Here is a 54,913-nt window from a genome sequence, read left to right on the forward strand (position 1 = left end):
TCATCGATAGAATCTTGCGCTTTGGTGCTAGGGGTTTGCACAATGAGTGTAGAGCCTCGGTGGCTGACACGAATTTTAGAATTACAAGAGCCAAAGGCGGGCGATAAATGATGCCCTTGCTGGCTAATGGTGAGCCAATGAAAGCTAATAGGGCAGTGCTCTACGCCGTTGTCGACAGAAATAAGTACCGATTGGCTATCGCCTACTTGAAAGGCGTAGGGCATATTAATTAAGCCTTTGATCGTGGGCTCAATAATACGTGTGCCAAGGGACAACTGAGCGTCGTAAATGTAATCGCTGGGAGTGACTTGCAAGTCCCCGAAAGGGGTTTGTAGGCTAAGCTGTGAAGGTATGCTAGGCCATGCTTGTGCTGCTGCCTTAGACGTAAAAGACAAGCAAAGCAATAACAAAGCAGAGGCTACAAGAGAGCAGCATTTTACAAAGGACATGATGAGTCAACTGATAAGCTAAAGCCTTGAAGCGACGGTAATAGTTCTTTTGGATTTACCACGTAACACAAATTCTATTACATTTGAAGCACTTTGTCAGTTTTCTCAGGCCGCTAGTTAGGTTACTCAGCCTGCTCTTATTGTTATATTATTGATTGTCCGGCGCCTTGTGCGTGTAACTTTTCGGACAGTTTATGCCTTGCTGCCGAGAGTATTATGCTACCCCATACTGATTTGCCCTTGCCTAGTTTTTCCTCTACAACAACAGCCTTAGAGCATATTAGCTCTAGCCAATTACCTACTCCGTGGGCAGTATTTAAAATACATGTATTTATTGAGCCTGCTACTCAAAAAGAGCATGTGATGTTGACCCTAGGGGATGTGGCCGGTGAGGAGCCCATCTTGGCTCGTATCCACTCAGAGTGTCTAACGGGTGATGCTTTGTTTAGCCTGCGCTGTGATTGTGGTCCTCAGCTACAGCTCGCCCTAGAACGTATTGCCCAAGAAGGCAAAGGTGCGTTGCTCTATTTGCGGCAAGAAGGCCGCGGTATAGGCTTAGCCAATAAAATACGTGCCTATAAGTTGCAAGATGAAGGAGCTGATACAGTAGAGGCTAATGAGCGTTTGGGTTTTCCTGCCGACATGCGTCGCTTTGATATGTGTAAGGACATGCTGGATTTTATGGGCATCAAGCGAGTTAGGCTCATGACGAATAATCCGCGTAAAGTCAAAACCTTAGAAGACATAGGTATTGAGGTCAGTGAGCGAATAGCGCATCAAATAGAAGATAATCCTTACAATAAAAACTATCTGAATACTAAACGTCTACGCTTAGGTCATATGTTAGTGTCCGATTAGACATGCAGATGTTGGCGCTGGCGCAGTCTGGCGTACCATTCAAAAGTGAGTGAACAAAAACGCCTGATGGCTGCATCAGGCGTCTTATTTTTGGTTACCGCGATCAAGCTGCTCTAGGGCATATAATTGATGCGCCTCAAGCGAGCTCTACCGTTTGGAGCAATTGTATTATTTGTTGTTCAGCCGTGCTCAATGCTTCAGCGCGTGCCTCAGCGCCCATGCCTATGCCTTCGGCATAAATAAAGTGTATGTTGGTGACGCCAATAAAACCAAAGACAACGCGCAAATAGCTTTCTTGATGTTCTAAAGCTTGGCCTTGCTCCGAGGTCGAGTAAATACCACCACGGCTTAGAATCACGTACACGGTTTTGTCGCCGGATAAGCCTTCAGGGCCGTTAGCGCCATATTGGAAGGTCTTACGAGGTTGAATTACTCGATCCAACCAGGATTTGAGTTGGCTAGGAATAGTGAAGTTGTAAAATGGAGCACCGATCACCACCGTGTCAGCTTTTAGGTATTGGTCAAGAAGCGTCTGTGTTAATTGATTTTCTGTGCGTTGTGCAGATGTCAGCGCCGCATCCTCTAATCCCAAGCGTAGTCCCAAGGAGTCGCTGGTGTAATAGGGGGGAGGATTACTGATTAAGTCCAGGTGCTCAGCATGAGCTCCAGGGTGTTGTTTAATAAGTTGCTCTACAGCAAAACGGCTAAGCTCACGTGAGACGGAGTTCGTACCATTAATGCTTGAGTCTATATGTAATATATTCATGAGTGTCTGCGGCTAAAAAGAGTGATGCCTTAATTATCGGGTACGGCACTGTTTTTAATAAGTAGGTCAGATGAAAAAGATTATTCTATATTTATGCCTAATACGGTTCTGAACTCTCTATGCATGATTTAAACGATATGTTGTTGTTTACAGAAGTATTAGCTCAGGGAAGCTTTAGCGCGGCAGCACGCCATTTAGGCATGCCACCCTCCCGTTTATCCCGGCGCATTAGCCGTCTAGAGGCAGAGCTAGGCGTGCGTTTATTACAGCGTACTACCCGAAATCTTTCTTTAACCTCTGCGGGTGAAGTGTTTTTACAGCATTGTCAGGCAATGCGCCTTGAGGCCGAGGCTGCTTATGCTGCGGTAGCACATGTACAGCAAGAGCCTCGAGGCCTATTACGAGTAAGTTGTCCCGTCACTTTATCGCACACCGTTTTAGATAAGGTTTTTGCGGAATACCTTATGTTATACCCCTTGGTTGATTTAGATTTGGAAGTGAATAATCGGGTGGTGGACCCTGTCGCAGAAGGCGTGGATGTTGCCTTACGTGTGCGCAGCTCGTTAAGTGACAGTGGCAGCAATGTTGTCAAACGCCTAGCGGAAACTAAGTCCATCTTAGTGGCGAGCCCCTTACTGTTGCAAAACTATGCAACCGTGCTCAAGCCTGATGATTTAGCTTCGCTGCCTACGGTAGCGATGGGGGCGACGCGAGGTGTGAGTGTTTTTGAGTTATACGGCCCTGGGCAAGAGCTGATGGAGGTTCGCCATAAGCCTCGTTATTTAGCGACAGACTTACTAACCTTACAGCAAGGTATAGAGGCTGGTGTTGGAGTGGGGCTATTGCCAGATTACATGTGCCGCCAAGCCTTGGAGGCTAAGCGTTTGGTAAAGGTGCTGCCAGATTGGGCACCTTTACCGGGCATTATCCATGCTGTATTTCCTTCGCGCCAAGGCATGGCTCCTGCTGTACGTTATTTCTTAGACTTGCTTGGCGAGCGATTGCCTGTTTTACACCCCTAGCGAGCGGCTTCGCATGAGGGCGAGGGCGGGATAATCCCCCAGTTCAGATCTAAGATGGGGCTATTAGCGGAAGACCAATGTAGCTGCTCTAGCCCTTTCCAATGTGTTTGCTCATAAAGCTGTAGAAGGCTGGCGGCGGGTTCTCCACGCGTTTGGCGGCTAAAGACAACGAGTATTCCACACTGAAGGTCGGCATCGCGTAGCCAGGGTGATTGAGCCAATTGAGCATCGATATAAACTTGTGCGTCAGGGCTAGTATTTATCGCAATGTTTCCCCCTAGCCATGTATCAGAGGCCACAATACGCAGTGGCGTAGCGGGAACATGCTGTCTCCATACTGCTTGCATTTGGCTTGCTATTTCTGGACCTGGAAAGGTGGAGCGTGATTTTCTACCTGTTTCCCACGCCAAGGGACCGCGGGCTAGAGCATAGCCTGTTGCCATTAGTATTTGTATTATTAGCACGATGACGAGCAGACGTTTGGTTTGTAAAGGCTCTGCGCCTTTAATAGCAAATAAAAAATAGAAGCTATACAGTACGAAGAAAGTGGTGGCCCAAGAGGCGTCTAGGTGCGAACCCAACAAAGCGGCTATTAAAACCGTGCTAAGAAATGGGCTTAAACCAACCCAAAGTAAAAATTGCTTCTCGCGAGAATGTATCTGAGCGCCGTAATTGACATTATTATCAGAAACGTGGTGGCCTTTCTGGCGTAGATCTCGACGATAGCAGTAATACAGCGCCCCCACGGCAATAATCATAGGGCTCAGTCGTGCTAATTGGTCCAAAGTAAAGCTTAGTAAAGCGCTATAGGCTTGCCAGCGAGTGGGCGCCGCTAGGGATTTGTCCATGTAGAGGAACGGAGCGTAGTCATTGCTGTGTAGCCAATATAAGTGGGGGCTAAAAGTGATGCCAAGAGTGATGGTGGCGACAAGCATTCCCTGCCACGTTCTGCCATGGCGCCATAAGCCACTTGCCAGCAAGTACAAGAAAAAAGCGGCAAACTGGATGACAGCACTATATTTAGTCATGAGTGCAAAGCCTGCTACGACGCCTAACCACGCCCAATCACTTAGGCGTTGATCACGGCAAGCACGATAGAAAAACCATATGCTTGCCATGATGGACCATAGTTGCGCCGTGTTGTGATTGAAAATGGTGCCACGCAGTGAGAAATAAATATTCACCGAGGCTAGCAGCACAACCAAAAAAGATAAGCGTGGGCTAAGGAACTCTCGCGCTAATAGCCAGAGAAACACTAAACCAGCCGCAGACGCAAGCATGCCAGCAAAGAAACTGAGCCATACGGGCCTCCCAAGTAGTTGCGTCAAGCCGTACATAATCCACGATGGAAAGGGCGGATGCTTTATATAACCGAGTTCAAAGCTACTAGCCCAAACGAGCTCCTCCATACCGTCCAGATCAGGTGCTTTATGGCTGATAGAGGTCAGTACCGTCCATAACAAGACAAAGAACAGCAAGTAGAGGATGAGTGCTTTGGCGTAATGTGGTGATGTCTGGCGAGTAAGCGAAGTGCTGGGGCGCATGGGGCTATTCAGGGTAGCGAGAAAGCGCTCATTTTAGCTGTTTTTTTGGTCTGTGCTGGACTAGACAGATTGTCGGCTAACGGTTATGATCTGCCTCGTCATTGGGGAGTAGCCGCTCGAGAAGCTTCGAGGTGCACGTCAACATACTTGATCCACACTGGGTCATGGCGTGTACAGCAATTGCCTGGCAAGACCTTTGACCATACGCCTCCCAGACTGGCCGGAGAGGTGCGATGGTCAAATGTGTCTAGTCTATCCGGCCAGGGAGTTACAATAAAATGGAAGCGCTACTAGTATCCACTGGGATCGTTGCACTTGCCGAGATTGGCGATAAAACACAATTATTAGCTTTTATGTTGGCGGCTCGTTATAGGCGGCCAGGCATCATCATTTTAGCTATATTGCTTGCTACGACACTCAATCACGGCTTGGCTGGTGCCATTGGCACATGGTTACCGGCTTTAATGGATCCCGCCATAATGCGCTGGGTTTTAGGTATCGGCTTTTTGGTTATGGCTATCTGGATCATGATACCCGACAAGCTCGACGATACCGAAGCAACTCATACACGCTTTGGTGTGTTCGGAACGACTTTTGTCACTTTTTTTATTGCAGAAATGGGTGATAAAACGCAGATCGCTACGGTCGCCTTGGCGGCCCAATATCATGCCTTTTTTAGCGTAGTAATTGGCACCACATTAGGGATGATGATTGCTAACGTTCCTGCTGTAATCTTTGGCGAAAAAATAGCCGATAGAGTTCCGACACGTTTGGTTCACACCGTTGCTGCTTGTGTGTTCGCGGTATTGGGTATTTATACTTTATTGGAAGGGACGGCCTTACTGGGCCTTTAAGTGTAATCAGGCGGCATTGCTCGGGGAGGTGATGTCGCCTGACAGCTAGCAGGCTTTATTGAGGCAGTAAAGCCGTTTTAGTCCGAGCTGTTACTTGATCAAGCGGAGCCATAATTGCTTTTTTATCACCGTAATTAAACACGGCAATAGCATCACGCAATTGAGCTTGGTTATGATTCATGCTTTCTACGGAGTGGTGTAGGTTGCGGGCTAAATCGGCATTGTCAGTAGTAATTTTGTCGACTTGCTGCAAAGCCAGATTTAACTGCTCTAGGCCAGTTGACTGCTCGCCTGTTGCCGCTGATATTTCGGCCATCAGCAAGGCAACCTCAGAAGAGGACTTTAAAATATCGTGCATGGCGAGCTCTACTTCTTTAGTGTGCTCGGCGCCATTGCGACTCTGAGAACAGGTATCTTCAATCAGCCCTTTGATTTGCTCAGCGGCTTCAGAGGCTTGTCTGGCTAAGGTGCGAACCTCGGATGCTACAACCGCAAAACCTCGACCTGCAGTGCCTGCTCGTGCCGACTCAATAGATGCATTGATCGATAATATATTGGTCTGGAAGGCAATATGCTCGATCATTCTGACAATGCCACGAATTTTTTCTGAGCTGGCTAAAATAGCGTTCATCGCCAGGCTTAGTTCAGCGACAGTGTGGTTGCCTTTTTGTACATACTCCGAACTACGCTGACTCAGCTCGTGACTCGCTTGAGCGTTAGCAGCAGTTTGGTGTACGGTGCTGCTAAAGTTGGCAAGGCTTGCTGTGGTTTGCTGTAGGGAGGCGGCTTGCTCTACCGTACGGACGTCTAGTTGTCGGCTGTTTTGGCTCAAGAGTTGAGCCATGTCCAAGTTTTCGAGCACGCTTTGATCCACATCAGTGCTAATGCTAAGCAGGCTTTTTCGCATTAACTCAAGGTTGGTGCCTAGTTTGCCTAGTTCAGTTAATTGCTGCTCTTGCATATCAAGGCCAAGATTACCGGCGGCAATTTGTTGCGCTATTTGAGCAGCGTTATTAAATGACTTGAGTGTTCGGTGGCGTAAACGTAATTGGGCTGCCAACAAGACAATCAGGCCTGCCGTAAGGGCAGCAGAAAGAAGATGCTTAGACGAATTTGGAGCCTCAATATAATGCAGGCTTAATGCTAAGCTCAATGCTACGATTAGAGTCAACAAAATAGATCGGGCGAAGGCTGCACCTAGGTCAGAGCTCCAAAGGCGCGCTAGCAAATAGAAAGGTTGAGTCCAGCCTCCTCGTACGATGCGACCTTTTTGCACTCGCCATGGACCTGTGGAGCCCTGATTAAGTTGTTGATAAAATTGCTCGGCTTGGTTTATTTCTTCTTTTTGAGCGCGTGTGCGTACAGAAGCATAACCGGTGACCACTCCCTGTTCTATGATAGGGCCCGCATTCGCTTTGACCCAATAGAACCCACCGTCTTTACGACGGTTTTTAACGATTCCTTCCCATGCCTCGCCATTCTTTAATGTAGTCCACAAGTCGGCGAAGACTTCCTGAGGCATGTCTGGGTGACGCACAATATTGTGAGCTTGCCCCGTTAGTTCTTCTTGGCTGAAGCCACTGATTTCAATAAAGGCGGGATTTGCGTAAACAATCCTACCTTTGGTGTCCGTCTTGGAGATCAAATATTGATCATCCTGAATAACGGTTTCCGTATTGTTGATAGGAAAGTTTTTACGCATAGGTCTCCGATTCAACATTAAGAAAGTGTTAGTAAGCTGGCAATGCTCCATGAGTTCATCGCACTAGCATGCTTTTTTTACATGAATCGTATCACTTGTATGTGTTTATTTTGTGTTTTTATACGAAAAAATGCGAAATTTATGCAAATGTTTCGTTTAAGTGACAGTTTGGATGGTGTTTTCTGTGATAGGAGGGCCTTGTCTTTCAACTACCCTCTTTACAATAGGCAGCTACAGTAATAGCGCAGCGGAAAAAGCTAGGTGCAGGTTGGCGCCTAGTTCGGCTGGCATTGAACCGTGTAGATGGAGGTAAGCACATCGGCGTGAAATAGAGTTTATAAATGAGCTCGCTGTGCTTTTTTAGTCGTCCTTAGCAGGTGGAAAGGACGACACTCCTGGAATGAGCTAAGCGCTTTGTTCGGCACTCATTGATACGGTTGCGGTAAACAGCACGTCGGTTGAGGAGTTCAGAGCGGTTTCAAACGAGTCTTGTAGCACACCAATAATGAAGCCGGCTCCCACGACTTGTACAGCAATTTCGTTGGGGATGCCAAATAAACTGCACGCCAATGGAATCAGTAGCAGAGACCCTCCCGCTACGCCGGACGCTCCGCAAGCACATACGGCGGCGACTATGCTCAGTAACAGGGCAGTTGGAATATCTACGTCTATCCCTAGCGTATTAACGGCGGCCAAGGTCAGAATCGTGATGGTAATGGCCGCACCCCCCATGTTGATGGTGGCACCAAGGGGGATAGATACGGCATAGGTATCTTTATTTAACTTTAGTCTTTCGCATAAGGCCATATTGACAGGAATATTAGCGGCCGAGCTGCGTGTAAAAAAAGCGGTAATTGCGCTATCGCGCAGCACAGTAAAAACAAGCGGGTAGGGGTTGCGACGTAATTTAAACCATACGATAAGCGGATTGAGTACCAAAGCGACCACGACCATACAACTGACCAATACGGCTAATATGTGCACATATTGTTTGAGACTATCAAGCCCTGATTCGCCGATGCTGGCACCTACTAAGCCAAATATCCCTAACGGGGCAAAGCGGATGACGATACGCACTATCATGGAAACGCCGGCGGATATGTCTGTAACCATGGCTTTACTGCTTTGGTTGCCATTACGCAAGGCTAAGCCTAACACGATAGCCCACGCCAAAATTCCCATGTAGTTCGCATTTAATAGAGCGCTAACTGGATTATCCACCACGCTGGATAAGAGCGTGAGGAGTACTTCAGCAATGCCGCTGGGAGGATTGACTACAATTTCCTCCGTCACCAAAGTAAGTTGGGAGGGGAACACAAAGCTCACTAGCACAGCCAGCAAGCCAGCTAAGAACGTTCCTAACAGATACAAGCCGATAACGGCCCCCATATGACTTTGACGCCCTTGCTGATGGTTTGCAATCGCCGACATTACCAAAAAGAAAACCAGTATGGGAGCAATAGATTTCAGCGCTGTAATAAAGAGATTGCCTAATATGGCTGTACTTGGTGTGCTTTCAGGCACTAGCAGAGCTAAGGCAATGCCAGCCACTAAGGCGATAAGAATTTGCACCACTAAACTGCCATGCAAAAGAAAATGTAATAAACGATTGCTTTGTTTTGTAGGGCTGCTCATGCAGACACTCCCCCGTTAATGAGAATCACACCACCGTTACGCCTTGTGAGCGTCAGCAGCACTTTTTGGTAAACCGATTATTTTATCATCGCTAGCCCCTATTAAAGCGTTGAGAAATGCCTTATAATTGGTGCTCTAGTCTCACTGGGGTCGACATGGCTTCGACGTGGGTCAAGAAGCAGAGCAGGGCGTGTCGAGCACCAGTTCGCTCGTAAAACCACTGGAAAACTTACAAACGCCAACGACGAGCGTTTCGCTCTAGCCGCTTAAGGCCGAGCCACTACACTGATTTGTCTTTGGGTCAGGTAAGGTAAAACTTACAGTAGTGTTATTTACAAAGAATCGGATTTGCCTGGGTCACTCAGGTAAGTCCTAAATCTTAGTGACTCGCTCAGGAAAGGCCGGTCGACAGGCATAATCCTGGGTTAAAGCCCAAAATAAGTCGACTACACATGTAGAACTGCCTGTGGACGATTCGCGGACGGGGGTTCAATTCCCCCCGACTCCACCATAATTTCCTTAAAAATCAATGGCTTAATGGTCGTTGATTTTTTTTGCCGATTTTATTCGGTAAAAAGTAGGTCAATCTTTGCCTGCTACGTTGAACGACGAGCAGAATGAATCGCTCGCCGTTCCGATTTTTAGTTTATTGTGCGGCAGCGTGCAGCAGTGCTTGGGTTCCGTCGGCCAAGCTTTCATTCAACTGACTTAATGGCATCACGATTTTTTGCGAGTGTTCCAGTAACTCAGTCAGGTTGATTCGGATGTAGTTCAGTTGGGTATAGCTTCGTAAGTACAGTAGCCCTTGGCGCAAGTCCGTCAATGAGGTCCAACTGGTGTATTCGGAGCAATAGCCGGGCATGCCGATCACTTCAGGCGCGCCGGCGTCCATACTGCTGTTATAAGCTGTCGAGTCTACGGTAATACCACGCGGCCGATCAAAGTTATTCATGATATGCGCCAGCGTGACGATAGCGCTGGCGGGGGTGGCTGCTTTTTCAGCGAAGTTGGCGTAATAGGCCGCGCGCACAAAACGTCCTACCGACGTATTGGAGGAAGGGAGGGTGGCGGTGGCGATGCCCGAGTCGGGTTGAAAAAGTCGCTTGCCACGTAGGGTGGTTTCAAGCTGATCAATATTGCTTAAGTGCGTGTAGTTGCTCAGGTTAGTTAGGTGCCAAGGAAACTCTGGGCCGTTCGTCATGACGCCGATGGGGTTAGCGTAGATGTTTTGCTGGCCGTTGGTGTATTCAATAACAATTGAATCTCCGCTAGCATCATGCAGCACATAATGGAAAGGTGGCTCCATGCCACCTAATAAATCTAGGCCTTCTGCCAGGATAGCTTGTTTTTCCAAGGCGGCTTTGGCTTGGGCAACCGACGAAAACTGGGATAACACCCAGTTACCTAAATCTACAGTGGATAGAACAGCGGTATTGGAGTCGAAGGTGTCTTGAGGCCCTTTAGAGACCGCGAATGCCAACAGACTAAAGGTAAGCCCCGCACTGTTAACGCCTTCAACCACTTTTACGTCTGCTCTGGGGTCTATCTCAACGGCCACTGAGATGAACCCATATTGAGCAGTGTAATGCAGTGCTGGATGGTTCTTAACCTGTGAGGAAAATGTACTATCTTTAGGTTGGTAGACCAGCAAATAAGGCTGTTCTACGGGAAGCTCTAGGGTACGCCCCGTGTAGGGTGCTTCCTGTTGGTCAAAATAAAGTAAGGATGTGCACATGATTAGGTTCACTCAGGAGGTAGAAACGATGTGGCGATCGTACCATTATTTCGAACCCATCTAGCGCAGCGCTGTCTTGTGTAACAATAAATGACCTTTGTTGATTTGTAGATAAGCAAAAATGGTGAGCATTTGTATATGATGGTAGCCAAAAAAAGATTTTCGTTTATATTTATAGTAACCAGTTTAAGCGAAATGTGAATTGCTTATACCGTCCATAGTGTTGTACGTATAGCTCGCTCGTGTCCTAAGGCGTATTTTTGGGGCGGGGGCCGAGGAAGTTTGTCGTTAGATGTCTCTTAACCTTACAGAAGGACTGATATCATGATTCGTAAACTTGTATTTTCCGCTTTGGTACTTACACCTTTTATAGCAAGCGCTCAGACAACGCTTCCTACGACTCATTATTTGCCCTTGGAGTTAGCGACTAAAGCTAGTCAAGCGGCTGTTCAAGCTTGTGCAAAGGACGGTTATGCGGTTTCCGTCGCAGTAGTTGCCCGAGAGGGTGCTGTAAAAGTGCTGCTAACCCAAGATGGTGCAGGAGCACACACCGGCAATAGCGCGCAAGGCAAAGCCTTTACTGCTGCGGCAATGGGTCGAGATACGGCTGGATTGGCCGAGTTTATCGCTACCAATCCTGCTAATAATGGTTTACGTGATATGGATTCACGTATGGTTATTCAAGGTGGTGGCGTACCTATAAAATTTAATAACGTAGTGGTCGCAGGGATCGGAGTCGGTGGAGCACCAACCGGAGCCATCGACGCTAATTGTGCTCTAGAGGGCTTAAAAGCAATAGGAGCCGATCTTTAATAAGAGGCCGGACTGCCCTTGCTCTTGGTCATAGGCGCAAGCAGTTCGAAGAGGACAGGTAAAAGGGTTGGGTTTGGCGTTAGGCCAGACTCAACCCTTTTTCGTTATTGCCGAAACCGTCTTACTATTTAGCCGAGGAACCTTGTTACACTAAAGGTATATACATACTAGAAAAGGAGACAAAAGTGAATCAGGTAGCTCACAATAAGACAGACGTAGAAAAAATAGAAAATGCGTTCCAGGCCTTGGATAAGAAACGCTTATGGCAACGGCTCGAAACCTTGTCCACTTATACAGAACCAGCACGACCATGGACACGCAGGGCTTTTAGTCCACTTTTTAGTGAAGCTAGACAGTGGCTGGCGCAACAAATGCGAGCCGCGGGTTTAGTAGTGCGTATCGATAGTGCGGGAAATTTGATAGGTCGAAGAGAAGGTAAGCGGTTAGGTGCAAAACCCATTATGACGGGCTCGCACTCAGACACAGTGTTCGATGGCGGGCGCTATGACGGGATTTTAGGTGTAGTAGCCGGTATTGAGTTGGCGCATGCGCTGGCGGACAGTGCTTACGAGCTTGAGCACCCTCTGGAAGTGGTTGATTTTTTATCAGAAGAGCCCTGTGATAGAGGCATTTCATGTGTCGGTAGTCGTGCAATGGTTGGAGCATTGACGCCAGCAATGTTAGCTTTGATGGATAGTGATGGAGTGAGCCTAGCTCAAGCAATTGATCAGGTAGGAGGATTAAGTCATGAATTGTCCTCTGCTCTATACCAGAAGGGCGATATACACGCCTTTATTGAGCTACATATAGAGCAGGGGCCGGTACTAGAGAATAAAGGAATGGCTATTGGTGCGGTAACGGACTTAGTGGGGGTTCGTAGCTATACCTTAACAGTGCTAGGGAGGCCTGACCACGCAGGTACCACCCCTATGGATATTCGCCAAGATGCGCTGGTAGGAGCAGCTCTTTTGATTCAGCAAAACTTTCAGCAGGCAGCAAGACTTAACACCTCACAGTGCTACGTAGTCGCCACAGTTGGTTGTGCCTCGGTTTTGCCTAATTCGTCTAATGCTGTACCAGGTCGTGTGGAGATGACATTAGAAGTCCGGAGTAATCAGCTTGCTATTTTAGAAGGCTATGGCGATGAGCTCTTCGACACGGTAAGAGAGGAGTTACAGGCCTTGGGGTTGCGCCTTCACACTGAGTCTATTAGCTATGGGTTACCCCGTCATTTTTCCGATGCTATCGTTGAGATTATTGAGCAATCCTCGTACTGCTTAGGGTATGAATCCATGCGCTTACCCAGTGGCGCAGGTCATGATGCTGCTTATTTGTCGGATATCGCACCCACTGCCATGATATTTGTCCCTTGTTTGCAGGGTCGTAGTCATTGTCCCGAAGAGGCTACTACGGCTGATCAAGCTTTTGCAGGACTTAAAGTATTAATGCGCAGCATCATGGCTGTGGATAAACACGTTTTTTAAGCGCGTTGTTGTGCAGTGGAATAGGTCACAGCGCGCTGGCTGGAACATTTTTTCTAACGATTGAGGTATTCAGCTTTGCGCTGGAGCAAAATACACCAAAATAAGTCTCTTCGTTTAATAGGTAGTGAAAGATAAATAGGTAAACTAGGCGCCAATGCACACGCTTAAGGAGTGGTTGTTGTATGGTTGGTTTGATAATTGCGAGTCTAGTCGGTTTATACGCTATTTACGTGCTGATACGATCCGGGGGGCAATTGTTTGGCGTGGCCGAGCAAACTGCTACGCAGAAAAAGCGGGCTTGGTTGAAAGTAGTGGTAGCGTCCTTGGCCTTGCTCGCCTGCTCTTTTTGGTACCATTTATCCTACGATAGCCCTGCGGCGCAGCAGGCTCGATTTGAGGTCGTTCAAAACACACGCTGTACCGATGTGCTCGAAGCTTATAAAGCAGCACAAATTTTGGTGCAGCAAGCCAGCAAAAATGACTATACCTTAGCGTTTGCTTTTGTACCCACACACCAGTCAACCATGCTAAGCCCTTGCCAGTTTAGTATTCAAGCGCCTGTTGATCGTGTCGTGTTGGAAACAGGTGTCAGTGACAAGGCCATGTTCACTGCCGTTGTGACCTATCGCAAGGACGACGATGCGTGGGCTTTGTCTGATCTGCAATGGCAAGCTTACATCACTAGCAATTAACTTGCCTTGGTCAGTTATGAAATTTTTTGGGTTTTAATTAATAAGGAATGTTGATGTCTGCCGCCGCCAACCATGTGCGCTTGCGTCCCTTAGAGCGCGAAGATTTATACTTTGTCCATCAGTTGGATAACAATGCCAGTGTGATGCGTTATTGGTTTGAAGAGCCTTTTGAGGCCTTTGCTGAATTGACTGCTTTGTATGATGCGCACGTTCATGATCAAGGCGAGCGGCGGTTTTTAATTGAGTGCAATGAAGAAAAAGCGGGCATTGTAGAGTTAGTCGAGATTGACTATGTGCATCGACGGGCTGAGTTTCAAATCGTTGTAGCTCCCGAGCATCAGGGCAAAGGCTTAGCGTCGGCAGCGACTAAACTTGCTTTAGATTATGGCTTTAGCGTGTTGAACTTATATAAACTTTATCTACTGGTGGATAAGGAAAATCATAAAGCCATTCATATATATAGCAAGCTTGGTTTCACCATTGAAGGTGAACTAAAGCACGAGTTTTTCGTTCAAGGGCAATATCGTGACGTGGTGCGCATGTGTTTATTCCAGCAAGACTACTTGCAGTTGAATGCAGGCCAGCCTAGTAAGCATTTGTTTGATGACTAATGCTCAAGTGGGTGGAGTGTGGCAGCGGGGAACTCGTCAGTCCTAAGTTTATTTATACTTGAACCTAATAGCTGGTAGTGTAGACCTGTCTCAATCATAAAAAAGCGGTTCACGTATAGGAGAGCATCAGTTTGGCGGATGTGGAGCAGGCGAGCGGTAGAGGTAAATCGTTAGCAGTGTCGGTGCTAATGGGGGCGGGGATAGCCCTAGTGGGCGCCATAGTAGCCAGTTGGCTGGGGATGCCGTTGCCGTGGATGCTAGGCCCTTTACTGTTGACTGCGGCGACGCGTGTGTTCGGGGTGCAAAGTAGGACTCTTGGCCCTATACGCAATATGGGGCAATGCTTAATCGGTGTATCGTTAGGCTTATATTTTACTGCCGAGGTAGCTGATAGCTTGTTGGCTTATTGGCCTCTAATTGTTACAGCAATATTGTTTGCCATCTTGCTAGGGTTCTTGGGAACCTGGGTGATGATGCGTTTTGCGTGCTTGGACTTTTCAACAGCTTGGTTTTCCTCTGCTATCGGGGGAGCCAGTGAAATGGCTTATCTAGCTGAACGTGCGGGCTTAAGGGCTGATCTTGTTGCTTCGGTGCACAGCATACGTGTTTTGATCGTTGTGGTACTCATTCCTTTCGCCTTTCAATGGCTGCATCAGATGCCGGTTCCGCCCGCGGCCATTTACGTAGTGCAATGGCCCGGATTGGGGTATTTGTTTCTTTGCGCATTGCTGGCGGGTTATGTATTCCATCGTTTAGCTTGGCCGAATGCGTGGATGCTAGGCCCCTTGTTTGCTGTGTTGTTATTAACGGTACAGGGCATACATTGGTCTGATTTTCCACCTGCCTTATCGAATTTGGGCCAGTTGTGTATAGGGTGGAGTTTAGGCGATAGGTTTAGATCCGATTTTTTCCGTCGAGCCCCTTACTTATTATTGGTGGCAACTTTTTTCACCCTTTTTATGCTTTTGCTTAGTCTGGGTTTAGCGTGGTGTTTTGCGGTAGGAATGGGGCTGGATCTAGAGATGTTAATCTTGGCTTTGTCCCCTGGGGGTATTGCTGAAATGGCTATTACCGCTAAAGTGTTAGGGTTAGGAGTGCCGTTAGTGACTGCTGTGCATGTAAGCCGTTTGGTGTTGGTCGTGTTAAGTGCTGGCCCTATGCAACGTAAGTTACTGGGCCAAATGAAGCAGCGCACTTAATACGACACAACTTGGTTTTTCAGGTACGGCTAGCCCAGCGCTCGACAACAGGCCAAATCTCTTCTGCCGTATGGCTGACGGCAAAAGCGTTCCAAGTGCTGATATTGGGATCGTTTTGGCAATAGCCGTAAGCGGCTACGATGGCGGGCATACCTGCTGCATGCGCAGCCAGGATATCGCGTTCATCATCGCCTACATATATGCAATCAGTGGGATTAAAGCCGGCTTGTTTGGCTGCATAGAGTAAAGGGGCAGGATGGGGTTTAGAAAAACCCGTGGTATCTCCGCCTACTGTGACGCTACAGTAGGTCGCTAAACCTAGGTGTTCAATCAGCGGCTTAGCTAGGTATTCGAGTTTGTTGGTAACGATGCCCCAACTATAACCATGATCGCTGATACGAGTGAGCAGCTCGTCTACGCCTTCAAATAAGGTAGTGAGTTGCGTCATATTAGCAGCATAATCTGCTAAAAAAAGTTCGCGATAGCGGTTGTATTCAGGATGGCTGGTGTCCATATCGAGGGCTACTTTTAATAAGCCTCGTGCGCCATGTGAAGCATAGGGGCGTAAAGCATCATAAGTTAGGGGTGCTAGCCCCTGTGCTGCTCGGAAGCGATTGGCGGTTGCGGCCAAATCAGGAGCCGAATCAGCAAGCGTACCGTCGAAATCGAATAACACCAGTTTAGTCATTTTTATCCCTGCCGGCGGGTGGCCAATAAATAGTTAACCGAAGCATCATTATTTAGCGCGTAGTGATCGCTAAGAGGATTGTAAGTTAAACCACGTAGTTCAGTCGCCTGTAAGCCAGCCGCGCGGGTACTTCCCATGAGTTCGCTAGGTTTAATGAAGCTTTCGTAACTATGGGTGCCTTTAGGAATTAAGTTCAGTACATATTCCGCCCCTACGATAGCCATCAAGAAAGATTTTGGATTGCGATTTAGGGTGGAGAAAAACACCCAACCACCAGGTTTGACCAATTGTGCGCAGGCCCGCACGATAGAGCCTGGATCAGGTACATGCTCGAGCATTTCCATGCATGTGACGACATCAAACTGTTCGGCATGTTCTGCTGCCATGTGCTCTGCGCTAATTAACTGATAGTTAACTTGGACGCCGCTCTCTAAACTATGTAGGCGGGCTATCTTTAATGATCGTTCCGCTAAGTCTATGCCAGTGACGTCGGCACCTGCGTGGGCCATGCTCTCGGATAAAATGCCTCCGCCGCATCCTATGTCGAGAACTTTCTTGCCTTGTAGGCCGCCAGTGTGTTCTTGAATCCAGCCTAAGCGTAAAGGATTAATAGCGTGTAATGGTTTAAATTCGCTGTTAGGGTCCCACCAGCGTGAAGCTAGCGCACTGAATTTATCGATTTCAGCTTGATCGACATTGTTGGCAGTGTGTGTAGTAGTCATGGTGTACGCTCAAAAAAATTAAGGCCCCGCAATGCGGAGCCTTAATTGTAGCCTTAGCTACAGAAATACGTGTGCTTTAGCAATTACTTGCGGTTGCCAACGATTTCGATTTCAACGCGACGGTTTTGTGCACGACCTTCACGTGTTTTGTTGCTGGCGATAGGGTCAGCTTTACCTTTACCTTCTGTATAAATACGGTCAGCAGGTACGCCTTGCTCGATCAGGTATTGCTTAACAGTGTTAGCACGACGATCGGACAATTTCAGGTTGTATGCATCAGTACCGATAGAGTCGGTGTAGCCAGTTGCAATAACTGTTTCCAAATCAATGGAGCGCACTTGTGCGGCAACTTGATCTAGAACCTGACGGCCTTCTGGCTTCAGATTGTATTTATCAAAATCGAAGAAGGTGTCAGCGTTCAGTGTGACTTTTGTAACGGTTGGGGCCACAACTGGTGCAACTGGAGCTGGAGCTTCTGCTACAGGCACACCGTCACAACCAGGAACGCCGGTTGCTGGTGTCCAGAAGTTGTCGCGCCAGCACAGTTCTTGTGTGCCGTTTTTCCAAACATCACCAAACGGATTACGCCAGTTGTTAACTTCACCACTTTGTGCGGAAACTGCACTGGATGCAGATACTGCGGCGATGGCAAGTACAAGTGCGATTTTGGAGGGTTTGTTCATGTTTCTCCTCGTTGAGCTAATGCTGTTAAGTGACCGCAGCGAACCCCTGCCGCAGAATTACGGAACCAGTATAGCAACGCTATGAACGGATCAAAGAATTGCGCTGGGTTTCATGCGTGTTAGCTGGAATCTTAAGACATTTCTGTCCACTGCGTTAGGTTCGAAGGACGGGATACGCCAAGATATTCCGTTTTATTTACGAACTGCGGATATATTGTTGGTTTTGAGCAACAAGCTGATGCAAAGACGGGGGATGAGCAAAATGTGCCCCAATCACCGAATGCAGTGAGAAAGGGGTTTTTCTTCCCGTAGAATGAATGCTTTGCTCGTGGTTCTGCGTCTACCCGAGTGAAAGTGCTAGAATTTCTTATTTGCCTGTCTTTGGCCGGCTTCTTGCTTAACTTATATCTATAAAGAACCAATCTATGGATTCCTTTGCCAAGGAAACGCTTCCTGTCTCTCTAGAAGATGAGATGCGCCGCAGTTACCTCGACTATGCCATGAGCGTAATTGTGGGGCGCGCTTTGCCAGATGTACGCGACGGCCTGAAACCAGTGCACCGGCGAGTGCTCTTTGCCATGCATGAGCTGAACAATGACTGGAATCGAGCCTATAAGAAATCGGCTCGTATCGTGGGTGACGTGATCGGTAAGTACCACCCCCATGGTGACCAGGCTGTTTACGATACTATTGTTCGCCTCGCTCAAGATTTCTCCATGCGCTATATGCTGGTAGATGGTCAGGGTAACTTTGGGTCGGTGGATGGTGATGGTGCGGCAGCGATGCGTTACACCGAAATTCGTCTAGCCAAGATTGCCCATGAAATGCTCGCTGATATTGATCAGGAGACCGTGGATTTTGTCCCTAACTACGACGGTAGTGAGAAAGAGCCTGCGCTGTTGCCCGCCCGCTTACCTAATTTACTGGTTAATGGTAGCTCTGGTATTGCCGTGGGTATGGCCACCAATATTCCGCCACATAATCTGACTGAGGTCGTAAATGGTTGTTTATATTGTCTGCGCAATCCTGAGTGCTCAGTCGATGAGCTGATTGAGTACATACCGGCTCCAGATTTTCCTACGGGCGGGATTATTTACGGCATGTCTGGGGTGCGCGAGGGATATCGTACAGGGCGTGGGCGTGTAATTATGCGCGCAAAAACGCACTTTGAAGATATGGAGCGTGGCAGCCGCCAGGCGATTGTGGTGGATGCGATCCCTTACCAGGTTAATAAAAAGTCCCTGCAAGAGCGCATTGCAGAGCTGGTGAATGAGAAAAAAATAGAGGGTATTTCTGATATCCGCGACGAGTCTGATAAAGACGGTATGCGCTTGGTGATCGAGCTCAAGCGGGGTGAAGTACCCGAGGTGGTGCTCAATAACCTCTATAAAAATACGCAATTACAAGAAACGTTTGGTATGAATATCGTGGCTCTGGTCGATGGCCAGCCGCGTTTGCTGAACCTCAAGCAATTGGTGGAGTATTTCCTTAGCCATCGCCGCGAAGTGGTCACTCGTCGTACAGTGTTTCAACTACGCAAAGCGCGCGAACGTGGTCATGTGCTCGAGGGCTTGGCTGTTGCATTGGCCAATATTGACGACTTCATTGAAATTATCAAGGCCGCGCCTACTCCGCCTGTAGCCCGTCAAAACTTAATGGAACGCACCTGGGATTCAGGTTTGGTGCGCGAAATGTTGGCTCGGGCTGACACGAGTGCTATTCCCGGAGGGAGCACAGCGTATCGCCCAGATGGTCTAGAGCTTGAGTTTGGCATGCAAACCGACGGTTTGTACCGTTTAAGCGAAGTGCAGGCTCAAGAAATATTGAATATGCGGTTGCAGCGCTTAACGGGCTTAGAGCAAGATAAAATCGTGCAAGAGTATCGTGAGGTCATGGACCGCATCGCTGATCTGCTCGATATTTTGGCCCGCCCCGAGCGTGTAACCACGATTATCAGCGATGAGCTGATCGCAGTACGCGATGAGTTCTCCCCTGAAGGTAAGGATTTGCGTCGCTCCGAGATCGAGCATAATGCGACGGAGCTGGATACCGAAGATTTAATTACCCCCATGGATATGGTGGTGACCTTGTCTCATGCTGGTTATATCAAGAGCCAGCCTTTGTCGGAGTATCGTTCGCAGCGTCGTGGTGGACGTGGCAAGCAAGCGACCACCATGAAAGAAGACGATTGGATCGATCAGCTTTTTATCGCCAATACACATGACTACTTGCTGTGTTTCTCAAACCGAGGCCGAGTGTATTGGCTGAAAGTATGGGAAGTGCCTCAAGGCTCGCGTAACTCGCGCGGCCGCCCCATCGTGAATATGTTCCCGTTGGAAGAGGGCGAGAAAATTAACGTAGTGCTGTCTGTGAAAGAATTCTCCGATGATCAGTTTGTGTTCATGGCTACTTCTCGCGGTACTGTGAAAAAAACACCGTTGTCGGATTTCTCCAATCCACGTAAGGCAGGCATTATTGCTGTTGGTTTGGACGATGGGGACTACCTAGTTGGGGCTCAGCTAACCGATGGGCTGCACGATGTCATGTTGTTCTCCGATGCAGGTAAAGCGGTGCGATTTGACGAGGGCGATGTACGTCCTATGGGTAGAGCAGCGCGTGGCGTGCGGGGTATGAATCTTGACGAAGGACAAGCGGTGATTGCACTGCTTGTGGCGGAAGACGAATCTCAAACGGTCCTCACTGCGACCCAAAATGGCTTTGGTAAGCGTACACCGATTGCTGAATACACCCGTCATGGCCGTGGTACCAAGGGTATGATCGCTATTCAAACTTCTACGCGAAACGGTAAAGTAGTGGGTGCGGTGCTCGTGCGCGAGAGCGATGAAATCATGTTGATCACCAATGCCGGAGTATTAGTAAGGACTCGCGTAGATGAAATCCGTGAAATGGGTCGTGCTACGCAAGGTGTCACACTTATTAGCGTGGATGAAAATAGTGAGTTGTCTGGCGTTTACCGTGTAGTGGAGACAGATGATGCATTGGAGGAGGAAGAGGACTTTACCGACTCAGTGCAAGACGCTGGACAGCCCGGTGCTGTAGACGCTGGCGAATCACCCGCCGAGCCAAGCGATCAAGAGGAATAAGCATCATGCGAGTGTGGAATTTTTCGGCAGGCCCTTCGGCCTTGCCGCTAGAAGTGTTAGAGCAAGCTGCAGCCGAAATGTTGGATTACCAAGGTTCAGGCATGTCTGTCATGGAAATGAGTCATCGTGGCAAGGTGTATGAGCCTATTCGGGATGCAGCTGAAGCAGATTTGCGCGAGCTTTTAGGGGTTTCGGACGAGTATGCCGTGCTGTTTACCCAAGGAGGCGCTCAAGCGCAAAATTCTTTACTGCCATTAAATTTAATGTTGGCAGGGGGTAAGGCACAAGCCGATTATGTGCTTTCAGGTAGTTGGTCGGCTAAGTCCCAGCACGAGGCGGCGCGCTACGGGGATGCGGCCATTGCGGCAAGCAGTGGTGCTACTGCGCATATCGATGGTCGAGATCAGGCCGCTTGGAGCTGGTTTCCAGCTGTAGATACGTGGAAATTGCGCGCTGATTCCTCCTATGTGCATGTGTGCTCTAACGAAACCATCGGTGGAGTAGAGTTTACAGACCTGCCAGCACTGAACGTGCCCTTGGTAGTCGATGCGTCGTCTAATATCTTGTCGCGTCCCTTGGATTTCTCGCGCATTGATATGTTGTACGCGGGTGCTCAAAAAAACGCAGGTATTGCAGGGCTAACGTTGGTGGTGGTGAAACGTGAATTGTTAGGGAAAGCCATGGCCGCTTGTCCTGCTGTATTCAATTACCAAAATCTAGACGAACAACAGTCTATGTACAACACGCCAGCGACGTACTCTATCTATCTTTCTGGTTTAGTGTTTCAGTGGTTAAAGCGCCAAGGGGGAGTGCAAGCCGTCGAGCAACGCAATATTGCTAAAGCCCAGTTGTTGTATAACTATCTTGATAACAGTGGGTTTTATGTGAATCGGGTGCAGCGCTCGGCTCGTTCACGCATGAATATTCCTTTCCAGTTGCATGATGCTAAGCTAGACAGCACTTTCCTAACTCAGGCTGAAGAAGCTGGTTTGAGTTCACTGAAAGGGCACAAAAGTGTCGGAGGCATGCGCGCTTCTATTTACAATGCCATGCCGCTTGAGGGGGTACAGGCTTTGATTGATTTCATGACAGACTTTGAAAAACGGAATGGCTAAATCTTTAAGTGAACAATTGATTCCTTTGCGGGATCGCATTGATGCCCTTGATAAACAAGTGCTTGGGTTGCTCAATGAACGTGCTCGAGCGGCATTGGAAGTGGGCAAAATAAAACAAGACTATAACGAGGACGAGGCCATCTTGAAGCCGGAGCGAGAGGCGCGCATCATTCGCCGCTTGCAAGCGGAAAATCCGGGCCCTTTAACGCCAGCCGCTGTTGAGGCGGTATGGGGGCAAATTATTTCTGCCTGCCGTGGCTTGGAGAGCGTCCCTCGGGTAGCCTACTTAGGACCACAGGGCTCTTTTTCCGAGCAGGCTGCCTATGAGCATTTTGGCCACGCCTTAGAGCGCTTGCTGTGCGACTCCTTCGACGAGGTCTTTCGCAGTGTTGAAGTTGGGCAGGCTGATGTAGGCATGGTGCCGGTAGAAAACTCCAGTGAAGGGGCGGTCAATCGCACTCTGGATCTGCTGCTGAATTCTCCTTTAAAAGTATTGGGAGAACGCTCCATCCGTGTTCATCATAATTTGCTTAGCAAAACAGGCTCATTGGAAGGGGTGACGCGGGTGATGGCTCATCCTCAGGCGTTGGCACAATGCCAGCGCTGGTTACAAAAGCATCACCCTGCGCTCATGCGTGAAGCGGCTTCCAGCAATGCAGAAGCCGCCCGCGTCGCGGCTGCAGACCCAACTGTTGCTGCTATTGCAGGGGATACAGCGGTAACGGCGTGGAATTTAGGCATAGTTGAATCGGGCATCCAAGATGATCCACATAACCGCACACGCTTCTTAGCGATAGGCAATATACCGACCTTGCCCAGTGGGAATGATAAAACCAGTATCATTTTGGCAGTCCCGAATCGATCCGGTGCGGTCTATGACATGCTGGCTCCCTTGGCAACGCATGGGGTATCTATGACCCGCCTAGAGTCTAGGCCTGCGCGTACAGGTCAATGGGAATATTACTTTTATGTTGACTTGCTCGGTCATGTGGATCAACCACATGTGGCGGCGGCCTTGGCTGAGCTGAAAAAACAAGTGGCGTTCTTTAAGATATTAGGTTCTTACCCTGTCAATGATTGGTAAGCGCGGTGCGCCTTTCGTATGCGTTGGGTTTACAGGGTGAGTCATGGTGAAAAAAGAACAGCCGCTACAGGGCCGGCCCCTGATTGATGTGCTGGCTGTCGTCGGCGTAGGGTTAATAGGGGGCTCGTTTGCCCTAGCCTTACGGCGTGCGGGCGTGGTGGGCCGTGTTATCGGGGTAGGGCGGAGCCAAGAAACATTGCGTCGTGCCGTCGATCTTGGCTTGGTAGATGAGACTGCCAGCGCTCAAGATGCGGCCCAGCAAGCGGACATCATTTTTTTGTCAACCCCAATAGGGGCGATGCAAGGCGTTTTGCAAAGCATGCAGCCTTATTTGCGTTCTAATGCCTTAATCACTGACGGTGGCAGCACAAAACATGATGTAGTGAAAGCCGCTCGATTGGCATTGGGAGAGAAAATTGCTCATTTCATTCCTGGGCACCCCATAGCGGGGGCTGAAACAACTGGCCCTGAAGCGGCTTATGCCGAGCTCTACGATGACCGCAATGTCATTCTTACACCGCTGGAAGAAAACAGTCAGGCAGACCGTGATAGGCTCAGTCGGATTTGGCAAAGTTGTGGTGCCAGGGTGATGTTCATGGATCCGTATGTGCACGATCAAGTATTGGCTTCAGTAAGCCATGTGCCACACTTCTTAGCCTCCGTATTTATGGGGCAGGTGGCCAGCGCGGCAAATTCTGATCAACGTTTTGCCTTGGCGGGAACGGGGTTTCGTGATTTCACCCGAATTGCGGCAGGTTCAGCCGAGGTGTGGCGTGACATTTTCTTAAGTAATCGTGAGGCTGTGTTGGCCGAGCTAGATGAGGTCCGTTTAGCTTTGGATGCGGCACAGCAGGCTCTGCAAGCAGAAGACGGGCAGGCCTTATATGATTTTCTAGAGCGCGCTGCCGTAGCGCGCCGGTTTTGGGCCAGTAGGAGTGGTTTGAAATGAATGCACAGGAGCAGATCATCCTGCAGCCCGTTATCAAGGCGACAGGAACCGTGGTTTTGCCCGGCTCAAAGAGTATCTCTAATCGCGTTTTATTATTGGCGGCTCTAACGGCAGATAGCACACGACTAGAGGGATTGTTAGATTCCGATGACACGCGTGTCATGCTGGCTGCATTGCGGCAAATGGGTGTCAGCGTGACTGATGTAGGTGTGAATTCGGTACATGTTCAAGGTGGTTTTCCTTTTCCCAATCCTAAGGGTGAGCTGTTTTTAGGTAACGCAGGCACAGCTTTCCGCTCGTTGACCGCAGCGTTAGCTTTGATGGGCGGCGACTTTACCTTAAGTGGGGTGGCGCGCATGCACGAGCGCCCTATTGGCGATCTAGTGGATGCGCTGTGCCGTTTGGGGGCCGATATTCGTTATTTAGGGCAAGAGGGGTACCCGCCCTTGGCCATTGGCCAAGGCAGCCCTGCACAGCATGGGGTAGTCAAGGTAAAAGGATCAGTTTCCAGCCAGTTTTTAACCGCATTACTGATCTCTGCACCCATTTATACCGCAGCAAGTGGCACGGACTTACGTATTGAAGTAGAGGGAGAATTGATTTCTAAGCCCTACATTGATATTACCTTAAGCCTGATGGAACGGTTTGGAGTTCATGTTCAACGCGAGTCCTGGCACGCTTTTACTGTGCCTGCTCAAGCGCGTTATCGTTCCCCGGGGTACTACCGTATTGAAGGCGATGCATCGTCCGCATCGTATTTTATTGCCTTGGGAGCAATAGGCGGTGGGCCGCTGCGCATAGAAGGGGTGGGTACAGAAAGTTTGCAGGGCGATATTGGATTTGCCAAGCTAGCCCAAGACATGGGGGCTCAGGTGGAGTACGAACCCCATGCATTGGTAGTGAGCGGAGTAAAGGTCGCGCAAGGCGAACGTTTGCGCGCCTTTGAACAGGACTGTAATCTTATTCCTGATGCCGCCATGACAGCAGCTGCCATGGCGATGTTTGCGGACGGACCTTGTACCTTGCGCAATATCGCCAGTTGGAGAGTCAAAGAAACTGACCGTATTCATGCCATGCATACTGAGCTAGAACGGCTAGGAGCGAAGGTCGAGTCAGGGCCGGATTGGTTGAAAGTGTGGCCCATTGATGCGCAAGCGTGGCGCAGCGCACGCATAGAGACTTACGATGACCATCGGATTGCGATGTGTTTTTCTTTAGCAGCATTTGGTCCTCTGGCACAAACCATACTAGACCCCTCATGTGTGAGCAAAACGTACCCTGAGTACTTCACCGACTTTGCGCAGGTGGTGCAGGCATGAATTCAATACCGTTCGTTCCCGTTATTACCATTGATGGACCAACCGCCTCGGGTAAGGGCACCGTTTCGACACGGGTGGCGCAGGCATTGGGATGGCACGTGCTTGATAGCGGTGCTATCTATAGGCTGACCGCTTTAGCTTGTGTTCAGCAAGATGTAGAGACTGGCGATGTGGATGCTGTGGCGAAGGTGGCCCAACACTTAGATGCTTCTTTTGACGCCGGGAACGTGTACTTGTCTGGAAAAAATGTCACTGAGGCGATTCGAGACGAACAAATTGGTTTGCTTGCGTCCAAGGTAGCGGCATATGAGTCGGTGCGTGCGGCATTATTGCAACGCCAACGTGATTTTCGCCAACTACCTGGCTTGGTGGGCGATGGTCGCGACATGGGAACAGTCATCTTTCCTGACGCCTCCTTAAAGGTGTTTTTGCAGGCTAGTGCAGAAGTCAGGGCCCAGAGGCGGTGTAAGCAGTTGAACGAGAAAGGAATTTCTGCTAATCTAGCGAGTCTGACCGCAGATTTGCAAGCAAGGGATGAGCACGATAAAAATCGTGCTCATGCGCCGCTTGTGGCTGCTGTTGATGCTCATGTCATTGATTCTTCAAACTTAAGCATCGAAGAAACAGTTGCTGTTGTGCTAGATCTTTGGTCTAGACAAAATAATTAAGGCCCTGCAAGGCAACTTGTCAGGTTTTTTCACTCCACCGGATGATGGTGTCCGGTGTGTTTTAGATATAGCCAATTCTGGCGTACGGATTTTATTTTAATGTCCACAAACCCCAACACCGATTTGCTCGGCGGCGAAAGTTTTGCCGACCTATTTGCTGAAAGCATCAAAAACCAAGACATGAAAAGCGGCGAGGTTATCTCCGCCGAAGTTCTACGCATTGACCACAACTTTGTGTTGGTGAATGCAGGTCTGAAATCTGAAGCCTTGATTCCCCTGGAAGAGTTCCTGAACGATCAGGGTGAAATCGAAGTCCAGGCGGGTGATTTCGTATCGGTTGCGATCGATGCTTTTGAGAACGGTTACGGCGATACAATTTTGTCGCGCGATCGTGCTAAGCGTCTGTCCGCATGGCTGTCTCTAGAACAGGCTCTTGAGTCTGGTGAGTTGGTCAACGGTACTATCACTGGTAAAGTTAAGGGCGGTCTGACCGTTATGACTAACGGTATCCGTGCTTTCTTGCCGGGTTCTTTGGTCGATTTGCGTCCCGTCAAAGACACTACTCCTTACGAAGGCAAAACCTTGGAGTTCAAGGTTATCAAGCTGGATCGCAAGCGTAACAACGTTGTGTTGTCACGTCGTGCTGTTCTGGAAGCCTCTATGGGTGAAGAGCGTCAGAAATTGCTTGAGACCCTCACCGAAGGTGCGGTTATCAAGGGTATCGTTAAAAATATCACCGACTACGGCGCTTTCGTGGACTTGGGTGGTATCGACGGCCTGTTGCATATTACCGATATGGCATGGCGTCGTGTGCGTCACCCCTCCGAGGTATTGCAAGTTGGTCAAGAAATCGAAGCCAAAGTGCTTAAGTTTGACCAAGAGAAAAGCCGTGTGTCCTTGGGCGTTAAACAGCTGGGCGAAGATCCGTGGATCGGCTTGGCACGTCGCTACCCACAACACACACGCTTGTTCGGTAAAGTTACCAACTTGACCGACTACGGTGCGTTTGTTGAAGTTGAAGACGGTATTGAAGGTTTGGTACACGTATCCGAAATGGATTGGACCAACAAAAACGTTGACCCACGCAAAGTTGTTACTTTGGGTGAAGAAGTTGAAGTTATGGTTCTGGAAATCGACGAAGATCGTCGTCGTATCTCCTTGGGCATGAAGCAGTGCCGTGCCAACCCATGGGAAGACTTTGCCATCAACTTCAAACGTGGTGACAAAGTTCGCGGTGCGATCAAGTCCATCACTGACTTTGGTGTCTTCGTCGGCTTGCCTGGCGGTATTGATGGTCTAGTTCACCTGTCCGACTTGTCTTGGTCTGAAGTGGGTGAAGAGGCAGTTCGTAACTTTAAGAAAGGCGACGAGGTTGATGCCGTAGTATTGGGTATCGACACCGACAAAGAGCGCATTTCTTTGGGTATCAAGCAGCTAGAAGGCGACCCGTTCAATAACTACGTTGCTACCAATGATAAAGGCGCAGTTGTTGCCGGTATCATTAAAACTGTTGAGCCTAAAGGCGCTGTAGTAACCTTGTCGCACGATGTAGAAGCTTATCTGCGTTCTTCCGAGATCTCCTCGGGTCGCGTAGAAGACGCTACTACAGTACTGAAAGAAGGCCAAGAGGTGGAAGCGTTGATTCTCAGCGTTGACCGCAAAGCTCGTTCTATTCAGTTGTCCATTAAAGCGCGTGACACTGCTGAAACAGCCCAGTCTATGGCTCGTTTGTCCGAGGCAAGTGCTTCTTCGGGCACGACTAACCTAGGTGCCTTGCTGCGTGCCAAGCTGGATCAGCAACAGCGCGACGACGGTTAAGCAGCGTGACGAAGTCTGAACTGATCGCGTTGTTAGCCAGCCGCTATCCGCAACTGGCTCTGCGCGACATGGATTTTGCAGTCAAGACGATTCTTGAGTCAATGACCGAAGCATTAGAAAATGGTCAACGTATCGAGATTCGTGGGTTTGGTAGTTTTTCGCTGTCCACACGCTCTCCGCGTGTGGGACGCAACCCCAAGTCCGGTGAGAAAGTATTGGTGCCTGGCAAACAGGTGCCTCACTTTAAAGCCGGTAAAGAGCTCCGTGAGCGTGTGGACGCAGGTTTTGTTCAGCTTGAAAGCACACACTCTGACGAACAGCAAAATGGGGTTTTTGAACAACTGAACGCTGGCTCACGCCATGGCTAAAGACGACGTTTATTCGTGCTAAATCTGAACAGGCCCTAACATAGGGCCTGTTTTGCGTGTGCTATTGGGCAGATTCCCTTTACAATCAAGAAAATCTAAAGAAAATACTTGGAGCTGGAATAATGCGCTATCTCGTCTGGGTGCTTCGTTTATTGGTGTTTGTGGTGGTTCTATTGTTTGCCCTCAAGAACACTGAGCCGGTTCAGGTTAATCTGTTTGCCGATTACGTACTGCATGACATCCCTCTTATTGTAGTGATGCTAGGTACCTTTATTTTGGGCTTACTGCTGGGTCTATTGATTATGGTGCTCAGCGCCATGCGCAGGCGTCGTGAAATGGGCCGCTTACGTCGTGAACTAGACCGTTTGCAGGAAAAAGCGCAGCAATATGAAAAGTCTGTTGCAGCGCCTGTAGCACCTGAAACTATCGCGCCTTTGGCTCCCCTATAAGTCTTTCTGGAGTCGGTGTGGATTTCGAAACCTGGTGGTTGATCTTTGTGCCCATTGTGTTTGCATTGGGCTGGGTAGCGGCGCGCGTGGATTTTCGGCAAATGATGTCCGAGACACGCAACTTACCGGACTCTTATTTTAAGGGTCTAAATTTTTTACTTAATGAGCAGCCCGATAGAGCGATTGACGCTTTTGTGGAAGTGGCTAAGTTAGACCCAGAAACAACCGAGCTGCATTTTGCCCTGGGTAGTTTGTTTCGTCGCCGCGGCGAAATGGAGCGTGCTATTCGCGTTCATCAAAGCTTGTTGTCGCGCGCTGATCTACCGCAAGCAGATCGTGAAAATGCGCAATATCAAATTGCTCAAGACTATTTAAAAGCCGGACTACTGGATCGCGCAGAACTAGCTTTTGAGCATGTGCAGGAAACGCGTTTTGCTATTCCGGCGATGCGCGCGTTGATACGTATTTATGAGTCTGAGCACGACTGGCCTAAAGCGATTGAAGCTGTTCGCCGTTTGCAGGCAATGGCCGATGAGCCGGTACCGCAAATTGTCCATTATCAATGTGAACAAATTGAGTTGGCTTTAAACCCGCGTGCACCCGACTTCGCTGCAGCGGATAAAGCTTTAGACGCTGCAGAGAATGCGTTGAGGCAATTAGGTGCTGGGCATGCCAGTGCAGCAGCGCAGGCGCGAGTGGCGTCACTGCGTGCGCGCAAAGCCCATTTGCAAGGCCAAGAGGAACAAGAGCGGGCTGCATTAGTTTCCATAATGGATACAGCCCCAGAATATATAGGCCTATTTGCTCAAGATTTGCTTAAAGCCTACGACCAATTAGGCCGTTTGGCTGCTGGGGTGGATTTACTGCGCACCCATTATCAGCATTACCCAACCTTAGATGTTTTCTCTATATTGTTTAAACAAATTCGAGAGCTAGAAGGCTATGAGCAGGCTTGGCGCTTTGCGCGTCATGCTTTACGTGCTCAGCCGTCTTTATTGGGTTTGGATAAAATGTTGGAAGTAGAATTGCAAGACGACAGCCATAAACAGGTCCCTGGTGTGGTGAATGATGGCTCGCCGGCCGCAGCCATTGTGGCGGGAGCAGACTTAAGCTTATTACGTTCACTGATTCATAAGCACACACAGCGTTTAGATCGATACTCGTGCCAAACTTGTGGATTTGAAGCAAAACACTATTACTGGCAATGTCCCGGATGCAATTCTTGGGAAACCTACAAGCCTTTGCGTCTTGAGGAGCTCAAGTGATGACCATGATTTATCCCTTGCAGCAAGTGGAAAAAGCTCGTGTATTAGTCGTGGGCGATGTGATGCTGGACCGCTATTGGTTTGGTGACGTAGACCGCATTTCGCCCGAAGCCCCCGTACCTGTTGTACGCATGGGTCGAGTCGAGGATAGGCTAGGTGGGGCAGCCAATGTTGCCCGAAATATTACCGCCCTGGGCGGACACGCCACTTTATTGGGCATAGTGGGGCAAGATGATACGGCCACAGAGCTGCAGCAGTTAGCGCAAAAAAATGATGTGCAGTGTGAGCTGCAAACTGACCCTAGCATGTCTACCACATTAAAATTACGGGTCTTAGGCCGCCAACAACAGTTATTACGAGTTGATTTCGAACATCAGCCCTCTGACAGTAGCTTACAAGCGATGCAACAGGCCATGCTGGACCTACTACCGAAGCACGATGTACTGGTTCTGTCAGATTATGCTAAAGGCACCTTGCGGCAGGTTGAGAACTTGATCCAGTCCGCTCGACACCTGGGTAAGCCTATCTTGGTTGATCCCAAGGGGGAAAACTATTTGCGTTATAAAGGCGCAACGATCATCACACCCAATCGAGCTGAAATGCAAGACGCGGTTGGTGTGTGGGCTGATGAACAAGATCTAGCTCAACGCGCCCAACGTCTGCGTGCGGCGTTAGAACTTGAGGCCTTGTTGATTACACGCTCTGAACAGGGTATGACGCTGTTTAGCCAAGAAGGGCGCAGTCACGTCGGTGCCCAAGCACAAGAGGTCTTTGATGTGTCGGGGGCAGGGGATACGGTATTGGCTACCTTGGCTTTAATGAAAGCGGCCGGGCAGAGCTGGGACCAGGCTATGCAATGGGCGAACCGCGCGGGCGGGATCGTAGTCGGTAAACTGGGTACGTCAGTGGTGACGGTAAAGGAATTGCAATGATAGTAGTGACGGGTGGTGCCGGATTCATTGGTAGTAACTTAGTGCGGGGCTTAAATCAGCAGGGGCACACAGATATCTTAGTGGTGGATGACCTGACTGATGGCGATAAGTTTCTCAATCTTATTGGGGCACAGATATCCGACTATATGCACAAAGATCAATTTCGCCAATTGATCCTCGACGATAAGCTAGCAGGGATTGAAGCGGTGTTGCATCAAGGGGCATGTTCCGACACGACAGAGCGTGATGGACACTACATGATGGATAACAATTATCGGGTGACGCTTGAATTATTCCATTATTGCCAAGCTAAGCGTATTCCGTTCTTGTATGCTTCATCGGCGGCCGTGTACGGCGCTGGCCCCGTCTATGCTGAACATATTAGCAATGAAGCGCCGCTGAACGTATACGGTTATTCCAAGTACCTATTTGATCAGGTGTTACGCAAGGCTTTGCCTGAACTGACCGCTCCGGTCGTGGGGTTACGTTATTTTAATGTCTATGGTCCCCAAGAGCAGCATAAGGGACGTATGGCATCCGTGGCATTGCATAATATGCGTCAGTATTTAGCTGAAGGTTATGTGCGTTTATTTGCCGGCTGGGATGGATACGCAGACGGCGGCCAAATGCGTGATTTTATTTTCGTTGACGACGTGGTGAAGGTAAATCTGTATTTTCTAGGTCAGACTAGCCAGTCCGGCGTATTTAATTGCGGAACCGGTCGGGCACAGCCTTTTAATGATATTGCTCAAACAGTGGTCAACACCATACGTGAACATCAAGGCGAAGAAGTTTTACCCCTCTCGCAGCTGGTGCAGCGTGAATACTTGCAGTACATCGAGTTTCCTGAAGACTTAAAAGGGCGCTATCAAAGTCATACCCAAGCGGACTTAACCCAATTGCGTCAGGCAGGGTATACGGCAGATATGATGGACGTGCAAACGGGTGTGGCAGAGTATGTGCGCCGCATGCTACGTACTAAATCTATTGGCGGTTAGGGCAGTGTGTGAGTGCGCTAAGCACGTCTAATAAGTAGTTACCGTGATGGCTAAACAAGGCCATTGCACTATGAAGGGCAAAGGCAATAAAGCATGATGATATTTTTCCATCGGAGCTTTTATCATGCAAGCACAGCCCTTTATTTCGCGTTTTTTTATTCGTTTTTTTAGCCTATTCGTTGGGCTGATATTAAGTTTAGTCACCTTAAGTGCCCAGGCTTTTGATGTCAATCAGGCAACGTTAGAGCAATTGCAACAAGTTAAAGGTATCGGACCTAAAACAGCACAACTCATCTTACAAGAACGAGAGCGTGCTGGGCCGTATGTGTCGTATGATGATTTAGCGCTACGGGTAAAGGGAATAGGTCCTAAAAAATTACTGCAAATTCAAGAGTCAGGTTTGAAAGTAGGCGTTTCTACCTCCTCTAACAGTGTGAATTCTGCAGTAAGCGCGGCGCGCAAAAAACCATAGCCTCAGCCTGTAATCCGTTTTAATCTTATGAAGCGGGTCTTAGCGTTCGCTAGGGCTCGTTTTTTGCTTGTATAGATCCCCTACCCAAGGTGTATCATTTCCTGATGAAAAACTATCCTACTATTGAACAGACTATTGGGCAGACGCCTTTAGTTCGTCTGCAACGTATTCCCGGCGCCTTTGGACAAAGCCGCGGTAATGTCATATTGGCTAAGTTAGAAGGCAATAATCCCGCTGGTTCGGTCAAGGATCGTGCCGCTAGCTCAATGATACGGCAGGCGGAGCTACGTGGCTTAATCAAGCCTGGCGACACATTGATCGAAGCGACCAGCGGTAATACCGGTATTGCTTTAGCCATGATTGCAGCAGTACGTGGCTATAAAATGATCTTAATCATGCCTGACAACCTTTCCCTTGAGCGGCGAGCCTCCATGACTGCATATGGTGCTGAGCTGATTCTGACGCCCGCCAAAGAGGGGGGCATGGAATATGCCCGCGACTTGGCGATGCGACTGCAGGCGGAGGGGCGAGGCCTTGTACTAGATCAGTTTTCTAACGGTGATAACCCCCTGGCGCATATTGCTGGTACCGGTCCTGAAATATGGCAGCAAACCGAAGGCCAAGTTACCCATTTTGTGAGCGCAATGGGTACCACAGGCACTATCATGGGAGTAGGTTCTTATTTGCATGCTCAAAACCCTCTCATTACGGTAGTAGGTGCCCAGCCAGCGGAAGGCTCGCAAATAGCCGGTATCCGTAAATGGCCCGAGGCCTATTTGCCCAAAATTTATGACGCCTCTAAAGTGAATGAGTTCGAGCTGATTGAACAAACCGAAGCCGAGCAAATGACGCGCCGCTTAGCCGCTGAGGAAGGAATTAGCGCTGGTGTGTCATCGGGTGGCGCCTTGGTTGCTGCGATGCGGGTTGCGCAACGTGCTGAAAACGCCACAATCGTGTTTATTGTGTGTGATCGTGGCGATCGTTATTTGTCGACAGGTATTTTTAATTAGGTCCGCCATATCCCATCTGCCTAGCCAGAGCACTGGCTAGATCAGCGACCGCCGCCGCATAAAAGTAGCTGCGGTTGTAGTGCGTGATAGCAAAAAAGTTGGGTGTGCCTAAGCGCCATTCTACCGTGCCGCGGGGCTCATCCACCAAGTTTACTAGCCCAACTTTGTATTGTGTCCAGTCCCCTGAGTTGTCAGCCTGACCTGCGATTTTTGCACCGACTTGTTGGAATTCGGTCCAACTACGTTTCGGGTCTATCCCCCCATCTAGCAGCACGTGGCTACCCTGATTGATGTCTACTGGGGCAAACACAGGTAAAGAGGGTTGCCAGCCGTGGGCACGTAAGAAATTGGCAACAGAGGCGATCACGTCAACGGGGTTGCCGCGTAGGTCTATGGTGCCATCCCTGTCTCCATCGACGGCATAGCGCATTAAACTTCCTGGCATAAATTGTGGCATCCCCATTGCCCCAGCAAATGAACCTTCTACGCTGAGAGCATTAAGCTCTCCCTGATGGTGCAACTCGATCAAGTCAGCAAGTTGATCACGAAACAGTTGTCCGCGCTCGGGTCTAGAGTCATCAGGATAGGCAAAACCTAAGGTAAACAGTGCATCAAGCACTTTAAAGTCACCCATATAGTTTCCATAGACAGTCTCTATTCCTAATATGGAAACAATAACGGAGGGGGGCACACCATATTGCTGGCTAATATTATCGAGTTGACGCTGATGAGTACGCCAAAACTTCACGCCTCGTTCTAGTCGTACAGGATCCACATTGCGTTGCTTGTAGGTTACCCAGCTTTTTTTTATACGTCCCTTAGAGGGGCGCATCAGCTTTGCTGCGGTCACGTTATAGTTGGCTTGAAGTAAAATTTGTTCGACTAAAGCAAGGGGTACCTGACGTACGCGGGCGACGTCTTGAGCGTATAGTTGTATATCAGCTTGTAACTGTCCGTCTGGCGTAAAAAAAGTTTGTCGGTTCGCTAGCGAAGATCCGGCTGGAATTGATGCAGGCTCAGGTAAATTTTTAATCACCACGGTGGCCGCCGAGGGGGCAGGTGGAGCACCAGTCACAAGTTGATTAGGGAAAACACTAGGAATCACCTCTAGGCTTGATGTTTGGTGGGGTGTGGGCCTTGCGGCACAGCCTGCTGCTGCTATAGTTATAAGAGTTGCTTGTAAAATACGTGGGGGTTTGAACATAATCCATCCTTATGGAGACACTATATATTACTCATCCTGCGTGTCATTTGCATGAGATGGGCACCTGGCATCCCGAGAGCCCCCACAGACTAGACGCGATTAACGATCAACTCCTTGCTAGTGGTTTGGAAAGCTATTTGCATCCTCAGCAGGCACGTAGTGCCACGAGAGATGATGTTTTACGGGTGCATACGCCTGAGCATCTTAACTACTTGCATGCTAACTTACCGCAGCAGGGGCATTTCTCTGTAGATCCTGACACACTAATGAACCCCTACACCCTGGATGCGGCCTACCACGCCGCGGGAGCTGGTCTGGATGCGGTTGATGCCTTGCTACAAGAAGGAGAGCGACGGCAAGCATTTTGTGCGGTACGTCCGCCAGGACACCATGCCACCCGGGATCGGGCTATGGGCTTTTGCTTTTTTAATAATATCGCGATAGCAGCCGCTTATGCTCTAGAAAAATATGCCTTAAAGCGGGTGTTAATTATTGACTTTGATGTGCATCATGGCAACGGCACAGAAGATATTTTTGCGGATGATGAGCGCGTACTGATGTGCAGTTTTTTTCAGCATCCGTTTTTTCCTGGCTCATATCAACAACCTCAGCCTAAAAACATGGTTAATATACCTGTAGAGGCATATTGCAAAGCAGACCATGTGCTGGAACGCTTTGAAACGCTTTGTATTCCTAGGATTGCGGCATTTCAACCTGAATTGGTGTTTTTTTCAGCAGGGTTTGATGCGCATAGCGAGGACGATATGGGACAGTTGAGCTTGCTAGAGGCTGACTATGCGGCATTGACGCGTATGGTTATGCAGACTTGTGCAAGCAGCGCGCATGGGCGAGTCATTAGCATGTTAGAAGGTGGCTATGATTTGTCGTCCTTAGGGCGCAGTGTAGTGGCTCATATTCGAGCCATGAGCGGTGTGTGAATACAAATTGAATTGAATACCTGTATATGAAACTTTGGAGAATATAGGATGAAGGTGTTAGTACCTGTAAAGCGCGTCGTTGATTACAACGTGAAAGTGCGCGTAAAGTCTGACCACACCGGAGTGGATATTGCGAATGTAAAAATGTCCATGAACCCTTTCGATGAAATAGCCGTCGAAGAAGCAACGCGGCTTAAAGAAAGTGGTGCGGTAACTGAGGTCGTAGCCGTTTCATGCGGTACAGCACAAAGTCAAGAGACTTTGCGCACTGCCTTAGCTATTGGGGCCGATCGCGCGGCACTGGTGCAGACAGATGTTGAGCTACAGCCTTTAGCCGTAGCTAAGCTACTGAAGGCTCTGGTCGACAAAGAGCAACCTCAGCTTGTTATTTTAGGTAAACAGGCTATCGACGATGACGCCAATCAAACCGGGCAAATGCTGGCTGCCTTGTTAGAGTGGCCGCAAGCAACTTTCGCTAGCAAGGTTGAGTTAGCAGCCGATAGTGTTACCGTAACACGTGAAGTCGACGGAGGTTTGGAAACCATTAAGCTAAGCTTGCCCGCTGTCATCACGACAGATTTGCGCTTGAATGAGCCGCGTTATGTGACGCTGCCCAATATTATGAAAGCGAAAAAGAAAACGCTCGATACCTACACACCCGAGGATTTGGGCGTAGACGTGAAGCCGCGCTTGACGGTGCTCAAAGTTACTGAGCCAGCAGCACGTTCGGCCGGAGTAATGGTGCCAGATGTGGCCACGTTGGTAGAAAAACTAAAGAATGAAGCGAAGGTGATTTAAATGTCGATACTAGTAATTGCTGAACACGATAACGCTCAACTTAACCCTGCTACCTTAAATGCAGTGGCTGCGGCTGCTTTACTAGGGTCAGATATACATGTATTGGTTGCGGGCTCTGGCGCCCGTGCAGTCGCTGAAGCGGCGGCGGCAGTTGCAGGTGTGCAAAAGGTTATTTTGGCCGATGGCGCTAGCTTAGCAGATGGATTAGCGGAAAACGTAGCAGCACAAGTGATCAGTGTTGCACCCGCTTACACTCATATCTTGTTCCCAGCGACGTCAGCGGGTAAAAACGTAGCTCCCCGCGTAGCAGCCAAGCTAGACGTAGCGCAGGTATCTGATATTTTGTCAGTAGAGTCTGCCGATACCTTTACGCGTCCTATCTATGCGGGTAACGCTATCGCAACGGTACAATCGGCCGATTCGATTAAAGTGATTACCGTGCGCACAACCGCTTTTGATCCAGCTGCGAGCCAAGGTGGTAGTGCGGCGATTGAAGAGCAAGCTGCAGTGGCGGATTCTGGCCGCTCTAGCTTTGTGGGGCGTGAGCTGGCTAAAAGTGATCGTCCTGATTTGGCTAGTGCCTCGGCGGTGGTGTCAGGCGGGCGTGGACTAGGTAGTGCAGAGAACTTTAAGCTTTTGGATGGTTTGGCTGATAAGTTGGGTGCCGCCTTAGGAGCTTCGCGCGCTGCGGTAGATGCTGGTTATGCACCTAACGATTGGCAGGTGGGGCAAACTGGAAAAATAGTCGCGCCTCAGCTATATGTGGCCGTGGGTATTTCGGGTGCCATTCAGCATTTGGCTGGCATGAAAGACTCTAAAGTGATTGTAGCTATTAATAAAGACCCTGAGGCGCCTATCTTCAGTGTGGCAGATTATGGTCTAGTAGCTGATTTATTCCAGGTGTTACCTGAGCTTGAAAAAGCTCTGTAAATTGTCAGCCTGCTTTATGGCAGGCGATCAGGGCAAGGGTGGGTAGGCGATGTATTCAAGACTCGCCCTTGTCTGCTATGCAGTACAGGAGAGACAATGAGTTACCGTGTTCCCGTAGAAGATATACGTTTTGCCCTAAAGCAGTTAGCAGATTTGGATGGGGTCTTAGCTTTACCAGGTTTTGAGGAGTTCTCACCTGACCTCATTGATGCCGTTTTAGAGGAAAATGCGCGTTTCGTTGAGCAGGAAATTGCTCCGCTAAATCAATCTGGTGATACACAGCCGCCCCAGTGGAAAGACGGGCACGTTACCGCTAGTCCCGGATTTAAGGCTGCTTTTGAGGCGTTTGCGGCAGGTGGGTGGCAGGGTTTGCAGCATGATCCCGAGCTAGGCGGGCAAGGCCTACCTAAACTGATAGGGGCGGTGACCAGTGAAAACATTAACGCGGCAAGCCTTGCTTTCTCTTTATGCCCTTTGCTCACCGATGGCGTGATCGAGGCCTTAACTCTGGTTGGTAGCGATGAGCAAAAAGAGCGTTATTTGCCAGCCTTAATGGAAGGCCGCTGGACAGGCACCATGAACTTAACTGAGCCCCAAGCGGGTTCGGATCTAGCCCAAGTTAAAGCTCGTGCAGTTCCTCAAGATGATGGTAGCTATCGAGTATATGGGCAAAAAATATTCATCACCTACGGCGAACACGATATGGCAGAGAATATCGTGCATTTGGTCTTAGCACGCACACCAGATGCCCCCGCCGGAGTCAAAGGCATCTCCTTATTTATTGTTCCCAAGTTCTTGGCAAAGCAAGATGGCAGTCTAGGAGAGCGAAATGATGTGTGGTGTGCGTCGTTAGAGCATAAGCTGGGTATTCATGCTAGCCCTACCGCGGTGTTACTTTTCGGAGCCGATAAGGGCGAGGTAGGTGAAGGGGCAATCGGCTATCTAGTGGGCCAAGAAAATCGTGGTCTAGAGTATATGTTCATCATGATGAACGCCGCCCGCTATGCCGTAGGCATACAAGGTATTGCTGTGGCAGAGCGTGCTTTGCAGCAGGCGACCGCTTACGCGCACGATCGGGTACAAGGAGCTGCTCTTGATAGCGACTCCCGTGCGGCGGTGAGCATTGCTCATCATCCTGATGTGCAGCGCATGCTATTGCAAATGCGAGGTTTAACGGAAGGCGCGCGTGCTTTGGCTTATTATGCTGCCTCGGCAGCCGACAAAGCCCGTCATCATCCTGATGAGCAGCAACGCAAGCACTATAAAACTTTGTATGAGTTTCTCGTTCCCGTCATAAAAGGTTTCGGTACTGAAATGTCCCAAGAGGTGACCTATCTTGGCATGCAGGTGCATGGCGGTATGGGCTTTATTGAGGAGACCGGTGCGGCGCAGCACTATAGAGACGCACGTATTCTGACTATTTATGAAGGCACCACGGCTATTCAAGCGAATGACTTTATTGGTCGCAAGATTCTGCGTGACGGGGGGCAGCAGGCCCAAGCATTAGGTGCTTTGGTGCAAGAAACGGTAGAGCAGCTCATTACTCAGGCTAAGGCTGGTGGCAAGCACGCGCGAGCGCTTGAGCTTATTGCTCAGCGTTTAGAAGCCGGTATTGAGGCAGTGAAATTGTCCGCCACTTTTACACTCACTCAGGCGCAGCATGCGTTCAGTCCTGTGTTTTTAGGTAGCGTGCCGTTCTTGTTGTTGACTGGAAACGTACTGTCGGGGTGGCAACTGGCGCGCGCAGCATTGGTCGCAGCCGTAGCCTTAGAGCAGGGGGACGATGAATTCTTGCAAAGAAAACTGGCAACGGCAGTTTTTTATGCCAGCCATATTTTACCTCGCGCTGACGCCCTAGCACTTGCTGTGGCTGATGGAGAACTTTTGGCGCCTTACACCACTGCTGAAAATGTGAAATAAACATATAGCAAATAGTTATTTGATGTACGTTTCTTAGACTGACAAAATATATAGTATGTGTACGCAAGCCCGACTCTCCGGGCTTGTCTCAATTTTGATATCTCAGCAAGGGAATATGCATGGCTACTTTACGTTTAGGCGATACCGCACCCGACTTTGAGCAAAAGTCCTCTACAGGCCTCATTAAGTTTCACGAGTATCTTGGTGATAGCTGGGGTATTCTGTTTTCTCACCCCGCCGACTTCACTCCCGTTTGCACGACCGAGTTGGGCTACACCGCAAAGCTGGCTGATCAGTTTGCACAGCGCAACACAAAAGTCATAGCCGTTTCAGTGGACGATGCTGATTCGCATCAGAAATGGATTGACGATATTAACGAGACGCAGAACACACAGGTTAACTTCCCAATTCTAGCGGACGATGATCGTAAGGTTTCGGACCTGTACGATATGATTCACCCGAATGCCAGCACAACCGTAACAGTACGTTCAGTCTTTATTATTGATCCGGCAAAAAAAGTGCGTTTGATCATTACTTACCCTGCTAGTACAGGTCGTAATTTCAATGAGATTTTGCGCGTATTAGATTCGTTACAGCTAACTGATGGCTACAGTGTGGCGACTCCTGTTAACTGGGAGGACGGACAAGATGTCATTATTGTTCCCAGTTTGAAAGACCCTGAAGTGCTTAAACAAAAATTTCCCAAAGGCTACACTGAGATTCGTCCTTACTTACGCGTGACACCACAGCCTAATAAGTAGATCTTGTATCCATGCCCAACCCAGTACAACGTCATGTTGTGCTGGGTTTTTTTTCGTATGTACTGCGGTGTAAATCCGACATTCCTGAATTCACACTTGATATTCGTGCTGATTATCTATACAGTGCTGTATAAGTAAACAGTATCGGAGAAGCTAATGCCTGAAGTGTCATTTCTCAAGCGTCGCCCCCAACAGTTTGTTTCTACTCAGCAGAAGGGGCCGATGAAACGCCGTGTACGACCCATGGCCGAGCCCAAACGTCGTCAAGCTGGTTTGCCTTGGCAAAATAAAGCATTGGATGTGTGTTTAGTGGCCGTTTGGGGTCTAAGCATCCCTGGCTTAATGTGGTTGGCCGCAGCAGGCGGGTTTTAATTCCTGCTGTCAGCCTCTGAAGGTAAAGAAAGAATCACTACGAGTGGTATAAGCCTTAAGGCACAATATGCAGCCAGTCGTGAGTTGAAAATTTAGTGTTGACTAGGTTTTCTGCTTCTTCTAAGGTCGCGGAATCTAGTTCTATCGCTTTTAATGAAGCCCGCTGGGAAAACTCGGAGATCATGCCTTGTATCACCTGCGCTCGTGATAATCCTGTTTGGCTACGTATAGGGTCTATGCGTTTTTTGGCGCTAGTGGTTCCTTTATCAGACAGTTTCTCTTTACCTATGCGTAATACCTCTAGCATTTTACCGGCATCAATGTCGTAAGCCATGGTCACGTGGTGCAATACGGCATGCCCTTTGCGTGCTTGGGCCGCGCCGCCAATTTTTCCACTTGCGCTAGTAATGTCATTCAGTGGTTGATACCAAGCGTTAACGCCTAAGGACTTCAAGGCTTGTATTAACCAGGTGTCCAAAAACTCATAAGACTGCTGAAAACTCATGCCGGCTACAAATTGTTGTGGAACGCTAATTGAATAGGTAATGGTATTTCCTGGTTCAATAAACATGGCCCCGCCGCCACTAATTCGACGAACAACCTGTATGCCGTGGCGTTGCGCCCCTTCTGGATCTATTTCGTTTCGATAGGATTGAAATCTGCCTATGACAACCGCAGGGCTTTGCCACTCCCAGATGCGTAACGTAGGCGCACGTGTGCCAGCGCTCACTTGAGCGGTGATTACTTCATCTAAAGCCATATGCAAGGCAGGAGCCTGCGGCTCAGTGTGGATCAGCTCCCACTGTAAATCAGCCCATTTCATACTAACGCCCTTCGCACGACAGCCGCAATAGCAGCGGGGCTGATGCCATACATCTCTACCTTGCCCTCTAGGGATTGTGTCAGATGATGGCAGATGTATTCTTCAGAGCAATCCGCTGGAAGCCCTTCTAATAATTGATTAATGCTTGCTAATGCTTCAGCCGGCTCAAGGAAAAAATCTCCACTGAGCTGCACATCCTGTAAGCGTCCCGCTTGTACCTGTAGATTAATCACCAACAGTTTTCCGCCGGGCATTTTGTATTCAGCATGCATAGATGGCTCCTTTTTTGTGTAAGCCTAAAAATAAAGCTAGTGGTGACTATCATAAGTGAGTTTGTTCTTTGAGCGAAAATATCTGCTCCATAAGTGTTAGTCTTGCCTTGTTTTGTCACAGAGCAGTATCGAGCAAACAGAAAAAAAGCACTAGGGCCGGAATTTGAGTTTTTTATGCATAAGCTAACGTGTTTTTTTGGGCTACTTCTTGCTCATTAAAATTGAGTGGTGCTATACTACTAGGCTTTACTGTTCATCCTCTGCCTGGCACACAAGCGTTACCCTAATTTATGCGCAGGTAAGATGTTTTTGGAGTCCATAATGGATTTAATCGCTATTCTTGAACAAGAAGAAATCGCACGTGTTAGCGAAGGCAAAGAAATACCTGCTTTTGCTCCTGGCGACACCGTTGTTGTTAACGTGAACGTAGTTGAAGGTACACGTAAACGTGTACAGGCCTACGAAGGTGTTGTTATTGCTCGCCGCAATCGTGGATTAAACTCAGCTTTTATTGTACGTAAAATCTCTTCCGGCGAAGCCGTTGAGCGTACATTCCAATTGTATTCTCCACAAATTGCTAGCATCGAAGTTAAGCGCCGTGGCGCCGTACGTCGTGCTAAACTATACTATCTGCGTGAACGCTCGGGTAAAGCCGCTCGCATCAAAGAAAAGCTCGTCCGTCGCTCTGGTAACTAATTGGAAGCGTAGGACGAAGACAAAGGCACCCAAGCGGGTGCCTTTTTTTTGTGGAATCCATGCTCGATTCAACTATATCTAATGCGTTCAGAGAAGTAGCAGCGCTGGGGTTTGATCCCAGTCAAGCGCCATTGCTTCCTGTTCCTTATTTGCCTGCTTTGCCTTCGCAAGCCTTAGAGCCCGATTTTGTTGTGCAGGCTTTTCGCCAGCCGATTTCTTGGCAAGTAGATTCTTTATTTAAAGATAGTTTTTATCCGCATTTTTTACCAAAATCAAAAAATGTGCGTGCTGCGGTTTGTATTGCTATTACCCCCTCCGCTCAGAATCCTGGCGTACTCTTTACTCGGCGTGCTCTACATTTGCACAATCACGCGGGGCAAATTAGTTTTCCAGGTGGGCGTATTGAACAAAGCGATCTATCCATAGCGGCCGCTGCGATGCGTGAAGCTCAGGAAGAGGTGGGTATAGCGCCCGAGTTTATGCATTATTTAGGACAGCACCCCATTTTTGTAACCACCACGCAGTTTGCTATGTGCCCAGTCATTATGCAGTTACAGAATGGCTTTCAGCTCCAAGCTGACCCAGGTGAAGTGGAGGAAATATTTGAAGTTCCTTTGCACGTGCTGATGGATCCGCAAAAGCATCAACTGCATCAGTTTAGGGCCAGTGATGGTAGCCGACGTGTGTATTTTTCTATCCCTTGGGGGCCTTATTTTATCTGGGGAGCCACCGCGGTGTTAGTGCGTAATATGTATCACTATTTAGCGGCGGCATGGCGTCAGTTAGTGCAGCCTGATTTCGTCACACAAGCCGAGTGCGCTGAATTCACCCATTTTAATGCCGACCTTTTTGCTCATGCTCGCTGAGCAAGCGTTGATATAAAGCATAACGCTCGTCATGGATCTGTCCCGCCTGTAGGGCCTGTTGCACGCCGCAGCCAGGCTCATGTCGGTGCGTACAATTGTAAAAACGGCAGTTTTGCATGGCGGCGTGAAATTCAGGGAAACCACGGGTAATGTCATCAAGCTCTAGATGGCTTAGGCCAAAAGCTTGGAAGCCCGGAGAGTCGATAATTGATCCAGTTATCCCTGGTACATGATAGAGGCGTGTGCTGGTGGTAGTATGCCTACCTGTGCCTAAAGCCTGCGAGTGTTCTTGGGTGTGTGCCTGTGCAGCCGGTACTAAAGCATTCAGTAGCGTAGATTTTCCCATACCACTTTGTCCTAAAAGTAGAGTGGTTTTTTCCTTGAGCATGGGCTGTAGTAATGCCACGCTATGGCTAATGTCTAAAGCGCTCAGCTCAAGAATAGGAACGCCTAAGGCGGCTAAAGGTGCCAGCTTAGTGCGTGCTCGCTCTAGGTGGGTCGATAAATCTATTTTGTTCAATACAATGAAAGGTTGAATGGAAGCCGCCCATGCAGCAGTTAAGGCTCGCCCTAATAGGTCTTCGGAGAATTCGGGCTCAGGAGCGACAACAATCAGCAGTTGATCTATATTGGCAGCAAATTGTTTGCTGCGAAACTCGTCCGAGCGAAAAAATAAGTTGCGGCGCTCATCGATGCGTTCTATAGATCCTTCATCTTGCCCTTGTGCTTGTACCTGGACGTAATCACCCACAGTGACATCACTGCGTTTGCCGCGTTGAAAACATTTTATATTACGACCATCTTCCAGCTCCACAAAGCAGTGGCGGCCGTGGGTGGCAATGACGCGGCCCTTAATGAAAGTTGTCATGCTATAGCTCGTATGAATTGTAGACGTTTGATGGCACTGGGGTGGCTGTCGTAATAGGCGGAGTGGATTGGATCTGGTGTGAGGGTGGCGGCATTATCGTTATAGAGTTTCACTAAGGCGGAGCATAGCTCATCACCCGAGCTGTGTTGTGCGGCAAAAGAGTCCGCTTGATATTCGGCGCGGCGCAACAAGTAACTGTTCAGTGGCGTAGTCCAAAAGGTAAAAGTAGGGACAACTAAGAAAAACAGGATGAGTGCCAAGGCGTCATTGCTGGAGCCTATTCTTGGCGTGACGCCCAGTTGGGTGAAGAAACTGACTTGCGTGACGGCCCAGCCTAGAACCTGAAAAAGCACAAAAGAAAATAGTAAGCTAAAAACAAGACGAGTCAGTATGTGCTTATGTTTGAAGTGCCCCAGTTCGTGAGCCAATACAGCTTCGATTTCACTGGCTCGCAATTTGGCCAATAGAGTATCAAAGAAAACGATACGTTTCGTGCGGCCAAAACCGGTGAAATAAGCATTGCCATGAGCTGATCGACGCGATCCGTCCATTACGTACAAGCCACTGGTGTGAAACCCGCAACGCTCGGATAAGTCGTTGATACGCTGACGTAACTCTTGGTCCTCTAAGGGCGCAAACTTATTAAATAAGGGTGCGATAACGCTGGGGAAGAGCCACAGCATAAGAAGGTTGAACGTCGCCCAACACAGCCAGGCATAGATGGGCCAAGACGTGCCTAAACTACCCATAGCCCATAGTATGAATGCGCAGATAGGTGTACCGAGCAGCATGCTGATAATGATAACTTTTAGTAAATCCGTAAAATAGAGCTTTAAGGTCATCCGGTTAAAGCCAAAGCGTGCCTCAAGGACAAATTTTCGGTACAGACTAAATGGGAGGCCAGCCAAACCCATGATTGCCAAAACGGCTCCGATCAGGCTAAGCTGGCGCCACATTTCATTATCAACCATAAGTCCTATCAACCAGTCTAAGACTTCTAACCCACCACAGAGCGTGAGCAACAGTAGTAGTATGGTTTCGGCAAGCCGTTCGCAGGCCCCTAAACGGGTGCGCGCGATGGTGTAGCGTGCCGCACGTTGATGGCTACTTAATGAGATGCGATGCGCAAACTCTTGGGGTACTTGATCTTTATGCTGATGTACATAACGCGTTTGACGCCAAGCTAGCCAAAAACGCAAGCTAATATCGGTCAGTAGAAAGATCAGAAACAATAGTGTCAGCATGTCATCCAAGGCATGTGCGAAAATAAATGTTTTAAGGAATGATTATATGGCGGTTCACACACAACGTCTGGTATGGCTCGATATGGAAATGACGGGGCTAGATCCAGATAAAGAGCGCATCATAGAAGTGGCCGTTGTGGTTACCGAAGCTGACCTGAGCTTAGTTGCGGAAGGCCCTGTACTCGTTATCCATCAAAGTGATAAATTGCTAGATGGCATGGATGCGTGGAATAAGGGCACCCATGGGCGTAGCGGTTTGATTGATAAAGTGAAGGCGTCCACGCTAACCGAGGCGCAGGCAGAGGACATCTTACTGGATTTTTTAAAAGAGCACCTGCCTGCGGGTAAGTCCCCCTTGTGTGGTAACACAATTAGCCAAGACAGGCGGTTTATGTATCGCTATATGCCACGCCTAGAATCTTTTTTTCATTATCGTAATCTGGACGTCAGCACGCTCAAAGAGCTGGCCGCACGCTGGAAACCTGAGGTGGTGAAAAGTTTTGTGAAGCATAGCAAGCATGAAGCGTTGGCCGATATATATGAGTCCATCGAGGAACTTAAACATTATCGCGAACACTTTATTCAGCTTTAAATGAATGTTGCTCTCCTTTTTGCTCAGGGTGCAAAGTATCCGAGCAAAAGGGAAGCGCTCAGTGCTGTAACGATGTGAAGGTTTGCTGCGGTGCTAAAGAGGTGCTGAGGGCAAAATAACAAGAAACCAATTACTGGCAGGAAGGGGAGCATGGAACAATGTATACAATTTAGTGTAGAGCATGGGGTGGCTCGCATCACTTTGAATCGCCCCGACAAGTTAAATAGCTTCACCGTACCGATGCACCAGCAATTGGCACAGTCTTTAACGGAGCTAGAGCAGCAGGGCGCTAGGGTGTTGCTCCTAACGGGTAACGGCCGAGCCTTTTGTGCTGGCCAAGACTTGTCTGAGCGCAAGGTGGCGCCGGATGCGCCGCCTGTAGATTTGGGACTAAGCGTAGAAAAATACTATGGTCCTTTAGTGCGTCGTTTGCGCGCTTTGCCTATGCCCGTGGTCGTAGGGGTAAATGGAGTGGCGGCTGGGGCCGGCGCTAGCTTAGCGTTGGCGGGCGATATTGTGGTAGCAAAGCAGTCTGCTAGTTTTGTTTTGCCGTTTTGTCGCCTAGGGCTGCTACCCGATACCGGTGGCACATATATCTTGCCACGCTTAATAGGGCCCGCTCGAGCACGGGGTTTAGCCATGCTGGGCAATAAGCTCAGTGCAGATCAAGCCGCACAATGGGGCTTGATTTGGGAGTCAGTGCCTGACGAGCTGTATGCTGCTCACCTCGAGGAATTAGTGCAAGGCTTAGCCGTGGCACCCACTAAAGGCTTGGCATATACCAAACTGGCCATGGAGCAAAGTTGGCATCACACCTTGGCGCAGCAGTTGGACCTTGAGCGTGATCTGATGCGCGAGCTAGGAGCCAGTGAAGATTACCGAGAAGGCGTGAATGCATTTATGGAGAAACGCCCGCCCTTTTTTAAAGGGCGTTAGGATTTCATAAAAATGTGGCAATAGTCGCGGCACTACGCTTTAGGAATATGAGTGAGCACGAGTGAGAGTATGTTTGACCAAGCACCGACAGGCATTGCAGGTATAGGTACTGACCTCATACGCATAGCACGTATTGAGCAGGCGTTAGCACGTCATGGACAGCGCTTTGTACAGCGTATATTGGGAGAGCAAGAACAGGTGATTTATGCTCGTCGTAGTCAACGTGACCCCCAGCGTGGGGTACGTTATGTGGCCATGCGGTTTGCTGCCAAAGAAGCCTTTTCCAAGGCAATTGGGCTGGGGATGCGTATGCCTATGGCGTGGTCTCGTATGCAAACCTTAAATGCACCCAGTGGGCGCCCCATGGTGGTGCTGTCTGGCGATTTAAAAACATGGTATGAAGCTCGCTACGGTGAGGCACTAATTTCTTTGACCGATGAAACTGATATGGCAATGGCCTTTGTGATAGTACAAGCTCGCTCAGCCACTTAATACTGCCTTTTATATTGAGACTCACATGACAGAACATACTTCATCTGCCTCAGTGGCCCCAGGGCCTGTGATGGTAGACATTCAAGGTTATACGCTGACCGAGGCCGAACGTGCGCGTTTGCAGCATCCCTTAACTGGCGGCTTAATTTTATTCGCTCGTAACTTTGAAAGTCGCCAGCAGCTTAGCCAATTGTGCGCGCAGGTACGTGCTCTGCGCAGCGATATTATTATTGCCGTTGATCACGAAGGAGGTCGTGTTCAGCGTTTTCGCGATGATGGCTTTACGACTTTACCCGCCATGCGAAAACTGGGTGAGTTGTGGATGAAGGATGCCACTAAAGCGGTACAGGTTGCGGTTGAAACCGGCTATGTGTTAGCGGCCGAGTTACGCGCTTGTGGGGTCGATCTTAGTTTTACTCCTGTATTAGATCTAGACTACGGGGTAAGTCACGTCATTGGTGATCGTTCGTTTCATCGTTCCCCGCGTGCAGTGGCGATGTTAGCTGAGGGTCTAATACGTGGATTACAGAAAGCGGGCATGGCCGCTTGTGGTAAGCACTTCCCTGGTCATGGCGCTGTAGAGGCAGACTCGCATCACGAAATTCCCGTAGATGAACGTAGCTTGCAAGAGATTATCGATGAAGATGCCGCTCCCTATGGTTGGTTGGGGCCTTTATTGTTGCCAGCGGTCATGCCCGCTCATGTTATTTATCCTAAAGTAGATGACAAGCCGGCAGGCTTTTCGGAGTTCTGGTTGCAGCGAGTATTACGCAAAGCCTTGGCGTACAATGGTTTGATCTTTTCAGATGACCTGACTATGGAAGGGGCCTCGGTGGCTGGCAATATCATTCAGCGCGCTCAAGCCGCTTTGAGTGCAGGGTGTGATATGGTTTTGGTGTGTAATCGCCCAGACTTGGCCGATGAACTCCTTGCCGTGCTGGACTACCAACAGCCGCCGGAGTTCGCCGAGCGTTTTTATCGTTTGATGCCTAGCCAAGTTGCGTTGGACTGGGATACTTTGCAAGCCGATGAGCACTACCAGTATGCCCGAGGACTTCAATCTCAAATCGTTTCTAGCTGAACTGCCAGCATTGCCGGGGGTTTATCGTCACCTTGATGCTCAAGGTGACGTGCTGTACGTGGGTAAAGCACGCGACTTAAAACGTCGTGTGAGCTCTTATTTTCAAAAAAATCTTAGCAGCCCTCGTATTGCGCACATGGTGGCACGCGTTGCCAAGATAGAGGTGACGATTACCCGTAGCGAAGCCGAGGCTTTGCTGTTGGAAAACAACCTTATTAAACGACTTAAGCCGCGATACAATATTTTGTTCCGCGATGATAAGTCCTATCCTTATCTTCAAATCAGCGCACATGAGGCGGCTCGTATTGCCTATTACCGAGGCAGTACGAATGGCCCCGGCCATTTTTTTGGGCCTTATCCTAACGCGTGGGCCGTGCGCGAAACCATACAGATTTTGCAGCGCATTTTTTTATTGCGTACCTGTGAAGACAGCGTTTACGCCAACCGCACTCGTCCATGCTTGTTGCATCAAATAGGGCGCTGTTCTGCGCCCTGTGTGGGCACCATCACCCTAGATAGTTACCAAGCGGATGTAAGCCGAGCGATACGTTTTCTTGAGGGGCACACCAGCGAAATATTGAATGAGTTAGAAGCGCGCATGATGCAGGCCTCTGAGGAGCTGGCTTTCGAAAAAGCCGCCACCTTACGTGATCAAATGAAAGCGCTCTCGGCAGTATTGCAGCAACAAAGCATGGAGCAAACAGGCAATGATGATGTTGATATTATTGCTCTGAGTCATGCGGGGGGGCGTTACTGTGTGAATTTGGCTATGGTGCGAGGTGGCCGCCACCTAGGCGACCGTGCTTTTTTCCCCACCCAAGTCCAGGGTGACGAGGCAGCGGATGTGCTCGCTGCTTTTGTTACGCAGCACTACCTCGAGCGTATGCTGCCTCCCTTGCTGGTGTGTTCACATGCTTTACCTGACGCTGATTTGCTGAAACTCTTAGCGCAGCAGCACAATACCAAAAGCCGAGTTTTAATACGTCCTCAAGGGATCCATAAAACGTGGTTAGAGCAAGCCCAGCGGAATGCAGACTTAGCCTTGAGCCGCGTCTTAAGTGAGTCCACTGCACGTGCTGATCGCACTCAAGCTTTGGCGGAGGTGTTGCAGTTAGAGCTGGATGAGCAAGCTTTAGATGCCCTCCATATAGAGTGTTTCGACATTAGTCACACAGCAGGGGAGGCCACGCAGGCTGCCTGTGTAGTGTATAAAAACCATGCAATGCAAAATGCACTGTATCGTCGTTACAACATTGCTGGTATTACTCCCGGGGATGATTATGCTGCAATGAGACAGGTGCTTACTCGCCGTTATTCCCGTGTGGCAGAAGGTTTGGGCGCCATGCCCGACTTAGTGTTGGTTGATGGGGGGAAAGGGCAGGTCGAGGTCGCTAGACAGGTGTTTGCAGAGCTGGGCTTAGACGTGGGTTGTTTGGTCGGGGTAGCGAAAGGAGATAAACGCAAGGTGGGGTTGGAAACCATACTCTTTGCCGATGGCAGGCCTGCTAAGGCCTTAGGTATAGAGTCTGCGGCCCTAATGTTAATTGCACAGATACGTGATGAAGCACACCGCTTTGCTATTACAGGTATGCGGGCTCAGCGTGCGAAAACAAGGAATGTTTCTCGCCTTGAGGGTATCGTAGGGGTGGGGGCCAAACGCAGGCAAAAGTTGTTGGCTAGGTTTGGTGGATTCAGTGGTGTGGCGGACGCCAGCATTGACGATTTAAGCACGGTTGAAGGAATATCTCAGGACTTGGCTGAGCGTATTTATTTTGCTTTACGTTAGGCTGGCCGTTTGATCGTCTGCTTTTAGGTTAGTATCGAAATTATGCCTTTTAATATACCTATCGCTTTAACGTGGCTACGCATAGTCATGATTCCCTTAATCGTGGCATTGTATTACGTGCCTGACAGTTGGCTAACGCCCCTAGAGCGCGACACTTGGGCAGCGATAGTGTTCGTCATTGCCGCTCTCACTGATTGGTTCGATGGTTGGCTAGCGCGTCGTTGGAATCAAACGTCCTCATTTGGTGCATTTTTGGATCCGGTAGCCGACAAGTTAATGGTCGGTGCAGCTTTATTGGTGCTGCTGGACTTAAATCGGGTGGACGCTTTTATTGCGCTGGTGATCATTGGACGTGAAATCACTATTTCAGCTTTGCGTGAATGGATGGCAAAAATTGGTGCTAGCGCCAGTGTTGCGGTGCATCGCTTAGGTAAGTTTAAAACGGCCGCTCAAATGGTCGCTATACCTTGCTTATTGTATTGGCACTCTTGGAACGGCTTACCGATACGTTTGATTGGTCAAGTGCTCATCGTCGTAGCAGCTGTGCTAACCGTTTGGTCTATGTGTTATTACCTGCAGAAAGCTTGGCCTGAAATTAAGAAAAAACAATGATGAGCAAGTATGTCTGACACATCTATACCGTATGCCTTAGCAGGGACTCAGCGACAACAAGACTGGCGTGTTATTACCGTGGTGGGCATTGCACATGCAAGTTCGCACTTTTTTCAGTTGCTGCTGCCTACCCTGTATATCGCTTTGAATCGTCAGTTTGGGTACGACTTTGTTAGCTTGGCTACTTTGGTCACCCTGTTTTATCTCGTCTCGTGTATCGGGCAGGCTTCCTCCGGTTTCCTAGTCGACCGTATCGGGGCTGTGCCGGTTTTAAAATTTGGCTTAGCTTGCTTTGTACTGGCAGCCTTACTGATAGCCTCAGCCAATTCATACTGGATATTAGTCCTAGCGGCGCTGATTGGTGGTATAGGTAATGCCATTTTTCATCCCGTTGATTACTATATATTGAATCATCGCGTTAGCCCCCAACGCTTGGGACATGCGTTTAGTGCACATGGCTTTACCGGCAATTTAGGCTGGGCGTTAACTCCCGTGTTTGTTACAGGCTTGAGCAGTCTGTTTGGGTGGCGAGTTGCGGTGTATGCAGTCGCTGGTTTGATCGCCTTAGTGTTAGCGTTAGTTTGGGGCAATGCTGCCTATTTGCGGGGTACTACAGCTTCTGAAACAAACTCTAATGCGGAGCAAAGCTTGGCTTCCGCCACCATACTCGATACTCTAAAAACATTATTGAGTCAGTCCACGCTGTGGGGCGCCTTTCTATTTTTTGCTTTTGCCACTGCCGCTGTTGCTGTCGTACAAAATTACACCATTCCGTTATTAAGCCAAACCTACGGAGTAGATGAGTTAAGGGCTGGTACAGCCTTGTCTTCTTATATGTTAGCGGCGGCAGGTGGCATGATCCTAGGGGGCTTCATCGCCTCCCATAATCCTCGGGCAGAGCTAGTGGTCTTTATTTCCTTAGTCATTGCAGGCATTATTCTTGCGGTCTTGGGAACAGGATGGTTAAGTGCTCGTTGGGCATTGGTGCTGGTAGCTTTAGCAGGCCTTTGCTCGGGTGTCTCTTCGCCTTCTCGCGACTTATTAATTCGTAAAGCAACTCCCAAGGGGGCAACGGGAACTGTATACGGCCTGGTGTACTCAGGAATGGATGTAGGCTCATCCATGTCGCCTTTGTTCTTTGGTTTGTTTATCGATGCTGGATGGCGCCAAGTGCCTTGGTTCGGGGCCGGCCTAGCTTATTGGGTAGCTGCAGGTCTTGCCTTATATGTTGCTATTGTTTTGCGTCAGCGAGCGCTTAAATAAGCTTGATCGTTAAACTAACTAATTGTTTTGCTTGGTATATTGCTGCCAACGCTTAGGGCTAGTGTTGGACTATGCGCTAGGACACGGTAAGATAGGGGTAGCTTGGGTCTGTGCTTGTGTAGGTTCATCATGAGTGCTCCATGTCACAGCCGGCAGTATGATGTGTTTGTTGTCAGATATATCTGTTGTAAAAGCGATTCCCCTTTATGCCAAATAAGTCGTCTTGCCTTTTGTGCGAGGTGATCTGGCGCGTCATCCATTTCAAGGAGAACGACATGAGCGGCTTGGATATACTCAAGCGAGCAGGGTTGAAAGCGACCTTGCCACGTTTGCGGGTGTTAACCCTTTTTCAAGAAAGCGAACAACGGCACATGAGTGCTGAAGAGGTCTATCGTGAGTTGCTAGCCAAAGAGGTAGATATTGGTTTGGCTACGGTGTATCGCGTATTGACTCAACTGGAAGATGCAGGCCTATTAAAACAAGCGCATCTACAATCAGGACGTGCATTTTATGAGCTTGACGATGGGCGTCATCATGATCATTTAGTGTGCCTAGACTGTGGTCACATACGTGAGTTCTTCAATAATGATGTAGAGCAACGCAAAGAGAAAATAGCTCAGTCTTTAGGTTTTGAGTTGTCTGATCACACCATGGTGTTGTACGGTTCCTGTAGCCAACCCGATTGTGAAGCGCGCGCTTAACATCTTTTGTTAATAGTAGCGCTACGGCATCTTTAGAATTGCAGTTTTCCGTAGTTGGCCTGAACTCTTTGGTTTTCAAAAGAGTTCAGGCTTTTTTAATGAATAATAACAATTTTTCTATCCCGTTTAGTCTGGTATGGCCTACGTACACGGGAGGGATCGAGCGCAGCAATAAAGAGACTTATTGACGCGCTAGGCGTGGCTCCATAGGGGTAGCCGCATAGTTAGCCCGCCACGGATTAATGTCTAATCCACCACGGCGGGTATAGCGTGCATAAACAAATAGCTTTTCTGGTTGGCAACTTTGCCAGATGTCATTATATAAGCGCTCTACACAGTGCTCATGGAACTCATTGTGGTGGCGTAGTGACACGATATAGGCCAATAAGGAAGAGTGATCAATTTGTGGGCCGATGTATTGTATTTGTACGCTGCCCCAATCTGGCTGATTAGTAACCAGACAATTAGATTTGAGCAGATCTGATCGTAGTGTTTCACTGACTAGGCTGGCATCCGGTACTACCTTTAGCAAATTTTCTTGCGGAGTGTAATGCTCAATTTCTACATCTAGCTCATCAATCAGTGTGCCGGAGAGCGAGTCAATGGGGTGTGCTCTGAAGCTTTGCAAGGCTTGTATGGTCACTTGTACAGATGCACCTGCAACAGTTGACAGGTCCTGCTGTATACGTTGGGTGAGCTCTTCTGGGCTGTCGATCTTTTCCTCATTGAAAGAGTTGAGGTAAAGCTTAAGTGACTTGGACTCTATCAGGCGTGGACTGTGCCAAGGTACTTCGAAGCGGCCGATAGCTACTACAGGCTTTCCTTTGCTATTTAGCCACGACATTTCATAAGCATTCCATATGTCTGCGCCAAACCAGTTAGTTGGTATCGTTAGGTGCCCCCGATTATCAGCTCTGGGAATTCCAAACAGTAGTTCGGGTTGGTAACGGCTGGGGTAATTGGTAGCTTGCCCTAACGGTGAGTGTTGCAAAGAGTTGGTTGGAACGTTTGTCATAAGTAAGGCTGATAATAATTAAAGGATTTTTTCGTATTATCCCACATTGTGGAAGTGCGGTTTTAGTATGTAAAAAGTCACTGCTGCGTTGCGTGAGAATATTTTTCATAAAGAAGTATAGCTTTTCATATCTCGAAAAACTATTTTTAGTTGCTTGATTTTAAACGGAAAGATATTTTGTCTTATATAAGACATAAGTGATCTTTGCGATGCAGCATTTGTATAAACTGTAGTCATCTTATTCGCAGTTCTAACCATAGCTAAACATAACTTGGAGTGAATGATGAGCACACGAGAAAATGAAATCCGTTCTTTACAGAAGCGTTGGGCAGAAGATCCTCGCTGGCAAGGGATCAAACGCGGTTATACCGCTGAAGAGGTTGTCAATCTGCGTGGCTCGGTGGTCGAGGAGCATACCTTGGCGCGGCGTGGAGCAGAGCGTCTATGGAAACTGCTCCATGAAGAGCCATTCGTCAACTCGCTGGGCGCCTTAACAGGCAACCAAGCCATGCAACAGGTAAAAGCTGGTCTAAAAGCTATTTACTTATCCGGTTGGCAAGTGGCTGGCGACGCAAACTTGGCAGGGGAAATGTACCCTGATCAAAGCTTGTACCCAATCAATTCCGTGCCTCAGGTAGTACGCCGCATCAATAACGCCTTATCGCGTTGCGATCAAATTCAATGGATGGAGGGGGTGAATCCGGGCGATAAGGACCACATTGAGTATTTCGCTCCTATTGTGGCCGATGCTGAAGCGGGTTTTGGCGGTGTGTTAAACGCATTTGAGCTAATGAAGGCTATGATCGTCGCAGGTGCTTCCGGTGTGCATTTCGAAGATCAACTTGCTTCAGTTAAAAAGTGTGGCCATCTAGGTGGCAAGGTATTGGTACCCACCCGTGATGCTATTTCCAAATTGGTGGCGGCCCGTTTAGCTTCTGATGTCTTGGATGTGCCCACCATTTTACTGGCTCGTACCGATGCCGATGCGGCAGACTTGATTACCAGTGATGTTGATGAAAATGATCGCCCCTTCATTACCGGTGAGCGTACAGTCGAAGGTTTCTTCCGCACACGAGCAGGTATTGACCAAGCGATTTCGCGTGGCTTGGCCTATGCACCGTATGCTGATTTAATCTGGTGTGAAACGGCTACACCTGATCTAGAGTACGCACGTAAATTTGCAGAGGCGATCCATCGTCAGTTTCCAGGCAAAATGTTGTCTTATAACTGTTCGCCTTCCTTTAACTGGAAACGTAATCTAGATGATGCCACTATTGCGAAATTCCAACGTGAGTTAGGGGCAATGGGGTATAAATATCAGTTCATTACATTAGCCGGTTTCCACGCTTTGAACTATGGTATGTTCGACTTAGCACACGGCTACGCTCGTAACCAAATGAGTGCTTTTGTAGAATTGCAAGAGCGCGAGTTTGCTGCAGCAGATCGTGGCTTTACCGCGGTGAAACACCAGCGTGAAGTGGGTACAGGTTACTTTGATGCCGTCACACAGGCAATCGAAGGTGGGCAGTCTTCAACGACGGCTTTGGCAGGATCTACCGAAGCTGAACAGTTTGGGGTGAGCGCGACCTAAAACCTGAAGAATCTAGTAGTGGTGCGCCAGCGATAAAAAAAGGGGCTGCTTAGGCAGCCCCTCAAGGCATTTGTCAGTGATTGCCGTACTTGGGGGGATTACGGCCTGAGCAAGATGCATAAACAATACAATATAGTAATCATA

The 54,913-nt window shown here is 48.9% G+C and carries 54 protein-coding genes, 1 other RNA gene and 1 riboswitch (1 of these 56 only partly in view); of the genes, 40 read left to right on the forward strand and 15 right to left on the reverse strand.

The genetic code is table 11. The features are described from left to right. Positions 1–449, reverse strand: the 5' portion of a protein-coding gene (locus tag OSH01_RS15750) for a hypothetical protein (RefSeq protein ID WP_266125087.1). 61 nt of this gene lie to the left of the window's left edge; 449 of the gene's 510 nt are visible here — the first part of the coding sequence; it begins with the start codon at positions 447–449; its stop codon lies off the left edge, out of view. A gap of 216 nt (positions 450–665) precedes the next feature. On the opposite strand from OSH01_RS15750, the gene ribA reads away from it, so the two are divergent. Continuing rightward, positions 666–1,307, forward strand: coding sequence for a GTP cyclohydrolase II (gene ribA / locus OSH01_RS15755; protein ID WP_266125088.1), 642 nt, complete (start codon positions 666–668; stop codon positions 1,305–1,307). A gap of 136 nt (positions 1,308–1,443) precedes the next feature. Here the strand turns inward: ribA and OSH01_RS15760 are convergent, their stop codons facing one another. Then, positions 1,444–2,073, reverse strand: a complete 630-nt coding sequence (locus tag OSH01_RS15760) for an FMN-dependent NADH-azoreductase (RefSeq protein WP_266125089.1) — start codon at positions 2,071–2,073, stop codon at positions 1,444–1,446. 119 nt (positions 2,074–2,192) lie between these two features. Here OSH01_RS15760 and OSH01_RS15765 point away from each other — a divergent pair, with 119 nt between their 5' ends. After that, positions 2,193–3,095, forward strand: coding sequence for a LysR substrate-binding domain-containing protein (locus tag OSH01_RS15765; protein WP_266125090.1), 903 nt, complete (start codon positions 2,193–2,195; stop codon positions 3,093–3,095). Here the strand turns inward: OSH01_RS15765 and OSH01_RS15770 are convergent. Continuing rightward, the gene (locus OSH01_RS15770; protein WP_266125091.1) at positions 3,092–4,639 is read right to left on the reverse strand and encodes a glycosyltransferase family 39 protein; all 1,548 of its coding nucleotides are present in this window, start codon (positions 4,637–4,639) and stop codon (positions 3,092–3,094) included. The two genes, OSH01_RS15765 and OSH01_RS15770, sit on opposite strands and share 4 nt — an antisense overlap. A 91-nt stretch (positions 4,640–4,730) precedes the next feature. After that, positions 4,731–4,909, forward strand: a riboswitch (yybP-ykoY riboswitch). Positions 4,910–4,917: 8 nt separating this feature from the next. On the opposite strand from OSH01_RS15770, the gene OSH01_RS15775 reads away from it, so the two are divergent. After that, on the forward strand, positions 4,918–5,493 hold the full coding sequence (locus tag OSH01_RS15775) for a TMEM165/GDT1 family protein (RefSeq protein WP_266125092.1): 576 nt from the start codon (positions 4,918–4,920) through the stop codon (positions 5,491–5,493). A 55-nt stretch (positions 5,494–5,548) separates the two neighbouring features. Here OSH01_RS15775 and OSH01_RS15780 read toward each other — a convergent pair whose 3' ends face one another. Together OSH01_RS15780 and sstT are read right to left on the reverse strand one after the other, a co-directional pair. Further along, a complete protein-coding gene (locus OSH01_RS15780) occupies positions 5,549–7,195 on the reverse strand; it encodes a methyl-accepting chemotaxis protein (RefSeq protein ID WP_266125093.1) in 1,647 nt (548 codons plus the stop codon). A 405-nt stretch (positions 7,196–7,600) separates the two neighbouring features. Further along, positions 7,601–8,830: a serine/threonine transporter SstT gene (gene sstT / locus OSH01_RS15785; RefSeq protein ID WP_266125094.1), complete on the reverse strand. Its 1,230-nt coding sequence runs from the start codon at positions 8,828–8,830 to the stop codon at positions 7,601–7,603. Positions 8,831–8,976: 146 nt separating this feature from the next. Here sstT and ssrA point away from each other — a divergent pair. Further along, positions 8,977–9,341, forward strand: a transfer-messenger RNA (tmRNA) gene (gene ssrA, locus OSH01_RS15790). A 135-nt stretch (positions 9,342–9,476) separates the two neighbouring features. Here ssrA and OSH01_RS15795 read toward each other — a convergent pair. After that, the gene (locus OSH01_RS15795) at positions 9,477–10,565 is read right to left on the reverse strand and encodes a linear amide C-N hydrolase (protein WP_266125095.1); all 1,089 of its coding nucleotides are present in this window, start codon (positions 10,563–10,565) and stop codon (positions 9,477–9,479) included. A 324-nt stretch (positions 10,566–10,889) separates the two neighbouring features. Here OSH01_RS15795 and OSH01_RS15800 point away from each other — a divergent pair, with 324 nt between their 5' ends. The 5 genes from OSH01_RS15800 (at position 10,890) to OSH01_RS15820 (ending at position 15,364) form a co-directional block, all read left to right on the forward strand. Next, positions 10,890–11,378: a GlcG/HbpS family heme-binding protein gene (locus tag OSH01_RS15800; protein ID WP_266125096.1), complete on the forward strand. Its 489-nt coding sequence runs from the start codon at positions 10,890–10,892 to the stop codon at positions 11,376–11,378. A 185-nt stretch (positions 11,379–11,563) separates the two neighbouring features. Then, on the forward strand, positions 11,564–12,862 hold the full coding sequence (locus tag OSH01_RS15805; protein ID WP_266125097.1) for a Zn-dependent hydrolase: 1,299 nt from the start codon (positions 11,564–11,566) through the stop codon (positions 12,860–12,862). A 182-nt stretch (positions 12,863–13,044) separates the two neighbouring features. After that, the gene (locus OSH01_RS15810; protein WP_266125098.1) at positions 13,045–13,554 is read left to right on the forward strand and encodes a hypothetical protein; all 510 of its coding nucleotides are present in this window, start codon (positions 13,045–13,047) and stop codon (positions 13,552–13,554) included. Between the two features lie 53 nt (positions 13,555–13,607). After that, the gene (gene speG / locus OSH01_RS15815; RefSeq protein WP_266125099.1) at positions 13,608–14,165 is read left to right on the forward strand and encodes a spermidine N1-acetyltransferase; all 558 of its coding nucleotides are present in this window, start codon (positions 13,608–13,610) and stop codon (positions 14,163–14,165) included. A gap of 140 nt (positions 14,166–14,305) precedes the next feature. Next, positions 14,306–15,364: an AbrB family transcriptional regulator gene (locus tag OSH01_RS15820; protein WP_266125141.1), complete on the forward strand. Its 1,059-nt coding sequence runs from the start codon at positions 14,306–14,308 to the stop codon at positions 15,362–15,364. A 19-nt stretch (positions 15,365–15,383) separates the two neighbouring features. Here OSH01_RS15820 and gph read toward each other — a convergent pair whose 3' ends face one another. The 3 genes from gph to ompA form a co-directional block, all read right to left on the reverse strand. Then, positions 15,384–16,052, reverse strand: a complete 669-nt coding sequence (gene gph, locus OSH01_RS15825; protein WP_266125100.1) for a phosphoglycolate phosphatase — start codon at positions 16,050–16,052, stop codon at positions 15,384–15,386. Positions 16,053–16,054: 2 nt separating this feature from the next. Next, positions 16,055–16,774: a bifunctional 2-polyprenyl-6-hydroxyphenol methylase/3-demethylubiquinol 3-O-methyltransferase UbiG gene (gene ubiG / locus OSH01_RS15830; protein WP_266125101.1), complete on the reverse strand. Its 720-nt coding sequence runs from the start codon at positions 16,772–16,774 to the stop codon at positions 16,055–16,057. An 83-nt stretch (positions 16,775–16,857) separates the two neighbouring features. Continuing rightward, positions 16,858–17,457, reverse strand: coding sequence for an outer membrane protein OmpA (gene ompA, locus OSH01_RS15835; protein WP_266125102.1), 600 nt, complete (start codon positions 17,455–17,457; stop codon positions 16,858–16,860). A 425-nt stretch (positions 17,458–17,882) separates the two neighbouring features. Here ompA and gyrA point away from each other — a divergent pair, with 425 nt between their 5' ends. From gyrA to cysM, 14 genes are all read left to right on the forward strand, one after another. Next, positions 17,883–20,561: a DNA gyrase subunit A gene (gene gyrA / locus OSH01_RS15840; protein WP_266125103.1), complete on the forward strand. Its 2,679-nt coding sequence runs from the start codon at positions 17,883–17,885 to the stop codon at positions 20,559–20,561. A 5-nt stretch (positions 20,562–20,566) separates the two neighbouring features. Continuing rightward, positions 20,567–21,676 (forward strand): 3-phosphoserine/phosphohydroxythreonine transaminase, encoded by a 1,110-nt coding sequence (gene serC / locus OSH01_RS15845; RefSeq protein ID WP_266125104.1) that lies wholly within the window; start codon positions 20,567–20,569, stop codon positions 21,674–21,676. Next, the gene (gene pheA, locus OSH01_RS15850) at positions 21,669–22,760 is read left to right on the forward strand and encodes a prephenate dehydratase (protein WP_266125105.1); all 1,092 of its coding nucleotides are present in this window, start codon (positions 21,669–21,671) and stop codon (positions 22,758–22,760) included. The genes serC and pheA overlap by 8 nt, the downstream gene beginning before the upstream one ends. Positions 22,761–22,803: 43 nt before the next feature. Beyond that, a complete protein-coding gene (locus tag OSH01_RS15855) occupies positions 22,804–23,709 on the forward strand; it encodes a prephenate dehydrogenase (RefSeq protein ID WP_266125106.1) in 906 nt (301 codons plus the stop codon). Beyond that, entirely contained in the window at positions 23,706–25,028 is a 1,323-nt protein-coding gene (gene aroA, locus OSH01_RS15860; protein ID WP_266125107.1) for a 3-phosphoshikimate 1-carboxyvinyltransferase, read from the forward strand. Before OSH01_RS15855 ends, aroA begins: the two co-directional genes overlap by 4 nt. After that, positions 25,025–25,696 (forward strand): (d)CMP kinase, encoded by a 672-nt coding sequence (gene cmk / locus OSH01_RS15865; protein WP_266125108.1) that lies wholly within the window; start codon positions 25,025–25,027, stop codon positions 25,694–25,696. The genes aroA and cmk overlap by 4 nt, the downstream gene beginning before the upstream one ends. A 99-nt stretch (positions 25,697–25,795) precedes the next feature. Continuing rightward, positions 25,796–27,514, forward strand: coding sequence for a 30S ribosomal protein S1 (gene rpsA / locus OSH01_RS15870; protein ID WP_266125109.1), 1,719 nt, complete (start codon positions 25,796–25,798; stop codon positions 27,512–27,514). 5 nt (positions 27,515–27,519) lie between these two features. Beyond that, positions 27,520–27,882, forward strand: a complete 363-nt coding sequence (locus OSH01_RS15875) for an integration host factor subunit beta (protein ID WP_266125110.1) — start codon at positions 27,520–27,522, stop codon at positions 27,880–27,882. A 122-nt stretch (positions 27,883–28,004) separates the two neighbouring features. Then, on the forward strand, positions 28,005–28,331 hold the full coding sequence (locus tag OSH01_RS15880; protein WP_266125111.1) for a lipopolysaccharide assembly protein LapA domain-containing protein: 327 nt from the start codon (positions 28,005–28,007) through the stop codon (positions 28,329–28,331). Positions 28,332–28,348: 17 nt separating this feature from the next. Beyond that, entirely contained in the window at positions 28,349–29,596 is a 1,248-nt protein-coding gene (lapB, locus tag OSH01_RS15885; protein WP_266125112.1) for a lipopolysaccharide assembly protein LapB, read from the forward strand. Positions 29,597–29,601: 5 nt separating this feature from the next. Then, positions 29,602–30,528 carry a D-glycero-beta-D-manno-heptose-7-phosphate kinase gene (rfaE1, locus tag OSH01_RS15890; protein WP_266125142.1) on the forward strand — a complete coding sequence of 309 codons (927 nt, stop codon included), beginning with the start codon at positions 29,602–29,604 and terminating at the stop codon, positions 30,526–30,528. Further along, on the forward strand, positions 30,525–31,526 hold the full coding sequence (gene rfaD / locus OSH01_RS15895; RefSeq protein WP_266125113.1) for an ADP-glyceromanno-heptose 6-epimerase: 1,002 nt from the start codon (positions 30,525–30,527) through the stop codon (positions 31,524–31,526). Before rfaE1 ends, rfaD begins: the two co-directional genes overlap by 4 nt. 124 nt (positions 31,527–31,650) lie before the next feature. Then, positions 31,651–31,998, forward strand: coding sequence for a ComEA family DNA-binding protein (locus tag OSH01_RS15900; protein WP_266125114.1), 348 nt, complete (start codon positions 31,651–31,653; stop codon positions 31,996–31,998). Between the two features lie 104 nt (positions 31,999–32,102). After that, entirely contained in the window at positions 32,103–33,008 is a 906-nt protein-coding gene (cysM, locus tag OSH01_RS15905; protein WP_266125115.1) for a cysteine synthase CysM, read from the forward strand. Here cysM and mltB read toward each other — a convergent pair. Then, on the reverse strand, positions 33,001–34,212 hold the full coding sequence (gene mltB / locus OSH01_RS15910) for a lytic murein transglycosylase B (protein ID WP_266125116.1): 1,212 nt from the start codon (positions 34,210–34,212) through the stop codon (positions 33,001–33,003). The genes cysM and mltB overlap by 8 nt on opposite strands. Positions 34,213–34,223: 11 nt before the next feature. Here mltB and OSH01_RS15915 point away from each other — a divergent pair, with 11 nt between their 5' ends. The 6 genes from OSH01_RS15915 (at position 34,224) to OSH01_RS15940 (ending at position 39,931) form a co-directional block, all read left to right on the forward strand. Further along, on the forward strand, positions 34,224–35,150 hold the full coding sequence (locus OSH01_RS15915) for a histone deacetylase family protein (RefSeq protein ID WP_266125117.1): 927 nt from the start codon (positions 34,224–34,226) through the stop codon (positions 35,148–35,150). Between the two features lie 48 nt (positions 35,151–35,198). After that, positions 35,199–35,948, forward strand: a complete 750-nt coding sequence (locus OSH01_RS15920) for an electron transfer flavoprotein subunit beta/FixA family protein (RefSeq protein WP_266125118.1) — start codon at positions 35,199–35,201, stop codon at positions 35,946–35,948. Then, the gene (locus OSH01_RS15925) at positions 35,949–36,878 is read left to right on the forward strand and encodes an electron transfer flavoprotein subunit alpha/FixB family protein (protein ID WP_266125119.1); all 930 of its coding nucleotides are present in this window, start codon (positions 35,949–35,951) and stop codon (positions 36,876–36,878) included. Positions 36,879–36,974: 96 nt separating this feature from the next. Further along, positions 36,975–38,798: an acyl-CoA dehydrogenase gene (locus OSH01_RS15930; RefSeq protein WP_266125120.1), complete on the forward strand. Its 1,824-nt coding sequence runs from the start codon at positions 36,975–36,977 to the stop codon at positions 38,796–38,798. A gap of 119 nt (positions 38,799–38,917) precedes the next feature. Continuing rightward, on the forward strand, positions 38,918–39,559 hold the full coding sequence (locus OSH01_RS15935; protein WP_266125121.1) for a peroxiredoxin: 642 nt from the start codon (positions 38,918–38,920) through the stop codon (positions 39,557–39,559). A gap of 156 nt (positions 39,560–39,715) precedes the next feature. Further along, the gene (locus OSH01_RS15940; RefSeq protein WP_266125122.1) at positions 39,716–39,931 is read left to right on the forward strand and encodes a hypothetical protein; all 216 of its coding nucleotides are present in this window, start codon (positions 39,716–39,718) and stop codon (positions 39,929–39,931) included. 55 nt (positions 39,932–39,986) lie between these two features. Here the strand turns inward: OSH01_RS15940 and OSH01_RS15945 are convergent, their stop codons facing one another. Next, positions 39,987–40,754, reverse strand: coding sequence for a lipoate--protein ligase family protein (locus OSH01_RS15945; protein ID WP_266125123.1), 768 nt, complete (start codon positions 40,752–40,754; stop codon positions 39,987–39,989). Beyond that, positions 40,751–41,026 carry a lipoate protein ligase C-terminal domain-containing protein gene (locus tag OSH01_RS15950; protein WP_266125124.1) on the reverse strand — a complete coding sequence of 92 codons (276 nt, stop codon included), beginning with the start codon at positions 41,024–41,026 and terminating at the stop codon, positions 40,751–40,753. The genes OSH01_RS15945 and OSH01_RS15950 overlap by 4 nt, the downstream gene beginning before the upstream one ends. Before the next feature lie 321 nt (positions 41,027–41,347). Here OSH01_RS15950 and rplS point away from each other — a divergent pair, with 321 nt between their 5' ends. Both rplS and OSH01_RS15960 read left to right on the forward strand, forming a co-directional pair. After that, positions 41,348–41,722 carry a 50S ribosomal protein L19 gene (rplS, locus tag OSH01_RS15955; protein ID WP_266125125.1) on the forward strand — a complete coding sequence of 125 codons (375 nt, stop codon included), beginning with the start codon at positions 41,348–41,350 and terminating at the stop codon, positions 41,720–41,722. A gap of 59 nt (positions 41,723–41,781) precedes the next feature. Next, a complete protein-coding gene (locus OSH01_RS15960) occupies positions 41,782–42,588 on the forward strand; it encodes an NUDIX hydrolase (protein WP_266125126.1) in 807 nt (268 codons plus the stop codon). On the opposite strand, the gene rsgA is transcribed toward OSH01_RS15960, so the two are convergent. Both rsgA and OSH01_RS15970 read right to left on the reverse strand, forming a co-directional pair. After that, complete coding sequence (gene rsgA / locus OSH01_RS15965) at positions 42,557–43,456, reverse strand: ribosome small subunit-dependent GTPase A (protein WP_266125127.1); 900 nt, start codon at positions 43,454–43,456, stop codon at positions 42,557–42,559. The two genes, OSH01_RS15960 and rsgA, sit on opposite strands and share 32 nt — an antisense overlap. Continuing rightward, a complete protein-coding gene (locus OSH01_RS15970) occupies positions 43,453–44,700 on the reverse strand; it encodes a M48 family metallopeptidase (protein WP_266125128.1) in 1,248 nt (415 codons plus the stop codon). The genes rsgA and OSH01_RS15970 overlap by 4 nt, the downstream gene beginning before the upstream one ends. Before the next feature lie 46 nt (positions 44,701–44,746). Here OSH01_RS15970 and orn point away from each other — a divergent pair, with 46 nt between their 5' ends. The 8 genes from orn (at position 44,747) to fur (ending at position 52,163) form a co-directional block, all read left to right on the forward strand. Further along, positions 44,747–45,292 carry an oligoribonuclease gene (gene orn / locus OSH01_RS15975; RefSeq protein WP_266125129.1) on the forward strand — a complete coding sequence of 182 codons (546 nt, stop codon included), beginning with the start codon at positions 44,747–44,749 and terminating at the stop codon, positions 45,290–45,292. A 150-nt stretch (positions 45,293–45,442) separates the two neighbouring features. Beyond that, positions 45,443–46,228 (forward strand): 2-(1,2-epoxy-1,2-dihydrophenyl)acetyl-CoA isomerase PaaG, encoded by a 786-nt coding sequence (gene paaG / locus OSH01_RS15980; RefSeq protein ID WP_266125130.1) that lies wholly within the window; start codon positions 45,443–45,445, stop codon positions 46,226–46,228. Positions 46,229–46,297: 69 nt separating this feature from the next. Then, positions 46,298–46,720, forward strand: a complete 423-nt coding sequence (acpS, locus tag OSH01_RS15985; protein ID WP_266125143.1) for a holo-ACP synthase — start codon at positions 46,298–46,300, stop codon at positions 46,718–46,720. A gap of 25 nt (positions 46,721–46,745) precedes the next feature. Then, positions 46,746–47,801 (forward strand): beta-N-acetylhexosaminidase, encoded by a 1,056-nt coding sequence (nagZ, locus tag OSH01_RS15990; RefSeq protein WP_266125131.1) that lies wholly within the window; start codon positions 46,746–46,748, stop codon positions 47,799–47,801. Then, positions 47,764–49,587: an excinuclease ABC subunit UvrC gene (uvrC, locus tag OSH01_RS15995; RefSeq protein WP_266125144.1), complete on the forward strand. Its 1,824-nt coding sequence runs from the start codon at positions 47,764–47,766 to the stop codon at positions 49,585–49,587. Before nagZ ends, uvrC begins: the two co-directional genes overlap by 38 nt. Positions 49,588–49,629: 42 nt before the next feature. Continuing rightward, complete coding sequence (pgsA, locus tag OSH01_RS16000) at positions 49,630–50,199, forward strand: CDP-diacylglycerol--glycerol-3-phosphate 3-phosphatidyltransferase (RefSeq protein ID WP_266125132.1); 570 nt, start codon at positions 49,630–49,632, stop codon at positions 50,197–50,199. Between the two features lie 9 nt (positions 50,200–50,208). Then, positions 50,209–51,462: an MFS transporter gene (locus tag OSH01_RS16005; protein ID WP_266125133.1), complete on the forward strand. Its 1,254-nt coding sequence runs from the start codon at positions 50,209–50,211 to the stop codon at positions 51,460–51,462. Positions 51,463–51,737: 275 nt separating this feature from the next. Then, positions 51,738–52,163 carry a ferric iron uptake transcriptional regulator gene (gene fur / locus OSH01_RS16010; protein ID WP_266125134.1) on the forward strand — a complete coding sequence of 142 codons (426 nt, stop codon included), beginning with the start codon at positions 51,738–51,740 and terminating at the stop codon, positions 52,161–52,163. A 181-nt stretch (positions 52,164–52,344) separates the two neighbouring features. Here fur and queF read toward each other — a convergent pair whose 3' ends face one another. Continuing rightward, on the reverse strand, positions 52,345–53,178 hold the full coding sequence (gene queF, locus OSH01_RS16015; RefSeq protein WP_266125135.1) for an NADPH-dependent 7-cyano-7-deazaguanine reductase QueF: 834 nt from the start codon (positions 53,176–53,178) through the stop codon (positions 52,345–52,347). A gap of 283 nt (positions 53,179–53,461) precedes the next feature. Between queF and aceA the strand changes: the two genes are divergently transcribed. Beyond that, the gene (aceA, locus tag OSH01_RS16020) at positions 53,462–54,769 is read left to right on the forward strand and encodes an isocitrate lyase (protein WP_266125136.1); all 1,308 of its coding nucleotides are present in this window, start codon (positions 53,462–53,464) and stop codon (positions 54,767–54,769) included. Positions 54,770–54,913: the final 144 nt, after the last annotated feature.

It is taken from the genome of Alcaligenes endophyticus (assembly GCF_026344035.1).
Lineage (GTDB): Bacteria > Pseudomonadota > Gammaproteobacteria > Burkholderiales > Burkholderiaceae_B > Alcaligenes > Alcaligenes endophyticus.

What these genes read in the sequence shown, in the direction of transcription:
- rfaE1 (WP_266125142.1), top strand. Translation starts at nt 29,602, where the DNA reads ATGATTTATCCCTTGCAGCAAGTGGAAAAAGCTCGTGTATTAGTCGTG.
- orn (WP_266125129.1), top strand. Translation starts at nt 44,747, where the DNA reads ATGGCGGTTCACACACAACGTCTGGTATGGCTCGATATGGAAATGACG.
- aroA (WP_266125107.1), top strand. Translation starts at nt 23,706, where the DNA reads ATGAATGCACAGGAGCAGATCATCCTGCAGCCCGTTATCAAGGCGACA.
- OSH01_RS15770 (WP_266125091.1), bottom strand. Translation starts at nt 4,639, where the DNA reads ATGCGCCCCAGCACTTCGCTTACTCGCCAGACATCACCACATTACGCC.
- OSH01_RS15855 (WP_266125106.1), top strand. Translation starts at nt 22,804, where the DNA reads ATGGTGAAAAAAGAACAGCCGCTACAGGGCCGGCCCCTGATTGATGTG.
- OSH01_RS15780 (WP_266125093.1), bottom strand. Translation starts at nt 7,195, where the DNA reads ATGCGTAAAAACTTTCCTATCAACAATACGGAAACCGTTATTCAGGAT.
- cysM (WP_266125115.1), top strand. Translation starts at nt 32,103, where the DNA reads ATGAAAAACTATCCTACTATTGAACAGACTATTGGGCAGACGCCTTTA.
- OSH01_RS15810 (WP_266125098.1), top strand. Translation starts at nt 13,045, where the DNA reads ATGGTTGGTTTGATAATTGCGAGTCTAGTCGGTTTATACGCTATTTAC.
- OSH01_RS15795 (WP_266125095.1), bottom strand. Translation starts at nt 10,565, where the DNA reads ATGTGCACATCCTTACTTTATTTTGACCAACAGGAAGCACCCTACACG.
- OSH01_RS15960 (WP_266125126.1), top strand. Translation starts at nt 41,782, where the DNA reads ATGCTCGATTCAACTATATCTAATGCGTTCAGAGAAGTAGCAGCGCTG.
- acpS (WP_266125143.1), top strand. Translation starts at nt 46,298, where the DNA reads ATGTTTGACCAAGCACCGACAGGCATTGCAGGTATAGGTACTGACCTC.
- speG (WP_266125099.1), top strand. Translation starts at nt 13,608, where the DNA reads ATGTCTGCCGCCGCCAACCATGTGCGCTTGCGTCCCTTAGAGCGCGAA.
- sstT (WP_266125094.1), bottom strand. Translation starts at nt 8,830, where the DNA reads ATGAGCAGCCCTACAAAACAAAGCAATCGTTTATTACATTTTCTTTTG.
- OSH01_RS15915 (WP_266125117.1), top strand. Translation starts at nt 34,224, where the DNA reads ATGGAGACACTATATATTACTCATCCTGCGTGTCATTTGCATGAGATG.
- OSH01_RS15800 (WP_266125096.1), top strand. Translation starts at nt 10,890, where the DNA reads ATGATTCGTAAACTTGTATTTTCCGCTTTGGTACTTACACCTTTTATA.
- OSH01_RS15775 (WP_266125092.1), top strand. Translation starts at nt 4,918, where the DNA reads ATGGAAGCGCTACTAGTATCCACTGGGATCGTTGCACTTGCCGAGATT.
- gyrA (WP_266125103.1), top strand. Translation starts at nt 17,883, where the DNA reads ATGGATTCCTTTGCCAAGGAAACGCTTCCTGTCTCTCTAGAAGATGAG.
- OSH01_RS15880 (WP_266125111.1), top strand. Translation starts at nt 28,005, where the DNA reads ATGCGCTATCTCGTCTGGGTGCTTCGTTTATTGGTGTTTGTGGTGGTT.
- ompA (WP_266125102.1), bottom strand. Translation starts at nt 17,457, where the DNA reads ATGAACAAACCCTCCAAAATCGCACTTGTACTTGCCATCGCCGCAGTA.
- ubiG (WP_266125101.1), bottom strand. Translation starts at nt 16,774, where the DNA reads ATGACTACTACACACACTGCCAACAATGTCGATCAAGCTGAAATCGAT.
- OSH01_RS15920 (WP_266125118.1), top strand. Translation starts at nt 35,199, where the DNA reads ATGAAGGTGTTAGTACCTGTAAAGCGCGTCGTTGATTACAACGTGAAA.
- serC (WP_266125104.1), top strand. Translation starts at nt 20,567, where the DNA reads ATGCGAGTGTGGAATTTTTCGGCAGGCCCTTCGGCCTTGCCGCTAGAA.
- OSH01_RS15945 (WP_266125123.1), bottom strand. Translation starts at nt 40,754, where the DNA reads ATGAAATGGGCTGATTTACAGTGGGAGCTGATCCACACTGAGCCGCAG.
- gph (WP_266125100.1), bottom strand. Translation starts at nt 16,052, where the DNA reads ATGACTAAACTGGTGTTATTCGATTTCGACGGTACGCTTGCTGATTCG.
- OSH01_RS15940 (WP_266125122.1), top strand. Translation starts at nt 39,716, where the DNA reads ATGCCTGAAGTGTCATTTCTCAAGCGTCGCCCCCAACAGTTTGTTTCT.
- OSH01_RS16005 (WP_266125133.1), top strand. Translation starts at nt 50,209, where the DNA reads ATGTCTGACACATCTATACCGTATGCCTTAGCAGGGACTCAGCGACAA.
- pheA (WP_266125105.1), top strand. Translation starts at nt 21,669, where the DNA reads ATGGCTAAATCTTTAAGTGAACAATTGATTCCTTTGCGGGATCGCATT.
- nagZ (WP_266125131.1), top strand. Translation starts at nt 46,746, where the DNA reads ATGACAGAACATACTTCATCTGCCTCAGTGGCCCCAGGGCCTGTGATG.
- aceA (WP_266125136.1), top strand. Translation starts at nt 53,462, where the DNA reads ATGAGCACACGAGAAAATGAAATCCGTTCTTTACAGAAGCGTTGGGCA.
- OSH01_RS15765 (WP_266125090.1), top strand. Translation starts at nt 2,193, where the DNA reads ATGCATGATTTAAACGATATGTTGTTGTTTACAGAAGTATTAGCTCAG.
- OSH01_RS15935 (WP_266125121.1), top strand. Translation starts at nt 38,918, where the DNA reads ATGGCTACTTTACGTTTAGGCGATACCGCACCCGACTTTGAGCAAAAG.
- rplS (WP_266125125.1), top strand. Translation starts at nt 41,348, where the DNA reads ATGGATTTAATCGCTATTCTTGAACAAGAAGAAATCGCACGTGTTAGC.
- queF (WP_266125135.1), bottom strand. Translation starts at nt 53,178, where the DNA reads ATGACAAACGTTCCAACCAACTCTTTGCAACACTCACCGTTAGGGCAA.
- rpsA (WP_266125109.1), top strand. Translation starts at nt 25,796, where the DNA reads ATGTCCACAAACCCCAACACCGATTTGCTCGGCGGCGAAAGTTTTGCC.
- OSH01_RS15950 (WP_266125124.1), bottom strand. Translation starts at nt 41,026, where the DNA reads ATGCATGCTGAATACAAAATGCCCGGCGGAAAACTGTTGGTGATTAAT.
- paaG (WP_266125130.1), top strand. Translation starts at nt 45,443, where the DNA reads ATGGAACAATGTATACAATTTAGTGTAGAGCATGGGGTGGCTCGCATC.
- OSH01_RS15970 (WP_266125128.1), bottom strand. Translation starts at nt 44,700, where the DNA reads ATGCTGACACTATTGTTTCTGATCTTTCTACTGACCGATATTAGCTTG.
- rsgA (WP_266125127.1), bottom strand. Translation starts at nt 43,456, where the DNA reads ATGACAACTTTCATTAAGGGCCGCGTCATTGCCACCCACGGCCGCCAC.
- ribA (WP_266125088.1), top strand. Translation starts at nt 666, where the DNA reads ATGCTACCCCATACTGATTTGCCCTTGCCTAGTTTTTCCTCTACAACA.
- OSH01_RS15930 (WP_266125120.1), top strand. Translation starts at nt 36,975, where the DNA reads ATGAGTTACCGTGTTCCCGTAGAAGATATACGTTTTGCCCTAAAGCAG.
- cmk (WP_266125108.1), top strand. Translation starts at nt 25,025, where the DNA reads ATGAATTCAATACCGTTCGTTCCCGTTATTACCATTGATGGACCAACC.
- rfaD (WP_266125113.1), top strand. Translation starts at nt 30,525, where the DNA reads ATGATAGTAGTGACGGGTGGTGCCGGATTCATTGGTAGTAACTTAGTG.
- OSH01_RS15900 (WP_266125114.1), top strand. Translation starts at nt 31,651, where the DNA reads ATGCAAGCACAGCCCTTTATTTCGCGTTTTTTTATTCGTTTTTTTAGC.
- OSH01_RS15925 (WP_266125119.1), top strand. Translation starts at nt 35,949, where the DNA reads ATGTCGATACTAGTAATTGCTGAACACGATAACGCTCAACTTAACCCT.
- uvrC (WP_266125144.1), top strand. Translation starts at nt 47,764, where the DNA reads ATGCCCGAGGACTTCAATCTCAAATCGTTTCTAGCTGAACTGCCAGCA.
- pgsA (WP_266125132.1), top strand. Translation starts at nt 49,630, where the DNA reads ATGCCTTTTAATATACCTATCGCTTTAACGTGGCTACGCATAGTCATG.
- OSH01_RS15760 (WP_266125089.1), bottom strand. Translation starts at nt 2,073, where the DNA reads ATGAATATATTACATATAGACTCAAGCATTAATGGTACGAACTCCGTC.
- mltB (WP_266125116.1), bottom strand. Translation starts at nt 34,212, where the DNA reads ATGTTCAAACCCCCACGTATTTTACAAGCAACTCTTATAACTATAGCA.
- fur (WP_266125134.1), top strand. Translation starts at nt 51,738, where the DNA reads ATGAGCGGCTTGGATATACTCAAGCGAGCAGGGTTGAAAGCGACCTTG.